Annotated in this window: 55 protein-coding genes and 2 tRNA genes (2 of these 57 only partly in view); 39 read left to right on the top strand and 18 right to left on the bottom strand. The window is 65.4% G+C overall.

Annotated elements, in window-relative coordinates:
- From H587_RS17890 to fliW, 6 genes are all read left to right on the top strand, one after another.
- Positions 1-105: the end of a rod-binding protein gene (locus H587_RS17890; protein WP_051202580.1), read on the top strand. Its footprint begins 897 nt before the window's first position; only the last 105 of its 1,002 coding nucleotides appear in the window; the start codon falls outside the window, past its left edge; it ends in the stop codon at positions 103-105.
- 89 nt (positions 106-194) lie between these two features.
- The gene (locus tag H587_RS0108590) at positions 195-671 is read left to right on the top strand and encodes a flagellar protein FlgN (protein ID WP_027175922.1); all 477 of its coding nucleotides are present in this window, start codon (positions 195-197) and stop codon (positions 669-671) included.
- Positions 672-2,819, top strand: a complete 2,148-nt coding sequence (gene flgK / locus H587_RS0108585) for a flagellar hook-associated protein FlgK (protein ID WP_027175921.1) — start codon at positions 672-674, stop codon at positions 2,817-2,819.
- 13 nt (positions 2,820-2,832) lie between these two features.
- Positions 2,833-4,527 (top strand): flagellar hook-associated protein FlgL, encoded by a 1,695-nt coding sequence (gene flgL, locus H587_RS0108580; RefSeq protein ID WP_027175920.1) that lies wholly within the window; start codon positions 2,833-2,835, stop codon positions 4,525-4,527.
- Positions 4,528-4,612: 85 nt separating this feature from the next.
- On the top strand, positions 4,613-4,843 hold the full coding sequence (gene csrA / locus H587_RS0108575; RefSeq protein ID WP_027175919.1) for a carbon storage regulator CsrA: 231 nt from the start codon (positions 4,613-4,615) through the stop codon (positions 4,841-4,843).
- A complete protein-coding gene (gene fliW, locus H587_RS17885) occupies positions 4,828-5,304 on the top strand; it encodes a flagellar assembly protein FliW (protein ID WP_051202578.1) in 477 nt (158 codons plus the stop codon). Before csrA ends, fliW begins: the two co-directional genes overlap by 16 nt.
- Here fliW and flgM read toward each other — a convergent pair.
- Both flgM and H587_RS0108560 read right to left on the bottom strand, forming a co-directional pair.
- On the bottom strand, positions 5,301-5,603 hold the full coding sequence (gene flgM, locus H587_RS0108565) for a flagellar biosynthesis anti-sigma factor FlgM (RefSeq protein ID WP_027175918.1): 303 nt from the start codon (positions 5,601-5,603) through the stop codon (positions 5,301-5,303). The two genes, fliW and flgM, sit on opposite strands and share 4 nt — an antisense overlap.
- A 25-nt stretch (positions 5,604-5,628) precedes the next feature.
- Positions 5,629-6,045: a DVU0524 family FlgM-associated protein gene (locus tag H587_RS0108560; protein WP_156904492.1), complete on the bottom strand. Its 417-nt coding sequence runs from the start codon at positions 6,043-6,045 to the stop codon at positions 5,629-5,631.
- A gap of 156 nt (positions 6,046-6,201) precedes the next feature.
- On the opposite strand from H587_RS0108560, the gene H587_RS0108555 reads away from it, so the two are divergent.
- From H587_RS0108555 to H587_RS0108525, 7 genes are all read left to right on the top strand, one after another.
- Positions 6,202-7,050 (top strand): NAD(+)/NADH kinase, encoded by an 849-nt coding sequence (locus H587_RS0108555; protein WP_245560849.1) that lies wholly within the window; start codon positions 6,202-6,204, stop codon positions 7,048-7,050.
- Positions 7,047-8,807 (top strand): ARMT1-like domain-containing protein, encoded by a 1,761-nt coding sequence (locus H587_RS0108550; RefSeq protein WP_027175915.1) that lies wholly within the window; start codon positions 7,047-7,049, stop codon positions 8,805-8,807. Before H587_RS0108555 ends, H587_RS0108550 begins: the two co-directional genes overlap by 4 nt.
- On the top strand, positions 8,792-10,057 hold the full coding sequence (locus H587_RS17880) for an MltA domain-containing protein (RefSeq protein ID WP_051202577.1): 1,266 nt from the start codon (positions 8,792-8,794) through the stop codon (positions 10,055-10,057). Before H587_RS0108550 ends, H587_RS17880 begins: the two co-directional genes overlap by 16 nt.
- 99 nt (positions 10,058-10,156) lie before the next feature.
- On the top strand, positions 10,157-11,590 hold the full coding sequence (gene gatB / locus H587_RS0108540) for an Asp-tRNA(Asn)/Glu-tRNA(Gln) amidotransferase subunit GatB (RefSeq protein WP_027175914.1): 1,434 nt from the start codon (positions 10,157-10,159) through the stop codon (positions 11,588-11,590).
- 9 nt (positions 11,591-11,599) lie between these two features.
- On the top strand, positions 11,600-12,640 hold the full coding sequence (mtnA, locus tag H587_RS0108535; protein WP_027175913.1) for an S-methyl-5-thioribose-1-phosphate isomerase: 1,041 nt from the start codon (positions 11,600-11,602) through the stop codon (positions 12,638-12,640).
- A 17-nt stretch (positions 12,641-12,657) separates the two neighbouring features.
- Positions 12,658-14,010 (top strand): ribosome biogenesis GTPase Der, encoded by a 1,353-nt coding sequence (gene der / locus H587_RS0108530; protein ID WP_027175912.1) that lies wholly within the window; start codon positions 12,658-12,660, stop codon positions 14,008-14,010.
- A gap of 57 nt (positions 14,011-14,067) precedes the next feature.
- Positions 14,068-14,162: transfer RNA gene (locus tag H587_RS0108525), tRNA-Ser, on the top strand.
- Positions 14,163-14,254: 92 nt separating this feature from the next.
- On the opposite strand, the gene H587_RS0108520 is transcribed toward H587_RS0108525, so the two are convergent.
- Together H587_RS0108520 and H587_RS0108515 are read right to left on the bottom strand one after the other, a co-directional pair.
- A complete protein-coding gene (locus H587_RS0108520; protein ID WP_169432763.1) occupies positions 14,255-16,075 on the bottom strand; it encodes an autotransporter outer membrane beta-barrel domain-containing protein in 1,821 nt (606 codons plus the stop codon).
- A gap of 107 nt (positions 16,076-16,182) precedes the next feature.
- Positions 16,183-16,698, bottom strand: a complete 516-nt coding sequence (locus tag H587_RS0108515) for a hypothetical protein (protein ID WP_245560848.1) — start codon at positions 16,696-16,698, stop codon at positions 16,183-16,185.
- Between the two features lie 166 nt (positions 16,699-16,864).
- On the opposite strand from H587_RS0108515, the gene H587_RS0108510 reads away from it, so the two are divergent.
- Positions 16,865-17,530, top strand: a complete 666-nt coding sequence (locus H587_RS0108510; protein ID WP_051202575.1) for a pyruvoyl-dependent arginine decarboxylase — start codon at positions 16,865-16,867, stop codon at positions 17,528-17,530.
- A 137-nt stretch (positions 17,531-17,667) separates the two neighbouring features.
- A complete protein-coding gene (locus H587_RS17875) occupies positions 17,668-18,867 on the top strand; it encodes an MFS transporter (protein ID WP_245560847.1) in 1,200 nt (399 codons plus the stop codon).
- On the opposite strand, the gene H587_RS0108500 is transcribed toward H587_RS17875, so the two are convergent.
- Positions 18,864-19,241: a hypothetical protein gene (locus H587_RS0108500; RefSeq protein WP_027175908.1), complete on the bottom strand. Its 378-nt coding sequence runs from the start codon at positions 19,239-19,241 to the stop codon at positions 18,864-18,866. The two genes, H587_RS17875 and H587_RS0108500, sit on opposite strands and share 4 nt — an antisense overlap.
- A 178-nt stretch (positions 19,242-19,419) precedes the next feature.
- Here H587_RS0108500 and H587_RS0108495 point away from each other — a divergent pair, with 178 nt between their 5' ends.
- The 3 genes from H587_RS0108495 to H587_RS0108485 all read left to right on the top strand — a co-directional run bounded on the left by H587_RS0108495 (position 19,420) and on the right by H587_RS0108485 (position 23,702).
- Entirely contained in the window at positions 19,420-21,387 is a 1,968-nt protein-coding gene (locus H587_RS0108495) for a sensor histidine kinase (RefSeq protein ID WP_027175907.1), read from the top strand.
- Between the two features lies 1 nt (position 21,388).
- Positions 21,389-23,104 carry a DUF3369 domain-containing protein gene (locus H587_RS19625; protein WP_051202570.1) on the top strand — a complete coding sequence of 572 codons (1,716 nt, stop codon included), beginning with the start codon at positions 21,389-21,391 and terminating at the stop codon, positions 23,102-23,104.
- 76 nt (positions 23,105-23,180) lie between these two features.
- Positions 23,181-23,702 (top strand): hypothetical protein, encoded by a 522-nt coding sequence (locus tag H587_RS0108485; protein ID WP_027175906.1) that lies wholly within the window; start codon positions 23,181-23,183, stop codon positions 23,700-23,702.
- Between the two features lie 10 nt (positions 23,703-23,712).
- Here H587_RS0108485 and H587_RS0108480 read toward each other — a convergent pair whose 3' ends face one another.
- The 6 genes from H587_RS0108480 to H587_RS0108460 form a co-directional block, all read right to left on the bottom strand.
- The gene (locus H587_RS0108480) at positions 23,713-24,177 is read right to left on the bottom strand and encodes an arsenate reductase ArsC (RefSeq protein ID WP_051202568.1); all 465 of its coding nucleotides are present in this window, start codon (positions 24,175-24,177) and stop codon (positions 23,713-23,715) included.
- Positions 24,155-25,249, bottom strand: coding sequence for an ACR3 family arsenite efflux transporter (gene arsB, locus H587_RS0108475; RefSeq protein ID WP_027175904.1), 1,095 nt, complete (start codon positions 25,247-25,249; stop codon positions 24,155-24,157). Before arsB ends, H587_RS0108480 begins: the two co-directional genes overlap by 23 nt.
- Before the next feature lie 7 nt (positions 25,250-25,256).
- Complete coding sequence (locus H587_RS20565; protein WP_156904491.1) at positions 25,257-25,433, bottom strand: class I SAM-dependent methyltransferase; 177 nt, start codon at positions 25,431-25,433, stop codon at positions 25,257-25,259.
- On the bottom strand, positions 25,434-26,018 hold the full coding sequence (locus tag H587_RS17865) for a methyltransferase domain-containing protein (protein WP_051202566.1): 585 nt from the start codon (positions 26,016-26,018) through the stop codon (positions 25,434-25,436).
- A 4-nt stretch (positions 26,019-26,022) separates the two neighbouring features.
- Positions 26,023-26,391, bottom strand: coding sequence for an ArsR/SmtB family transcription factor (locus tag H587_RS17860; RefSeq protein ID WP_051202564.1), 369 nt, complete (start codon positions 26,389-26,391; stop codon positions 26,023-26,025).
- 73 nt (positions 26,392-26,464) lie between these two features.
- The gene (locus H587_RS0108460) at positions 26,465-26,896 is read right to left on the bottom strand and encodes a Fur family transcriptional regulator (protein ID WP_027175903.1); all 432 of its coding nucleotides are present in this window, start codon (positions 26,894-26,896) and stop codon (positions 26,465-26,467) included.
- Positions 26,897-27,012: 116 nt separating this feature from the next.
- Here H587_RS0108460 and H587_RS0108455 point away from each other — a divergent pair.
- The 15 genes from H587_RS0108455 to H587_RS0108395 all read left to right on the top strand — a co-directional run bounded on the left by H587_RS0108455 (position 27,013) and on the right by H587_RS0108395 (position 41,229).
- Positions 27,013-27,102, top strand: a tRNA-Ser gene (locus H587_RS0108455).
- A 162-nt stretch (positions 27,103-27,264) separates the two neighbouring features.
- The gene (locus tag H587_RS0108450) at positions 27,265-28,488 is read left to right on the top strand and encodes a tyrosine-type recombinase/integrase (RefSeq protein ID WP_027175902.1); all 1,224 of its coding nucleotides are present in this window, start codon (positions 27,265-27,267) and stop codon (positions 28,486-28,488) included.
- 33 nt (positions 28,489-28,521) lie between these two features.
- On the top strand, positions 28,522-28,719 hold the full coding sequence (locus H587_RS0108445) for a type II toxin-antitoxin system HicA family toxin (RefSeq protein WP_027175901.1): 198 nt from the start codon (positions 28,522-28,524) through the stop codon (positions 28,717-28,719).
- A complete protein-coding gene (locus H587_RS17855; protein ID WP_051202561.1) occupies positions 28,720-29,202 on the top strand; it encodes a type II toxin-antitoxin system HicB family antitoxin in 483 nt (160 codons plus the stop codon).
- A gap of 61 nt (positions 29,203-29,263) precedes the next feature.
- Positions 29,264-29,527, top strand: coding sequence for a helix-turn-helix domain-containing protein (locus H587_RS17850; RefSeq protein WP_034608885.1), 264 nt, complete (start codon positions 29,264-29,266; stop codon positions 29,525-29,527).
- A 66-nt stretch (positions 29,528-29,593) separates the two neighbouring features.
- Positions 29,594-29,842: a hypothetical protein gene (locus H587_RS0108430; RefSeq protein ID WP_027175900.1), complete on the top strand. Its 249-nt coding sequence runs from the start codon at positions 29,594-29,596 to the stop codon at positions 29,840-29,842.
- Positions 29,843-29,949: 107 nt separating this feature from the next.
- The gene (locus tag H587_RS0108425) at positions 29,950-30,513 is read left to right on the top strand and encodes a hypothetical protein (protein ID WP_156904489.1); all 564 of its coding nucleotides are present in this window, start codon (positions 29,950-29,952) and stop codon (positions 30,511-30,513) included.
- Positions 30,514-30,615: 102 nt separating this feature from the next.
- Positions 30,616-30,831, top strand: coding sequence for a helix-turn-helix transcriptional regulator (locus tag H587_RS20220; RefSeq protein ID WP_084630545.1), 216 nt, complete (start codon positions 30,616-30,618; stop codon positions 30,829-30,831).
- Positions 30,831-32,516 (top strand): hypothetical protein, encoded by a 1,686-nt coding sequence (locus H587_RS0108420; protein ID WP_027175898.1) that lies wholly within the window; start codon positions 30,831-30,833, stop codon positions 32,514-32,516. Before H587_RS20220 ends, H587_RS0108420 begins: the two co-directional genes overlap by 1 nt.
- Before the next feature lie 148 nt (positions 32,517-32,664).
- Positions 32,665-33,135 carry a hypothetical protein gene (locus H587_RS20560; RefSeq protein WP_156904488.1) on the top strand — a complete coding sequence of 157 codons (471 nt, stop codon included), beginning with the start codon at positions 32,665-32,667 and terminating at the stop codon, positions 33,133-33,135.
- Positions 33,128-35,173, top strand: coding sequence for a phage NrS-1 polymerase family protein (locus tag H587_RS19620; protein ID WP_051202559.1), 2,046 nt, complete (start codon positions 33,128-33,130; stop codon positions 35,171-35,173). Before H587_RS20560 ends, H587_RS19620 begins: the two co-directional genes overlap by 8 nt.
- 1,144 nt (positions 35,174-36,317) lie before the next feature.
- Positions 36,318-39,467: an efflux RND transporter permease subunit gene (locus H587_RS17840; protein WP_034608882.1), complete on the top strand. Its 3,150-nt coding sequence runs from the start codon at positions 36,318-36,320 to the stop codon at positions 39,465-39,467.
- Positions 39,468-39,549: 82 nt separating this feature from the next.
- Complete coding sequence (locus tag H587_RS0108400; RefSeq protein WP_027175896.1) at positions 39,550-39,990, top strand: hypothetical protein; 441 nt, start codon at positions 39,550-39,552, stop codon at positions 39,988-39,990.
- A gap of 451 nt (positions 39,991-40,441) precedes the next feature.
- Entirely contained in the window at positions 40,442-40,612 is a 171-nt protein-coding gene (locus H587_RS20215; protein ID WP_084630551.1) for a rubredoxin, read from the top strand.
- A 122-nt stretch (positions 40,613-40,734) separates the two neighbouring features.
- On the top strand, positions 40,735-41,229 hold the full coding sequence (locus tag H587_RS0108395; protein WP_027175895.1) for a rubrerythrin family protein: 495 nt from the start codon (positions 40,735-40,737) through the stop codon (positions 41,227-41,229).
- A 346-nt stretch (positions 41,230-41,575) separates the two neighbouring features.
- On the opposite strand, the gene mazG is transcribed toward H587_RS0108395, so the two are convergent.
- Both mazG and H587_RS0108385 read right to left on the bottom strand, forming a co-directional pair.
- Complete coding sequence (gene mazG / locus H587_RS0108390) at positions 41,576-42,394, bottom strand: nucleoside triphosphate pyrophosphohydrolase (protein ID WP_156904487.1); 819 nt, start codon at positions 42,392-42,394, stop codon at positions 41,576-41,578.
- Positions 42,395-42,429: 35 nt separating this feature from the next.
- Positions 42,430-43,005 (bottom strand): CvpA family protein, encoded by a 576-nt coding sequence (locus H587_RS0108385; RefSeq protein ID WP_027175893.1) that lies wholly within the window; start codon positions 43,003-43,005, stop codon positions 42,430-42,432.
- 179 nt (positions 43,006-43,184) lie between these two features.
- On the opposite strand from H587_RS0108385, the gene rfbC reads away from it, so the two are divergent.
- From rfbC to qrcD, 6 genes are all read left to right on the top strand, one after another.
- The gene (rfbC, locus tag H587_RS0108380) at positions 43,185-43,745 is read left to right on the top strand and encodes a dTDP-4-dehydrorhamnose 3,5-epimerase (protein ID WP_027175892.1); all 561 of its coding nucleotides are present in this window, start codon (positions 43,185-43,187) and stop codon (positions 43,743-43,745) included.
- A 3-nt stretch (positions 43,746-43,748) separates the two neighbouring features.
- A complete protein-coding gene (locus tag H587_RS0108375; protein WP_051202557.1) occupies positions 43,749-45,206 on the top strand; it encodes a mannose-1-phosphate guanylyltransferase/mannose-6-phosphate isomerase in 1,458 nt (485 codons plus the stop codon).
- Positions 45,207-45,360: 154 nt separating this feature from the next.
- On the top strand, positions 45,361-45,912 hold the full coding sequence (gene qrcA / locus H587_RS0108370) for a menaquinone reductase multiheme cytochrome c subunit QrcA (protein ID WP_027175890.1): 552 nt from the start codon (positions 45,361-45,363) through the stop codon (positions 45,910-45,912).
- Between the two features lie 16 nt (positions 45,913-45,928).
- Positions 45,929-47,986 (top strand): menaquinone reductase molybdopterin-binding-like subunit QrcB, encoded by a 2,058-nt coding sequence (gene qrcB, locus H587_RS0108365; RefSeq protein WP_027175889.1) that lies wholly within the window; start codon positions 45,929-45,931, stop codon positions 47,984-47,986.
- Between the two features lie 11 nt (positions 47,987-47,997).
- Entirely contained in the window at positions 47,998-48,792 is a 795-nt protein-coding gene (gene qrcC, locus H587_RS0108360) for a menaquinone reductase iron-sulfur cluster-binding subunit QrcC (RefSeq protein WP_027175888.1), read from the top strand.
- Positions 48,793-48,801: 9 nt separating this feature from the next.
- Positions 48,802-50,034, top strand: a complete 1,233-nt coding sequence (qrcD, locus tag H587_RS0108355) for a menaquinone reductase integral membrane subunit QrcD (protein ID WP_027175887.1) — start codon at positions 48,802-48,804, stop codon at positions 50,032-50,034.
- A 363-nt stretch (positions 50,035-50,397) separates the two neighbouring features.
- Here qrcD and H587_RS0108350 read toward each other — a convergent pair whose 3' ends face one another.
- From H587_RS0108350 to H587_RS0108330, 5 genes are all read right to left on the bottom strand, one after another.
- A complete protein-coding gene (locus tag H587_RS0108350; RefSeq protein WP_027175886.1) occupies positions 50,398-51,063 on the bottom strand; it encodes a queuosine precursor transporter in 666 nt (221 codons plus the stop codon).
- Positions 51,060-51,707: a DedA family protein gene (locus H587_RS0108345; protein ID WP_027175885.1), complete on the bottom strand. Its 648-nt coding sequence runs from the start codon at positions 51,705-51,707 to the stop codon at positions 51,060-51,062. The genes H587_RS0108350 and H587_RS0108345 overlap by 4 nt, the downstream gene beginning before the upstream one ends.
- A gap of 113 nt (positions 51,708-51,820) precedes the next feature.
- Positions 51,821-54,874, bottom strand: a complete 3,054-nt coding sequence (locus H587_RS17835; protein ID WP_034608878.1) for an efflux RND transporter permease subunit — start codon at positions 54,872-54,874, stop codon at positions 51,821-51,823.
- On the bottom strand, positions 54,871-55,992 hold the full coding sequence (locus H587_RS17830; RefSeq protein ID WP_051202553.1) for an efflux RND transporter periplasmic adaptor subunit: 1,122 nt from the start codon (positions 55,990-55,992) through the stop codon (positions 54,871-54,873). The genes H587_RS17835 and H587_RS17830 overlap by 4 nt, the downstream gene beginning before the upstream one ends.
- 75 nt (positions 55,993-56,067) lie before the next feature.
- A protein-coding gene (locus tag H587_RS0108330; protein ID WP_027175884.1) for an L-serine ammonia-lyase crosses the window boundary here: on the bottom strand, positions 56,068-56,531 show its 3' end. Its footprint extends 901 nt past the window's final position; the window shows 464 of its 1,365 coding nt (coding positions 902-1,365); its start codon lies off the right edge, out of view; it ends in the stop codon at positions 56,068-56,070.

The raw sequence follows: 56,531 nt of genomic DNA, 5'->3' as shown, positions 1-56,531 counted from the left end.
CCGGCGCCGTCCGTTTCCGTTCCCCAGCCCGGCGGGGTGCGCGTTTACCAGGGACGGCAATCCGAAGCGCAACGCCCTGGCCGCAAACTTGCAAAGATCGGTTGACCCCGGCGGCCGGCTTCCATCCGAGACTGTCGGGAAGATGATGAAACATCATGAAAAACCGACAGCTTGTTTGTCAGATGGAGGGGCGGATGGAGAGCAGAATCCAGGAAAATTTGTCCAGGCAGCAGCGGGCTCTCGTCCTGCTGGCCGAACTTCTGGATGAAGAATTTTCCTACCTCAAGAGCGGCAAGCCCCAGGACGTTTCCCGCATCGAGATATCCATCCAGGAGTTGTTGCGCCAGCTGGCCATGGAACGGGTGAGCCTGCGCTCCCAGGTCCAGTCGATCGTCCCGGGGGCCAAGCGTGTGCGCGAGATTCTGGACTCCGTTCCGGTGGAGGAGGGCGACGCGTTGCGTGACCTGCTCCTCAAGCTTGACGGGCTGGAGCAGCTCTGCGCCCGGCAGGCGGCCAAGAACCAGAACCTGGTTCTGGCGCTCTTCGACCAAAGCCGCAAGCTTCTGAACTTCCTGCAGGAGAAGATCCAGCCCAAGGGCACGGCCTATTCGGCCAAGGGCCGCATGGCCCGGGCCTCCAACGCCCCCTCGCTGGTTTCAGGGAGGCTCTAGATGTTCGGCCCCAACTCCATCCTCGACATGGCCCGGAGCGCCCTTCAGGCGCATCAGGCCTGCATCCAGGTCACCGGCGAGAACCTCGCCAACGTCGATACTCCCGGCTACGCCCGCCGGGCCGTGACCCTGACCGAGGCCGGAGCCATCAACTACACCCCCGGGCAGGTGGGGCTCGGCGTCAGGGCCACGGAGGTCGTCCGCTATTTCGACGAGATGGTCGAGCGTCTGTATTACGATCAGGCAGCCCTGACCGCGCGTTGGGATACGACTTACGCCTCGCTGCAGAGCGTGGAGACGATGTTCAACGAGTCCGACGGCTACGGCATCAGCAACGCCATGTCCGCGTTCTTCAACGCCTGGACCAAGGTGAGTCAGAATCCCAAGGATTTCGGCACGCGCCAGGATTTGTTGAACGCCACCACGACCTTCTCCTCGCTCCTGCATCAGACGGATTCCGATCTGTCCAAGCTGCAGCAGCAGGCCGACCGGATGATAGCCCAGGATGTGGACTCGGCCAACCAGCTCATCAAGGACATCGCGGAGATCAACCGCCAGCTCAATCTCTACGATCAGCCCGGGTCCAACAACGCCAACAGCCTCTATGACCAGCGGACGCAGAAGCTGCGGGCCCTGGACCAGATCATGGGCATCAACGTCATCGACAACGGCAAGGGCAATCTCACCGTGACCACCAAGGGCGGCCAGCCTCTGGTGGACGGGGTGGAGCACTATTCCCTGGAGTTCTCCGCACCCAAGACCGGCCGTTCCCTGACCCCGACGTCCAACTTCGACGGCGAGGTCTGCTTTGAGGGCAACGACAGCTACGAGTACACCCTGGAATGCGTGGACGGCGGCATGGTGAGCAACGGCGCCGGAGCCGCCACCTTCCGGGTCTCGCTGGACGGGGGGCGGACCTGGCTCGAGGACGAGAACGGACAGGAGAAGCATTTCGCGGCCCGGCCCCAGGACGGGAAGATCGAGATCGGCGGTCTGACGGTGTGGTTCGGCACCGCCGACAACCCCAACACCGCGGCCAACGAGAGCGATCCCCTGACCCCGCCGACCCAGGCCATGGCCGAGGGCGACCGCTTCACCATCATCCCCAAGAAGAACGTCTACTGGGTGAAGAACACCTCCACCAAGGAGAACATCACCCCGTTGCAATACGGCAACGGCGCTGAGGACAACAGCCGCCTGAACAGCGGCACGCTGGCCGGTCTGTTCAACTTCCGCGACGACTACGTGGGTGGCTATCAGGACAAGCTGGACGCCTTGTCCAAGTCTCTGGTCTGGGAAGTGAATCGACTGCACAGCCAGGGCTGTGGTCTGGAGAAGTTCGGCAACCTCGAGGGCTCCTATTCCGTGGCCCACGACGACCGGCCCTTGGGCGAGGACTCCACCGGGCTGGTCTTCGGCGACAAGCTTCAGTCCGGCAGTTCCATGTTCTACGTCTACAACGCCGACACCGGACTTCTGGTCTCCGGCGCGGCCCTGGACTGGAGCGACGCGCCCGGGATTCAGAATTTCGATCCCAGCACGCACACCCTGGAGGATGCGGCCGCGGCCGTGAACCGGTCCTTCGGCGGCTACGTGACGGCCAACATCGTGAACCACCAGCTGCGCATCGTGGCCAAGGACGGCTACCAATTCGCCTTCGGCACGGACTCCTCTGGGCTGACGGCGGCCCTTGGCCTGAACGTCTATTTCCAGGGCTCCACGGCCCAGGATATCGCCGTCTCGGACAAGGTGGGCTCGAACCTGAACTACATGTGCGCCGGCCGGGTCAACGGCGCGGGCGAGGCCAACGAGGGCGACAACACCATCGCCTTGGCCCTCGGCAAGCTGGCGGAACAGGACGTGAGCTTCTCGACCTTGCGCAACGGCAGCACCTCGCAGACCTTTTCCGAGTACTACAACAGCCTGGTGGGCGAGGTGGGCGCCGACACGGCCGCCGCCAAGTACAACTATGATTTCAACAACGCCCTGGCCACGGACCTGGACCAGAGGCAGCAGCAGGCCATGGGCGTGAACATCGACGAGGAGATGACCAACCTCATCAAGTTCCAGCACGCCTACACGGCGGCGGCCAAGCTCGTGACCACGGCGGACGAGATGATGCAGACCCTGCTTTCTCTCAAGTCCTGACGGGAGGGATGACATGCGCGTCACCCAGAACATGCTTTTCAGCAACTACGTCTACAACATGAACTCGTCCTTGACGAAGCTCATGGAGCTGAACATCCAGTCCAGCAGCATGAAGCGAGTCAACAAGCCCTCGGACGATCCCTCGGGCATGGTGCGCATCCTCGACCACCGAACCACCCTGGCCTCGGTCAAGCAGTACCAATCCAACATCGACACGGCCAAGGGCTGGCTGAACGCCTCGGACGAAAATCTCATCCAGGTTTCGAACATCCTGTCCCAGGCCAAGGCCCTGGCCGAACAGGCCGCCACGGGCACCATCACCCAGGACAACCGGGAACAGATCAGCTACCAGGTGCGCAGCCTCTTCGAACAGCTCGTCGGCTTGGCCAACCTGCAGTATGACGGCAAGTCCGTGTACGCCGGCCAGAAGACCGACGCCCCCGCGTTCCGGGAAGTTCTCTGGCTGACGACCAACGACCGGCAGTTCTCGCAGGAGTGCGGTTTTTCCATTGACGGAGACTCCGACCGCACGATCCTCGTGCAGTTCTATGACAAGACCGGCGCCCAGGGCGCGGGAGAGGGCATGGCTCTTTCCGACGCCAACCTGGGAGTGCGTTACAGCATCGACGGCGGTCGGACCTTCCTCACCGACGGCTCGGTGACCATCGCCGGCGGCGAGGCCACGGTCCAGTTGCCGCGGAGCGGCGCGCGGCTGACGTTGACCAACCCCGCGGCCCGGGTGAAGGTCACCCCTCAGGGGCAGGAGGGCAACTCCGAGGGCACGTGGCTCTGGCTGCGTCCCACGGCCCAGTATATGGGCGACGACTCGCAGGACACCGGGCACGTGGACGTGAAGGCCATGGGCGCGGGAACGGAGGACCTCATCGCCTGGGCGGCGGGAGCCTTCGGCCCCAACGTGGCGGTGCGGGTGGACGGCTACCTCTCGAACGGCAGCCTGGTGCGTTCCCCGGCCGCCATGGGCAGCCAGACCGTGGTTTACTCCTACAGCACCGACGGCGGGGTGAACTGGGTCACGGGCAACGTCCAGCCGCCCAACGGCGTGGCCTCCAACGTGAGCCTGTCCATCGCCGGGGGCCTGCTGACCATCGCCTCCAATGGCGGCAACGTGCTTCAGCCCGGTGCGCAGTTCTTCGTGCATGCCCGTTCCTCGGCCATCGAGATCGACATCTCCAGCACCGAGAGGGTGCGCGTCAACGAAGTGGGCATGGAGATATTCGGCGGCATCTACCAGAACCCGGACCAGACGGCCGACTCCAACGGCAACCGCATCCACCTGAGCAGCAGCAACGCCTCGGCGGCCTTCTCCCTGGCGGGGGCCGGCTCCTTCGCGGTCATGGACAGCAACGCCTCGGCCACCAAGAACATGTTCGAGGCCATGGGCAACCTGATCGCCTTCCTTGAGACCAACAACCAGCAGGGCGTGCAGCAGGCGTTGGCCAGCCTCACGGAGTCCCAGAAGCACATCCTCAACGCGGCTGCCAGCGTCGGCGGCCGTGAAAACCGGCTGACCGTGGCCTCGACCATTCTGGATGGGCTGGAATTCAACGAGAACCAGCGCATCTCGAGCATCGAGGACGCGGACGTGAGCGAACTGCTCACCCAGCTGTCCCAGCAGGAGATCATCTACCAGGCCGTGCTCCGGTCCTCGAGCATGATCATGCAGAACAATCTCCTGAAGTACTTGTAGACAGTGGACTTCCCGGCTGGGCTGGGGTAAGCCCGGGATGGCGGCCGAACGGCCGCGCGATGAAACGGCGGCAGATCGAGGAACTATGCTCATCCTGACCCGGCGACCGGGCGAAAGTCTCTATCTGGGCGACAACATCAAGCTCAAGGTGTTGTCGGTCCAGGGCAAGCAGATCAAGCTCGGGCTGGATGTGCCCGAGGACATGCCCGTGTACCGTGAAGAGGTCTATCTGAAGATCAAGGAGCAGAACCGGCTGGCCTTGGAAACGAGCGAGCAGGATCTGCTGGCGGCGGCGAGCTTATGGCAAAAAAAATGACGCGAACCATCAAGACGCGCCTCGGCCCACGCGACATCGCCGAGGACAGCATCCTGTACTTCCCTCGCGGCCTCATCGGCATTGAGGACAAGCGGGAGTTCGTCCTGCTCCAGGTGGGCGAGAAGTCCCCGTTTCTCCTGCTGCAATGCCTGAGCGACCCGGAATTGGGGCTGCTTGTGGCCGATCCCTATCCGTTCCTCAGCGACTACAAGGTGAAGCTGGACAACGCGGAGAAGAGGTTGCTGCGGATCGAGAACATCCGTCAGATCGCGGTGATCGTGACCGTGACCATCCCGCAGGGAAGGCCCGCCGAGACGACGCTCAACCTGTCCGGGCCCATCATCATCAACACCGAGGCCCGGCTCGGGTTGCAGGTTCCGCAGGTCGATTCCAAATATCCCACGCACTTCAAGCCGGTGAATGGTCCCGGCGACCGGAACAATACCCCCGAAGGCGGCTAGAGAATCCGGCTCAGGTCGTCGCGGACGAGATTCCGAGCGGCCTTCTGAATATCCGGCTTGTAGGTGCCGTTCCGGACCTGCTCCTTGAGTGCGCGGACCTTCTCCGTGCGCACGTCCGGGGCTTCCCGGGCGGCGGACATCGCCGCGGAGAGAACCTTCGCGTCGCCGGAAAGGTTGACCACGTCGCCGCTCTTGGATTCGCCGGACGAGGAGCGCTGGGCGGCATCGCTCTTGGCCGTCTCCTGCACCTTCTGCTTGCCGTACGGGTTCAGTTCACCGATGAGCTTGTTGATTTCCATATGAACCTCCTGGGCGCCTCCAGGCTCATAACATGGTTTCGTCCACCTTCGCCAGGGTGATTTCCCACAGTCGCCGCATGAGCTGGGCGGCCTCTTCCGGGCCGAGAGACTCGGGCGCGTCCTCCGACCGGCGCAGAATGCGCAGGTCGCCGCCGTCCAACGGATATTCCAGAAGCACGGGCCAGCCCGTCTCGGCCTCCAGCCGGTCCAGGATGTCTTCCACCACCGGATTCTCCGCGCCGTTCACGATGAGATTCTCCATGATCTCCCTGGCGATGCGTTCCACCAGCTCCCGCCGTCTGGCCTGCCGGGAGATGTCCACCACGTCCTGGGCCTCGGACAGGCGCAGGGCGCGCCGGAACCGCGCCAGACGTTTGGCGTTCGATAGCTGCTTGCCGTAAGTCCGCAGCATAATTCGAACATCTGCTGTGTTGGCGAGCACCGGGCATGGACCTCCTCAAATATATATTTCGGCTTGAGCCCCGAAAAACTTTAGGGCCGCCGCCGGAAAAAGACAAAATAATACCGCCGGACGGCTCCGGCTCAATCGGTTGAATGTTCGGCGTCTTTTGTCTAGTCTGCGCCCATGTCGGAACCCGTGGACTCTTTTCTCATCGTGACCAAGGCCGGGGACGCGGCCGCGCGGGAACTCGGGCTGGAGATCGCCGTCTCCCTCCGGGAGCGGAACGCGCGCGTGGGCGTCAGCGAACACAGCCCGGACGCCCCGGTGCGCTCCGGCTTGGCCGAATTCGGGGACTACGGCCTGGTGCTCGTCCTGGGCGGCGACGGCACACTCATCAGCGTCGCCCGGCGCATGCACGGCCATCCGGCGCCCTTGCTGGCCCTCAACCTCGGCCGCGTGGGCTTCCTGGCCGAGACCTCGCGGGAGCGCTGGCCGGAAGTGCTCGGGCGGCTCCTGACCGGGGATTTCCTCGTGCGCCGTCGGCTCTGCCTGGAGTACGCCGTGCTGCGCGGCGGAGAGGGGGTGGAGCGGGGTCTGGCCGTGAATGACATCGTGGTCAGCCGCGGTGTGCTGGCCCGGCTCATCCGCCTGGGACTGGCCCACGACGGCGAGCATGTGGCCTCCCTGCGCGCCGACGGGTTGGTGGTTTCCACTCCTACCGGCTCCACGGCCTACGGGCTTTCTGCGGGCGGGCCGTTGGTTCACCCGGACCTGGACGTCCTGGCCGTGACCCCGGTATGCCCTTTCCTGAACAGCATCAAGCCCTTGATCCTGCCCGCCGACGGCGAACTGACGATTCTCGTGGAGGACGCCGGAGGCGACGTGAATCTGAGCGAGGACGGCCAGAAGGCCGTCCCCCTGGCCGCCGGTGACAGAGTGGTGGTGCGGCGTTCGCCCCACGACCTGATCCTCGCGGATCTGGGCCGGAGCAGTTATTTCCTGCGCTTGCGCAAAAAAGGGTTTCTCGCCGGAGGTGGCGCGTGAACAAGCTCTCCGACAGCGGCTCGGTCCTGGACATCAAGTACGGGCAGGACGCGGCCCTGGACGCGCTGCTTCTGCACTTCATGACCGAGAACAACCTCGAATACACCATTGATCCCCTGAAGAACGCCTCGCCGGAACAGATCCAGTTCATGGTCGCCCTGCGCGAGGGCACCTTCTACGCCCCCTGCTCGGATTGGATGTTCCGCAAGCTCCTGCGCGCGGAACTCTCGCCGCAGCTCCGCGACGAGTATCTCCTGCGCTGGCGGATGCTCATCGGCCTGCTGAACGAGTTCTGCCCCGACCCTTATCTCCGCCGCCGCATCCTGACCCTTTGCAAGCACAAGTTCCGCATGGTGCTCACCTCGCCGATCATCATCCCCTCGCGGCTGAACAAGCGGATGGTGACCATCTTCATGAGCCAGAGCGGCCTGGACGATCCTTACCGCGACCGTCGCAAGGCGCTCAACGCCAAGGCCGCCGAGGTGGCCGAGAGTCCGATCTTCGACCGCCTTTTGAATCTTTGCCCGGAGCGGGCCCTGGAGTGCCGCCGCATTTCCGACCTGCGCCGCGAGCTGGACTTCCTGGAGTTGCAGCGGCTGCTCGTCTTCGCCACATTGCGCCGGCCGTTCGAACCGGGGCCGGTGGCGGATCTCGAGGGCCGCATGGACGCCGAGATCGCCGCCTCCCAGGCGGAGTTCGAACCCTTGCGCCGGATGCTGGGCGAGGATCCAGAGCACAAGCTCAGGATCCTCTATCTGCCGGACCGCAGCGGCGGCCTGGTCTTCGACCTCCTGGTGATCAAGGCCCTCATCCGTCACGGACATCGGGTCATCCTGGCGCTCAAGGAAGGCTTCTACTTCGACACCCCGACCTTCTGGGACGTGGAGTCCGATCCGGTCCTGGCCCACCTGTTCAACGGCGCGCACTTCGTCTTCGAGGACCGCATGACCAAGAACGAACTGCTGCGCGTCATGCGCGAGAACCAGTTCGTGGTCATCTCCGACGGCTCCCGCGAGAGGTTCAACCCCTATCGCCTGAGCGTGACCTTCGCCCGGGCCTGGAAGGAGGTGGACCTCGTTCTGGCCAAGGGCGAGCGGCACTACCGCCGCCTCGTGCTGACGAGCCACGAGTTCACCCGCGACATCCTGAGCTTCTTCCGCGACGAGCAGGGGCATTTCCATCTGCACCACAAGACCCGGCCCTCCTGGGTTTCCAAGTTCGGCGAGGACTACATCACGGCCAAGGCCGAGACGATCATCTCGCGCATGCGCAACGCCAAAGCCGAAGGCAACGCGATCATGTTCTACTCCGGCATCGTGGGCAGCATCCCCGGACAGACCAAGACGGCCATCCAGGTGATGACCACCTTCGTGCGCTATCTGCGCGACCGCCTAGAGGGGGTGCACATCATCAACCCCGGGGAACATTTCGAAGAGGGCATGGACGCCGACGACCTCATGTTCATGTGGGAGAAGGTGCAGCGCAGCGGGCTCCTGACCGTCTGGCGCTTCCAGTCCACCCACGACATCGAGAAGAGCTTCGAACTCATGGGCCTGAAGGTGCCTCCGGTCTGGGCCGGGAAGGACGCCACCTATTCCACCGGCTGCACCAAGGAGATGCACATCGCCCTGGACGTGCAGCGCCAACACCCGGAACTTCAGATCATCGGCCCGGACCCCGAGAAGTTCTTCCGCCGCCGGGAATACGGGGTGGGCAAATTCTGCGACGTGGCCATCGACGAATGCGCGCGCGGCTGATCCGTCTTCTGCTGGCGGGGCTGGCCTGCGTGACCCTGGCCGCCTGCGCCGAACTCCAACTGGAGCCCGATCCTCCGGCCCCGGCGCCACAAGTCGCGATCCGGACCACGCCGCCTCCCGCGCCTCCGGTCTGTCCTGCTCCGGCCCCGGCCTCGCGCGAGGCCCGGGAGTCCGCCCTCAGCGCCTCGCGGGCCGCTTCCGTGTCCGGCTCCTGGTTCGACCTGCGCGCCCAGGGCCTGTCCTCCTGGAACGATCTGCGGACGCCCTTGCAGCGCAGCTTGGCCTTCCTGGAATCCCGCCCGGCCGGAACCGAGGCCGTGCGCCGGGGCTGCTTCCGCCCCACCTGGGGACAACTGGCCGAGAGCGCCCGGGAACTGCTGGAACTGCTGCCGCGGCTGGACGCCGAACCCCAGTTGCTGGCCGAGCGTTTCCTCTGGCTGGCCGTGCAGCCCGGGCCCGTGATGACCGCCTATTACACCCCGGAAATTCCGGCCAGCCTGACCCGGCGCAAAGGCTACGAGTATCCGCTCTACGGCCCGCCCCCGGAGCTGGCCCAGGCCGATGAGCTCGGGATGCTGCCCGCCTGGCCCGGCGCGGCTCCCGAAGGCCCGGCGCGCGGCGCCTCGGATTCCGCCACCGGAACGCTGGCGGGGCGAGGGCTGGAGATCGCCTGGGCTCGCGACCCCCTGGACGTGTTCTTCATGCAGGTGGAGGGCTCGGGCATTCTGCGTCTGCCCGACGGACGGCACAAGACCGCCCAATACGCGGCCAGCAACGGCAGGCGCTTCAGATCCCTGGGTGACATCCTGGCCGAGCGCGGCCTGCTGGCCCCGGAACAGCGAAGCCGCAAGGCGGTGCGCCGTTTCTTCCGCGACAATCCGCACATGGCCCGCGAACTCATGGCCGAGAACCGGCGCTTCGTCTTCTTCCGCCTGGACGACGGGCCGCCCGTGGGCGCGCTGGGAAAACCATTGACGCCGTTCGTCAGTGTGGCTACAGACCCGAATCTCCTGCCGCTCGGCTCGGTGCTCATTCTGGAGGCCGAGGCGCCTGATCCCTCGGGGCGTGGAACCCGCCGCATCCGGGGACCGGTCCTGCCCCAGGACGTGGGGTCGGCCATCAAGGGAGCCCGCCTGGACTTCTACATGGGCGAGGGCGGCGCGGTGGAGGAGGCCGCCGACCGGGTCAAGAACCGGGTCACGGCCTACATGCTCCTGAGCAAGAGCGCCCTGGTGCGGGGAAGCCGATGAGACGGCCCCCTTGGCGGAACGCCTCCCGGGCGCTATCACCAGTCGACGCCGCGCGGCGCGGAACCCTTCCAGTCGTCGGTCGGCCTTAAGGAGGACCACATGGCCCGGTACGAGACGGTCATCGGCCTGGAGGTCCACGCGCAACTGCGCACGGCCTCCAAGATATTCTGCTCCTGTTCCACGGCCTTCGGCGATGAGCCCAACGCCAACGTCTGCGAGGTCTGCTCCGGCATGCCCGGCGTGCTGCCCGTGCTCAACGCCAGGGTGGTGGAGTACGCGGCCAAGATGGGGTTGGCCGTGGATTGCCGCGTGAACCTGACCTCGGTGTTCGCGCGCAAGAACTATTTCTATCCCGACCTGCCCAAGGGCTACCAGATTTCGCAGTTCGAACAGCCCCTGTGCGAACACGGCCACGTGGACATCGAGGTGGACGGCCGGGTGAAGCGCGTGGGCATCACGCGCATCCATATGGAGGAGGACGCGGGCAAGAGCATCCACTCCTCGGCCGAGAACGCCAGCTTCGTGGACCTGAACCGCACCGGCGTGCCGCTCATCGAGATCGTCAGCGAGCCGGACATGCGCGGCCCCGAGGAGGCCGTGGCCTACCTCAAGTCCCTGCGCAACATCCTGGTCTACCTGGGCATCTGCGACGGGAACATGGAGGAGGGTTCCTTCCGCTGCGACGCCAACGTCTCGCTGCGGCCCTTCGGCCAGGAGGAGTATGGCATCCGGGCGGAGTTGAAGAACATGAACTCCTTCCGCCACGTGCAGAAGGCCATCGAGTACGAGGTGGCCCGCCAGACGGCCTTGCTGGAGGATGGCGAGTCGGTGATCCAGGAGACCCGGCTCTACGATGCCTCCAAGGGCACGACCCACTCCATGCGCGGCAAGGAGGAGGCCCACGACTACCGCTATTTTCCGGACCCGGACTTGGTGCCCGTGGTCATCGCGGCGGATCGGCTGGAGCAGTGGCGCTCCGAACTGCCCGAGCTGCCCAAGGCCAAGATGGCCCGCTTCATGGAGGGCTACGGCCTGGGCGAGGCCGACGCGGCCCGGCTCACGGCCGAGCGGCCCGTCGCCGACTACTTCGAGGCCGCCGTGGCGGCCTGGAACGAGCCCAAGAAGCTCTCCAACTGGATGATGGGCGAGTTCCTGCGCGAGATGAACCAGTCCGGCAAGGGCGCGACCGACTGCCGCATGGCTCCCGAATCCTTCGCCCGGCTCGTGCGCCTGGTCGAGGAGGGGACCATCAGCGCCAAGAACGGCAAGGATCTCTTCCAGGAGATGTTCCTGAACGGCGGCGATCCGGAGGAACTGGTCAAGGCCAAGGGCCTGACCCAGATTTCCGACACCACGGCCCTGGAGACCGTGGTGGACGGGGTGATCGCGGCCAACCCCAAGGAGGCCGAGGCCTACCGGGGCGGAAAGACCAAGCTCGTGGCCTTCTTCGTGGGCCAGGTCATGCGCCGGACCAAGGGCCAGGCCAACCCGGCCGTGGTCAACGAGCTGCTGGCCAAGAAACTCTCGTCCTGAGGAGCGGCGATGACCGATCACATTCAGTTTTCTCCGGAAAAGGACGCCCTGGTCCTGCTGGACCAGCGCCTGCTGCCCACCCGGGTGGAGTGGTTCGACTGCACGGGCACGGAAGACGTCTGCTTCGCGCTTAAGGTCATGGTCGTGCGCGGGGCCCCGGCCATCGGCGTGACGGCGGCTTACGGCTGCTATCTGGCCGCCCGCGAGACCGCCCGCGAGGGCGCGGCCGACTGGGCCAAGGCCCTGACCGCGCGCCTGGACCGGATCGAGAACGCCCGGCCCACGGCCGTGAACCTGGCCTGGGCCGTGCGCGAGATGCGCCGTGTCTGGGCCGAGCGCAAGACGTCCTCCCTGGACGAGCTGGCCGCCGTGTGGCTGGCCCGGGCCAAGGAAATTCACCTAGCCGACATCGAGATGTGCAAGGCCATGGGCCGCTTCGGCGCGGATCTCATCGACGAGGGCGACACGGTCATGACCCACTGCAATGCCGGAGCCCTGGCCACGGCGGGCTACGGCACGGCCCTAGGCGTGATCCGGGGCGCGGTGGACGCGGGCAAGAAGATCCAGGTCATCGCCAACGAAACCCGGCCGTTCCTCCAGGGCGCGCGACTCACGGCCTGGGAGCTGCACCGCGACGGCATCCCGGTGCGCGTGGCCTGCGACAACGCCTGCGCCTTGCTCATGAAGCGCGGGCTGGTGCAGAAGGTCGTGGTCGGCGCGGACCGCATCGCGGCCAACGGCGACGCGGTGAACAAGATCGGCACCTTCGGCGTGGCCCTGCTGGCCAGGAACTTCGGCATCCCGTTCTACGTGGCCGCGCCAGTCTATACCATCGACCCGGCCACGGCCACGGGCGACGACGTGCCCATCGAGGACCGCGACCCCCGCGAGGTGACCCACGTGGGCCAGACCCAGGTGGTGCCGGACGGGGTTTCCGTGTATAATCTCGCCTTCGACCCCACTCCGGCGGCGCTCATCGCGGGCATCGTCACGGAGCGGGGTGTGCTGCGCCCGCCCTACGGCGAGGCCATCCGCAAACTCTTCGCCTGAGCGCGAAAACGGAAACCATGCCTGCGACCATCGCACTCATCGGCCGGCCCAACGTCGGCAAGTCCACGCTCTTCAACCGGCTGCTGCGCAGCAACCGGTCCATCGTGCATGACCGCCCGGGCGTGACCCGCGATCGGGTCTACGGCGAGGTCCGCGAGGAGGACGTGCGTTACGCCCTCATCGATACCGGCGGCATGGTCCTGGAAGCCGAACCGGGCGGCGAGGGGTTCGAGCAGCCCATCTTCGAGCAGGCCCGCGAGGCCGTGACCGAGGCCCAGGCCATTCTTCTCGTGGTGGACGGCCGCGAGGGCCTGAGCCCCTTGGACCGGGACGCGGCGACCTTCGTGCGACAGAGCAACAAGCCCGCCCTGCTGGTGGTGAACAAGATCGACGGTGCGGAGCAGGAAGGCCTGCTCACGGCCGAGTTCCACGCCCTGGGCTTCGAGATCATGCCCGTGTCCGGGGCCCACGGCTTCGGCCTGGACTCCCTGCGCCGCCGCGTGGCCGAGATGGCCCGTGAACTGGAACCGGAGGAGCCGGGAGAGGACGATGCGGATCGGGGCCTGCGCCTGGCTTTGCTGGGTCGCCCCAACGCCGGGAAATCCTCGCTCATCAACGCCGTGATCCGCCAGAACCGGCTCATCGTCAGCGACGTCCCGGGCACCACCCGGGACGCGGTGGACGTCTCCTTCGAGGCCGGGGGCAGGCTTTATACCTTCGTGGACACGGCTGGCGTTCGTCGCAAGGCCAACATCGAGGACAGCCTGGAGCGGTTCACGGTCATGCGTTCGCTCAAGACGAGCAAGCGCGCCGACGTGACCATCCTGGTTCTGGACGGGGCCGAGCCGCTCTCGCGCCAGGACAAGCGGCTCATCGCCTTCCTGGACGCCGAGAAGACGCCCTTCTGCGTGGTGGTGAACAAGATCGACCTCATCGGCCGGGAGAACATGCCCGCGCTGCGCAAGCATTTCGAGGATGCCCTGCGCCAGGCCCCGCATGTGCCCGTGCTCTACGTCTCCACCGTGACCAGGGCGGGCCTGGGCGGTCTGCTGCCCCTGGTGGAGCGGATCAAGAAGGAGTGCGCCCTGCGCGTGGGCACGGGCCAGCTCAACCGGGCCGTTCGCGAGGCCATCGACCGGCACCAGCCGCCCATGGTCCATCGCCGCCGGGCCAAGTTCTATTACCTGACCCAGGCTGACGAGCCGGTGCCCACTTTCGTCTTCTTCGTCAACAATGCGGATCTCATCAAGCCCGCCTACACGCGCTACCTGGAGAACTCGCTGCGCAAGACCTTCGGCATCCGCATGGCCCCGCTGGAAGTGGTTTACCGCGCGAGCCACGAGAAGAAGGACGAGGACCGGAAAGGTTGACATCCCGGGTTGGGAGAGTGTACGGATTTCGACTCCGCCCGCACGGGCGGACGACCCGGAGAGGTGGCCGAGCATGGCTGAAGGCGCTCGCCTGCTAAGCGGGTATACTGGCAAAACCGGTATCGAGGGTTCAAATCCCTCCCTCTCCGCCAGACAACGATTCCCGGCTGTTTCGACGGCCGGGAATTTTGTTTTTCCAGCCCCGGAGGCGGGCGTCAGCGTCGATTTGGCGTTGCCGCGCCCCTCAGAATTCCCAGCGGCAGCCCGCCTCCAGACCGTGGGCCTGGAAATGGTCGGAGAGGGTTCCCGAGTACCGGAGGAAGCGCGTCAGCCCGGCGGCGTCGCGGTGGATGACTCCGGCGCGTAGGAGCAGTTCGTCGGCGGGCGAGTCGTCGCCGTAGGACGTGAATCCCTGGCTGTAGCCGCTGAACGAGGCTTGGATGCCCCGGTCGTCCAGCGGTGTGTCGCGCCGCCAGCCCAGGGCGGCCTCGGGCACAAGCGCGGCCCCGTTTCCCAGGTCCAGGTGGTTGGCCAGCGCCAAATCCGCCCCCGTGCGCACGGTCTGGGACGTGGCTGTCCGCACGTGGAGATCCAGATCCCCGGCTCCGTTCTCCGTGAAGGAGTTCTGCCGGTGCAGGCCGTACCCCAGTTCCACCGACGGGGTAAGGGTCCAGCCGTCCTCCCCTACAGGTACGCGTTTGCCCGCGCGAATGCGGACTCCGGCCCCTCCTCCAGTCTGGTCCGAGCGGGCCGTCCGATCCGCCACCGCAGACCGGATATGGCGTCTGGCGGAAGTGAAGGCCGCGTTCAGGCCGAGGTCGGCGTTGACGAACCACTGGGCCCGCCGCCAAAGGCCATAGAGCGTGAGGCTCACGGTGTCGGTGTCGCAGTCGCCGCCGTCCTGGTCCCAATCCAGCCGCGTGCGTGCATAGCCCACGCCGAATCCCAGCACGAATTCCCGTCCCAGGCGGCGGTCGGCTCCGGCGTGCAGCGCCGCCGTGACCGCCGAGTAGGGCGTGGCCTTCCGGGCATCGTCGCGCATGTATTCTCCCGTGCCCCGCAGCCAGAGTCCCCAATCGCCCGCGTCGGCGCGACGGCGACCCAGCCTCGGCAGTACGCCCGCCAGTTGTTCCAGGCCGCCCGCCGCCGCCAGCAGGACGGGGGCGCCCGCGTCGCCGTCCGCGAGCCCCTGGTCCAGTTCGTCGGCGCGCACGTCAATGGCGGCCTGCTGCAGGGAGATGGCCCGCTGGAAGATCCTGTTCAGGGCGTCGAAGCGGGCAGGTGAAAACTGGTCCATGGCCTGCGCCACGTCTGCCTGTCCTCCGGTGAACAGCATGGTGTCCAGGCTGTCGTAGATCCCCTCGAGATCGCTCCCCACGCGGGGGGCCAGGGAGTCCATGTACGCGCCCATGCCCGCCCCGCGCTCCCCGGAGGCGGCGAAGCCATAGGAGAGCACCGGTGTGGCGGCCAAAGGTTGGGCATTGACGTAGCTCGACGCCGGGAGCCAAGGATCGTTGGCGATGCCGGCGGGCGGCCTGTTGGCCATGGCCCGGTTCTGCAGGCCGCCGCCGTCGCCCCATCCAGCGATGGGGGCGGCTATACCCGTGTACAAGGCGTAGTTCGCGGGCACGATGACCTGGACGATGTTGGTGGGCATGGCGGGCAGGGCGAACTTGTCGCGGATCTGCGCGGAAGTGAGCCCACGCACTTCGCCGGCGCGCATCATCCACGACCCCACCGCCCCGGAAGGGTTCACGGGGTCCGTGGGATTGTAGAAACGAACGTACTGCTGCGTCCGGGTGAGACGGATGAGCGTCACGTCAGTGCCGGGGTCGAAGGGCGGTATGCCGCCCAGGATGGTGTTGATGGTTGCCGGAGCATAGACCCCATCCGGATTCGCGGCGTTGCCCACGAAGGCGCCCACGGGCTGGTCCAGAGTGCGCCAGTCCAGGGCCCTGGCCGGAAAAGGCGCCAGAAGAAGCGCCGCCAGAAGAGCGACCAGAAAAGGCGGGAGGCGGCGAGGAGGGAACGGCCCTGTCTTTTGGGTCACGGCACGGACGGTCATGACGTCATCCTTCATGGAACCGATTCCACACTTGGTATGGCATTCCGCAGAGATGGGCAAGGGGATGGAGCCGCCGAAACATCCGGCTCCGGAGCATGGTTTGGCGTCTACCCCTTCCCCGGCAGGAAGGTGGCCCGGAGGAAGGCCGGATCGAAGAAGCGCAGGGGATTGTCCACGCAGCGGTCCGGCAGGAGGTGGTACCAGCGGTAGCCGAGGTCGCGGAAGAGGGTGCGCGCCCTGGAGTGATGGCCGGTTTCGCGGGCCGCTGCCAGGGCCGCGTCGCGTTGGCAACGGGAGGCCGACACCGGGGCCAGCATCCGAGGATGGAAGCCCCAGCGATCGAGCATCCGTTTGATGCGCCGGTATTCCCGGTGGCGGCAGCAGGCGTCGGCCAAGCAGAGCAGGGCCAGACCGAGCCAGCCCGTGGCCGGAAGCGCCAGGCAGGCCCCGGCGATGACCGCGCCCTCGGCCAGGAATTCCAGGCTCAGGCCGCCGATGCCCGCGCCCACCAGGGTCGAAAGCGATCCCGTGGCGTAGGGCAGGGGCGCCACGCGGAAGAAGTGGAACAGAAAGGCCCGGGCGCGGGCGCGCAGGCGTGGAAGGGCGGGGGGACGGGCATTCACGAGAAAAAACTAGCCGAACATCCGACGCCGCGCAAGGCGGAGAGCTCCGCTCTGCCGGGGTGCATTCCCCGGGGGCGCGGAGCTTTACACGTTCACCTGTTGCGGACAATGATGGAATGGGGAAAAGGCCTCCGCCGCCCCATCAACCGTCACATAGGAGGGGAAGATGAAGAACAGCGTGAAAGTCCTTTGCTTCGTGCTGGCCTGGATGCTGCTTTCGCCGGTGTTTTCCGCCCGGGCCGAGGCCCGTTTCGGCCCCAGGATTCCCACGGCCTACTTCGTGACCAGCGGGGCGGGGCAATCCGACCAGGGCATCCCGCCGGACCCCTACGAGACCTTCTCCTACGATCTGGCCCTGCGCGAGGCGGGCATTGAGAACTTCAACGTGGTCTACTACACCTCGGTGCTGCCGCCGGAGTCCTATGAGGTGCCCCTGGCCGAGGCGCGGAAGTATTTTCGCCACGGCTCGGTGCTGGAGTCGATCATGGCCAAGGCCGGGGGCGAGAAGGGCGACACCGTGGCCGCCGGAGTCGGCCGGGTCTGGGCCCTGGACGGCGCGGGCAAGTCCATCGGCGGCTTCGCGGCGGAATACGAGCGGGTCTACGCGGGCCGGAAGGTCTCCAAGGAACAGGCCCTCGCGGACGCCAAGAAACAGCTCACGGCCTCGCTCCAGCACGAGTTGGACATCCGGGGACTGAAGCGGAAGGGCGAGCTGACCTTCGAGGTCGTCTCCCTGACCATTGAAAAGAACTACGGCATGGTCCTGGCGGCGCTCGGATTCGTGAACTTCATTTATCCCGATCCGTTTCCCTTGAAGGCCCCGGGCGAGTAGCGGCCCGGGACTGTCGGCGGGCGCCGCCGGAATCTTTACCGCGCGGCGCCCCGCAACGGTTTCCGCCCTTGCCAGACCCGGGAGACCGGGCGTAAGACGTCCTTCCGCCGCGATTCGCGGCGGACCGAGGACGCATCGTGACGCTCTCCACCTTTCAGCGCTTCGTGTCCGGTCAGACCGCGACGTATCTTTCCTACCATATGTTGAGCGTGGTCATCGGCTGGCAGGCCTACGACCTGACCGGGAGCCCGCTGGTTCTCGGTTTGGTGGGTCTCATGCAGTTCCTGCCCCAGTTTCTCCTGACCCTGGCGGCCGGACACGTGGCCGACAGCCATGACCGGCGGCGGATCACCGCCTCCTGCCAGATCATCGGGGCGCTGCTTTCCGCCTTGCTGAGCCTGGGCAGCCTCGCCGGGATCATGAACGAGCACGTCATTCTGGCTGCGGCCTGCCTGGTGGGCGCGGCCCGGGCCTTCGAGTATCCGACCATGCAGGCCCTGCTGCCGACCCTGGTGGAGGCCGGAGAACTGCCCAAGTGTCTGGCCGTGAGCGCCGGGATGCGCCAACTCGGCGTCATCCTGGGCCCGGCCCTGGGCGGCGTCCTGTACATCGCCGGGCCGGGAGCCGCCTATGCGGTCTGCGCCTGCTTCAGTCTGCTGGCCGCGACGGCCATGCTCTCCATTCGTTCCAAGCCCGCCGCTCCTCGTCGGGAGCCGGTCTCCTGGCGTTCGGTCCTCGAGGGCCTCACGTACATCCGGAGCAGGCCGGAGATCCTCGGGGCCATCTCCCTGGACCTCTTCTCCGTACTCCTTGGCGGGGCCACGGCCCTGCTGCCGGTCTTCGCCCGGGACATACTGGCCATCGGCCCCTGGGGACTCGGCCTGCTGCGCTCGGCCCCTGCGGCGGGCGCGGTGGCCATGTCGATCTTTCTGGCCCGCCATCCGCTCAAGCGGCGAGTGGGGCGGACCATGTTTCTGGCCGTGGCCACTTTCGGTCTGGCCACCGTCGTCTTCGGCCTTTCGCGTTCCTTCGCCCTGTCCCTGGCCGCCCTGATCGCGCTCGGCATGGCCGACATGGTCAGCGTGGTGGTCCGTTCCTCGCTGATCCAGTTGGAGACCCCGAACGACAAGCGGGGCCGGGTGAGCGCGGTGAACGCCGTGTTCATCGGCACCTCCAACCAGTTGGGCGAATTCGAGTCCGGGCTCACGGCGGCCTGGTTCGGCGTGGTCCCGGCCGTGGTGCTCGGCGGGGTCGGTACGCTGCTGGTGGTGGTCCTTTGGATGCGCCTGTTCCCGGCGCTGCTGCGCCGCGAGACCCTGGCCGCTCGCCGGTCCTAGCGCCGGTCCGGGCGGGGATAGAGTTTGGCTTCGGTGCGCTCCGGGTGCTTGGAGAGGTGCTTGAGGCGATTCACGGCCAAGGCGGCCTGACGCCGCAGGATGGCCCCCAGGTCCGAGCCCTCCCAGAGCCACGAGAAATCCGGATTTTCCATGATCCCCGGGCCGAGTTCGAAACCGTCGGGCGTTTCGGGCGCGAGACGCACGTCGCCCTCCTCCAGCCCAACCTCCGTTTCGAGGATTCCTCCCAGAAGATCGCGCAGCAGCCAGGCGAAGGCCTTGCGCACGTCCTCCGTCGACTCGGCCGTGTTCACCCGCTGCCGGTAGTCCTGGGCCAGCCTGTTTTCGATCTTGGTGTAGGACAGCATTCGCGACATTGGCATCCTCCCTGTTGTCGGTGACGGAAGGTTCCGGTTCCGCCATGATACCCGTTCCAGCGGGGAAGTGAAGGGGCGTCCCGCCTGATTCGTTGACAGGCCGTGAGCCCGTCGGTAGGGTCGTAAAAGATCGGACCCTTGGAGCATGGGCGGCCGCCCGGGCGGCCGGAGGAGCGGGATGAAACCCCTGCGCGCACGGTCCATTCGCACCCGGCTGCTGTTCCTGGTTCTGGCGGCGATCCTGCCCGCCATGGCCATCGTCTCGTATTCCGGCTTCGAACTGCGCGACAACGTGGTCCGCGAAGCCGAGCAGTACGCCCTGCGTCAGGTCCAGGCCATGGCCGCGCACCATGAGCGTGTGGTGGACAACGCCCGGCTGCTTCTGCTGACCCTGGCCCGGGCCTCGGAAATTCGGAGCATGGACGGCGCGGCCTGCCAGGTTCTGCTGGCCGACGTGCTCAAGCGCAACCCCACCTACCAGTCCCTGCAACTGGCCGCCGCCGACGGAAGGGTCGTGGCCGCAGCCCCCCTGTCCGGCCCGGCGGAGACCGACCAGCTTTCCTTCCAGGACGCCCTGCGCAGCGGAGCGTTCGCCACAGGCAAGTACACTCTCGATCCGGGTACGCGGCACGTGGTCATCCGCTTCGCTCAGCCCGTGGCCGACACCCTCGGCAGATCCGTGGCCGTGCTCACGGCCTCCTTCGACCTGAACGTCTTCGGGCGGCTCTTCCGCGACCTGCATCTGCCCGACGGCTGCATCTTCACTCTTACCAGCGCCGACGGAGTACGTCTGACCCGCTTTCCCGAAACCGAGAAATACACCTGGGTGCCGGACCTGAAGCGGATGGTCGAGCGCATGAGCGGTCCCCGGCAGGAAGGCACCTTCCTGGAGACCGGCGTTGATGGAGTCAGTCGTCTGTATGCCTTCAAGCGCCTGCATTTCCAGGGAGCGCCCTTCCCGCATCTGATGATCCGGCTCGGCATTCCCGTGGAGGAGGCCCTGGCCGGGGCGCGTTTCGTCATGGCCCGCAACCTGGGCCTGCTGGTCCTCACGGCGGTCCTGGCCATGTTCCTGGCCTGGCTTCTGAGCGAGTGGACCATCATGCGCAGCCTGCGCCGCCTGGTGGCCGCCGCCGACCGGCTGGGCGGAGGCGACCTGAAGACCCGCAGCGGCCTGTCCCACGACGAGGCCGAATTGGGCCTTTTGGCCAAGGCCTTCGACCAGATGGCCGAGGGGCTGGAGCAACGCGAGGAGCAGCGCCGCACGGCCGAGGAGGAGGTTCTGCGGCTGAACCGCGACCTGGAGGAGCGGGTGGAGCAGCGTACCCGGGAGCTGGCCGAGGCCAACCTGGATCTGCGGGAGGCCATGGACGGCCTGCGCCGGACCCAGAACCAGCTGGTGCAGTCCGAGAAGATGGCCGCCCTGGGCGGGCTGGTTGCCGGGGTGGCGCATGAGATCAACACCCCCGTGGGCATCGGCGTGACGGCCGTGTCCCATCTCGGGCAGAAGACCCGGGAGATCCGGGCGCTCTATGACAAGGACGAGGTGCGCCGCTCCGATCTGGAGGACTATCTGGCCGTGGCTCAGGAGACGGCGGACATGACTCTGGGCAACCTGGAGCGCGCCTCGGAACTCATCCGCAGCTTCAAGAAGGTCGCCGTGGACCAGACCACGGAGGAGCGCAGGCCGTTCAAGGTCCGGGAGTACATTGACGCGATTCTCCTGAGCCTGCGGCCCCGGCTGAAGAAGACCCGGCATCGCGTGGAAGTGCGTTGTGATCCGGACCTCATGGTGGAGAGCTATCCCGGTGCCTTCTCTCAGATCCTCTCCAATTTCGTGCTCAACTCCCTGACCCACGCCTTCGACGAGGGCCAGGAGGGACACATGGTCGTCGAGGCCGCGGTGTCCGACGGCCTGCTGACCCTGACGTATTCCGACGACGGCAGGGGCATGGAGCCGGAGGTGCTCCGGCGGGTCTTCGAGCCCTTCTTCACCACGGCCAGAAGCAAGGGCGGCTCGGGCCTGGGGCTGTCCATCGTCTACAACCTGGTGACCCAGACCCTGGGCGGGGTCATTTCCTGCGAGAGCGCCCCCGGCCGGGGCGCCACCTTCACCGTGACCGTGCCCTTGGGCCGGGAGGCCTGAGATGAGCCGCGCGGACGAATTCCTCTTCAAGGGCGAGGGCCGAGCCGCGTCCGAAGCGCCGCATCTTCAGCGCAAGGAGCCCTGGAAGCTTCTCGTGGTGGACGACGAGGAGGAGGTCCACAAGGTCACCCGCCTCGTGCTCACCGGTTTTTCCTACGACGACCGGAGCCTGGAGTTCCTGCACGCCTATTCCGGGGAAGAGGCCCGCCGGATGATCGCGGAGCACCCGGACACGGCCGTGATCCTCCTGGATGTGGTCATGGAGGATTACGACAGCGGGCTCAAGCTGGTGCGCCACATCCGCGAGGAGTTGAAGAACAAGTTCGTGCGCATCATCCTGCGCACCGGCCAGCCCGGGCACGCGCCCGAGAGCCGGGTGATCGTCGAGTACGACATCAACGACTACAAGGAGAAGACCGAGATCACGGCCCAGAAGCTGGTCACCACCATGGTCGCGGCTCTGCGGACCTACCGCGACATGCTGACCATCGAGGCCAGCCGCCGGGGTCTGGAGCGGATTCTCGCGGCCGCCTCGGACATCTTCCGCCTCGGCTCCCTGGAGACGTTCGTGGGTGGCGTCCTGACCCAGCTCACCTCGCTTCTGAACATTGAGGGCGACGCCTTCTACGGCCAGTTGCCGTTCTTCGCGGCCACCACCGACGACAGCGGGCTGCTCATCCGGGCCGCCAGCGGGAAGTTCGAGCGGTACGTGCGCCGACACGTCCGCGACCTCCCCGAGGAGGACATCCGCCGCTCCGTGGAGGAGGCCCTGGCCCATCGCGACGGCTCCTGCCGGGACGGCGGGCATGTGGAGTATTTCGAGAGCAAGACCGGCAGCCGGAGCGTCATCTACTTCGAGGAGTGCCGGGAACTGACCGAACTGGACCGCAAGCTGGTGGAGATATTCTTCGCCAACGTCTCCATCGGCTTCGACAACATCGCCCTGAACCAGGCCGCCGAGGAAAAGGCCCGCATCGCGGAGGAGGCCCTGCTGCAAGCCGAAAAGGCCAACCGCGAGGCGGTCGTGCAGATGGCCCGTCGGGCCGAGAGTCTGCAGAAGATTTCCCGGGCCGTGGCCCATCAGTTGCGCAATCCCATGACCGTCATCGCCGGATTCGCCAACATCCTGCGCGGCAAACCGGAGCTTGGTCCGCAATGCGGCGAGTATCTGGACGGCATCGTGGCCGCCGCCGGACGCATCGAGAAGATCGCCACGGCCGTGCAGGAGTACAACGCCATCCATTTGGGAGAGCGGCGGACGACGGAGGTCTCCGGCGTCCTGGCCGAGGCCCGGGCCCGCGCCGAACAGGCCGTGGCCGGACTCGTCCGACCCGTGACCTGGGAGGTCTCGGCCGGGGAGTCCTTGCGGGCCGTCCTGGACTCCGATCTCCTGGCTCAGGCCGTGGCCGAACTGCTGGTCAACGCCGTGGAGGCCCTGCCCGACGCGGGCGGGCGGGTCGGCCTCCGGGCCTGGGAGAGCGAGGGATTCCTGCGGATCGAGGTGAGCGACGACGGCCGGGGCATCCCCGAGAGCGAACAGGCCTACGTCCTGGACCCGTTCTACACGACCAAGCCGGTGGGCATCGGCATGGGGCTGACCCGGGCCGCCCGGATCGTCCAGGAACACGGCGGGACGCTTGCCCTGAGCAGTATGCCGGGGCACGGAGCCCGGGTGGAGATGATCCTGCCGTTGAATCCGGACGGCCTTCCCCTTTGACCAGCGCGGTCTTCCTGGGCTAGTGTGCCCGACCACGGAAACCATCCACGCCGACTCTCGGGAAGGAGAATCGCACATGAAACGCCTCGTCTTGCCGGTTTTGGTCCTGCTGCTCTTCTGCGTCCCGGCCCTGGCCCAGACTCTGACGCCTTTCAGCCAGTCCGAACTGGACAAGTACCTGATCGACTACCCGGCCGTGGTCAAGTTTCTGGACGAGCAGGGCGGGGGCATGGAGGCGCAGCAGCACGACATGCTGGCCGACATCCGCATGACCAAGGAATTCGAGGGGTTCTTGGGCTCCAAGGGCTGGAACACCCAGCGCTTTTTGTATGTGACCCGGCAGTTGGCCTCGGGCATCGTGGCCTTGCAGATGGCCGACCAGGGCCCGAGGATCCAGAGCGAGTTCGAGCAGACCAAGGCCGAGATCATGAAGAGCCCGGACCTCACGCCCGAGCAAAAGAAGCAGTTCCTGGCCCAGATGGAGCAGAGCATGGCCCAGACCAAGGCCATGGGCGACGCCTCCAAGCTGGCCCCCGGCGAGCTGGCCCTGATCAAGACGAACAAGGGCAAGATATTCAAGGCGTTCGAGATCGAATAGATTCGGCCATTCAGCCCGTCGTGAGGCTCCCGGGCAGGCCCTCCACAAAGGCCCGGATTTCATCCCGCACGCGGCGGTAGGGCGCCAGGGCCTCCTCCTGGGTGGCCGTCCCGGCCGCCAGGGTCGGAGGATCGTCGAAGCCCTTGTGCAGGCGTCGAACCGGGCCCGGGAAGAACGGGCAGTTCTCGTTCGCGTGCCCGCAGAGCGTCACCACCCAGTCGAATTCCAGCGTCGGCAGTTCCTCCACGAGCTTGGAGGACTGGCCGGAAATGTCCACCCCGGCTTCGGCCATGACCCGCACGGCCAGGGGGTTGAGGCCGTGGCGCTCCACCCCGGCGGACCAGGCCTCGACCTCGGCGGACTTGAGCGCCCGGGCGAAACCCTCGGCCATCTGGCTGCGGCAGGAGTTGCCCGTGCAGAGAAAGAGGATGCGCGTCTTGTCCGCGCGGTCTTCACTTCGGCAGACAGGCGACATGACACACTCCGGCGGGCGTGGCGACAGCATGGGGGAAGTATCTGCGCTTGATCCACAGGGCCACGTTGACCAGGCCGATGAGTACGGGCACCTCCACCAGCGGCCCGATGACCGCCGCGAAGGCCTGCCCCGAATCCAGCCCGAAAACCGCGATGCAGACCGCGATGGCCAACTCGAAGTTGTTGGAGGCGGCGGTGAAGCTCAGCGTGGCCGCCTGCTCATAGGTGGCCTTGGCCTTGAGCGAGAGCCAGAAGGAGGCCAGGAACATGACCAGGAAGTAGATGCACAGGGGCAGGGCCACGCGCAGCACGTCCAGGGGGAGGGCCACGATGTATTCGCCCTTGAGCGAGAACATGACCAGGATGGTGAAGAGCAGGGAGAACAGGGTCACGGGCCCGATGCGCGGGGTGAAGACCTGTTCGTACCACTCCCGTCCCTTGATCCGCAGCCCCAGGAAGCGCGAGAGCATTCCCGCCAGGAAGGGGATGCCCAGATAGATGAAGACGCTCTCGGCGATCTGCCGCATGGAGACGTCCACCACGGCCCCGGAGAGGCCGAACCAGCCCGGCAGCACGGTGACGAAGATCCAGGCGTAGAGTGGGAAGAACAGCACCTGGAAGATGGAGTTGAAGGCCACCAGCCCGGCACAGTATTCCCGGTCGGCTCCGGCGAGGTCGTTCCAGACGATGACCATGGCGATGCAGCGGGCCAGACCGATGACGATGAGCCCGACCATGTAGTCGTGTCTTCCGGAGAGGAAGGCCGCGGCCAGGAGAAACATGAGCGCGGGGCCGATGAGCCAGTTCTGGACCAGAGACAGCGCCAGAACCCGGCCGTTTCTGAAGACGCGGCCCAGTTCCTCGTAGCGCACCTTGGCCAGGGGCGGGTACATCATCAGGATGAGGCCGACGGCGATGGGGATGTTCGTGGTTCCGACCTGAAAGGCGCCGATCGCGCCCTTCACTCCCGGGAAGAGAGAACCGGCTCCCACCCCCGCGAACATGGCCAGAAAGATCCAGAGCGTCAGCCAGCGGTCCAGGAACGACAGGCGTTTGGTCACGGATCCGTTCATGCGTGCCTCAACTCGTCGGTTTGCGGGCCAGCACATAGGCCGAGGCCACGTAGTCCTCGGCCCCGGGGACGCCGAATCCCGCGATGATTTCCCGGCTTCTCGCCTTGCGCTCGATGTAGATGTTTACGAATCCCAGCTCGTTGAGAATATCCTCCACCCCGCCCGGGGTGGCCGCGCCGGACACTCAGGCGCACCAAGCCCGCGAGTCCCGGGCCATTTCCTCCGGCAGAGGGCGTTCCTGGAGCACGTCCGCGATGCAGACCCGGCCCCCGGGTTTGAGCACACGGAAGATTTCGGCATAGACCGCGCGTTTGTCCGGGCAGAGGTTCACCACGCAGTTGGAGATGACCGCGTCGGCCCAGGCGTCCGGGAGCGGCAGGCGTTCGAGTTCCCCCAGCAGGAAGCGGACGTTGGCCGCCTTGGCCTCGGTCGCGTTGGCCCGGGCGCGTATGATCATCTCCGGAGTCATGTCCACGCCGACGACCTGGCCGTCGGGGCCCACCTCGCGGGCGGCCAGCAGGGCGTCCATGCCCGGCCCGGACCCGAGGTCCAGCACCGTCTCGCCCGGGCGGAGCCCGGCGCGGTCCAGCGGGAAGCCGCAACCCAGGCCGAGGTCCGCGTGGGCCGGAACGACGAGCTGGCTCTCGTCGTCATACCCGGCTCGGCGGCTGGCCGCGGCCTGTTGCAGGGAACCGGGAGAACAGCACGATCCTCCCTCGCGGGCGATGTGGGCGTAGTTCTCCCGGACAATGTCCTTGAGATCCTTCATGGCCTCAATCCTCCTCCGGCCGGGGGCAGGAGCCGCCCTCGGGATGTGTTTCGTAGGTCCGCGCCAGCAGCTCCAAGGCGTGGAGCACATCGGCGTCCTCGTTGAGCCACTGCCGTAATTGGGCCAGGACGTTTCCGACCATGGCCGGGCGCGGTTCGTCCGCCAGACGGTAGTAGACCCAAGGGCCCTTCTTGCGACTTTGGGCCAACCCGGCCTCCGTCAGGCGGCGCAGGTGCCGGGACACCGTGGGTTGGGCCAGACCGAGTGCCTCCTGGATGCGGCAGACGCACAGTTCGCCGCCTTCCAGCATCTTGAGGGCCTTGACCCGTCCAGGGTCCGACAACGCCTTCATGATCTTCAGAAAGGTCCGCATGAAATCCTCATATTTGCATATTGCTATATTATGCCCGGGGCCAGCTCGTCAAGGGAGCTTCGGAGCATCCCGTTTATTTCTTGCGACAGTCCGGGCAGAGCCCGTAGAGGGTCATCTTGTGGTGGGAGAGGGTGAATCCGTAGCGCTTGGCGAGTTCTTCCTGTCGGCGCTCAATGGTCGGGTCCATGATCTCGATGGTCTTGCGGCAGGACTCACAGATGAGGTGGTCGTGGTGTTCCTGGCCCCAGAGGGGCTCGTAGCGGGTTACCCCGTCCCCGAAGTCATGGGCCCGGGCCAGCCCGGAATCGGCCAACAGCTTGAGGGTGCGGTAGACCGTGGCCTGGCCGATGCTCTCGTCCGAGCGTTTGACCGAGGCGTAGAGTTCTTCAGAGGAGATGTGGCCGGGGGCGTTCAGGAACGCGTCGAGGATGGTCCGCCGCTGCGGGGTCATCTTCAGGCCGTTTTCGGCCAGATAGCGGGTGAAGGCTTCTTCCGCCGACTTCATGTTCCTTTTTTCCCTAACGGAATCCACGGGTGATGGCAAGACGTCGGAAAAAAGCGTCGGGTCGTGCCGCAGCTTGACAGGACGCGTGTTCTGGGCAAAGTCAGGACACCCGAAGCGGAGGGGTGGCCGAGCGGTTGAAGGCGGTGGTCTTGAAAACCACTGGCGGGGCGACCTGTCCGGGGGTTCGAATCCCTCCCCCTCCGCCAAAAGACAATCCGCCACAGTCCAAGTAAGATTAAAAATCCAATAAATTCAAAGTAAAATGCCGGAAAGATAGTCCGGGTGGGTCTATTCACGTCCATTGACATCCGGGGGCATTTGGGGGCATTTCTGGGGGCACGAGCCGCGATCAAGAGGAGGATGCCCCCATGATCGGAAAGCTGACCGACACCGCTATCCGCAACGCCAAGCCCGGCCCCAAGCCGAAGCGTCTCTTCGACGGCGGGGGGCTTTACCTGGAGGTTTCCCCGGCCGGGGCCAAGCTCTGGCGGCTCAAGTACCGCTTTGGGGGCAAGGAAAAGCGTCTCGCCCTGGGGGCATACCCCGCCGTGTCTCTGGCCGCGGCCCGCGAACGACGCGACGAAGCCCGCAAGGTCCTGGCCCAGGGTGTGGACCCGGCCGCGGCCCGCAAGGCGGAGCAGGCCGAAGCCCGGGCCCAGGAAGAAACCTTCGGAGACATCGCCCGGGAGTGGTTCGACAAGTTCAAGCACACCTGGACCCCGGATGGAGCCGAGGACATCTGGCAGCGCCTCGAAAAGAACGTGCTTCCGTTTCTCAGAGAGCGTCCTATCCGCGAGATCACCCCTCCCGAGCTGCTGGCCGTGATCCGACGCATGGAGTCGCGGGGAGTCCTGGAGACGGCCCGCCGCCAGTTGCAGAAGTGCGGCCAGGTCTTCCGCTACGCCGTCGCCACGGGCCGGGCCGAGCGCGACCCTTCCCTGGACCTCCGCGGCGCACTGCCCCCGACCGTTCAGAAGCACCACGCCAGCGTCACCGATCCCCAGGCTGTGGCCGCGCTCTTGCGGGCTGTGGAAGGCTACCAGGGGACCCTCGTGACCCAGTGTGCCCTCAAGCTGGCCCCGCTGGTTTTCGTGCGTCCCGGCGAATTGCGACGGGCCGAGTGGTCCGAAATCGATCTGGCGGCCGGGGAATGGCGCATCCCGGCGGCCAAGATGAAGATGAAGGAGCAGCACATCGTGCCGCTGTCCCGGCAGGCCGTAACAATCCTGCGGGAACTCCATCCCCTGACAGGCGCGGGCCTTTATGTCTTCCCCTCGGAACGCAGCCGGTCCCGCCCCATGAGCGAGAACACGGTCAACGCGGCCCTGCGCCGCCTGGGCTACAGCAAGGATGAAATGACCGGCCACGGCTTCCGGAGCATGGCTTCCACGCTCCTGCACGAGCAGGGCTGGAACCGGGACGCCATCGAGCGCCAGCTCGCCCACGCCGAGCGGAACAAGGTGCGGGCGGCTTACAACTACGCCGAGTTTCTGCCCGAACGCCGCAAGATGATGCAGGCCTGGGCGGACTTCCTGGACGGGCTCCGCCAAGGCGGGAAGGTCATCCCCCTTCGCCACCAGGACGCATCTTGACATAGGGCAGAAGTGCCCTATAAGGAAGGAAGCATGAAGGGCAAGGAACTGTTGCGGCGGCTGGCCGCCCTGGGCGCGGAGATCGAGAAGGCCCGGGGGAAAGGCGGGCACCAGTTGGTCCGCTACCAGGGCCGCAAGGCCCCGGTTTCGACCCACGGCAACGTCGATCTAGGCCCGGAGTACATCAAGATGCTGTGCAAGCAGCTCGGGATCGACCCGAAGGAGCTTTAGATGCTGCGCTATCCCTACACCATCACCCCCGAGGAGAACGGCACCTTTCTCGTGGTTGTCGAGGGCATCCCCGGGGCCTTCACCGCCTGCCGGAGCGAGTCCGAGGCGCGGGACATGGCCCTGGACGTGGCCCTGACCATGCTGTCCGCCATGATGGACGACGGGGAGGACATCCCCCTTGCTCCCACGCCGAAAAAGACCAAGCCGGGCGGCTTCGTGGACATTCCGGCCATGGCCGAGGTCAAGCTCACGATCTACCAGGCCATGCGCCGCCAGGGTGTGAGCCAAGTCCGGCTTGCGCGGCTCCTGGAAACCGACCCGAAGTCGGTACGCCGCCTGCTGGACCTCTTCCACGTCTCGCGCTGGGATCACCTGGAAATGGGCCTGGCGGCCCTGGGCTACCGGGCCAGGGTCACGGTGGAGCCTGTCCCCCCGGCGTCATCCCGCGTGGCCTGCGGCAACCGGGGGGAGGCCAGGCCGTGAGACAGCAAGGTGCCGAAGCCGTCGCCCGCTGTGCGATGCGCTGATCGAAAGGGGTGACGCCATGCGCTACTTGAGACTACCCAAGGCCGCCCAGCGCCTGGACGTGAGCGTGGGCACCATCCGCCGCTACCTGCGCGACGGCCGGCTCCGGGGCCGTCAGCTCCCGTCCGGCCACTGGCGGGTCGAGGAGGCGAGCCTGGACGAACTCACGTCCCCGGACGCCGAAGAACGCCGCCTCACCGAACAGGTCTTCCGGCTCAAAGGCTTGCCTTCTCCGTACAGCAGCACAGGGGACCGCACCGGCCCGCTGTGGGCTCGTAAATAAATCGGCTCCGGCGGGGTGTCGCATACCCCGCCGGAGCCTAACCCGACAACCTGTAGGGAGGTCGTCATGGCTGAAGAGATAGTATCCGACTTCGGAAGGAACGGGCAAGAGCGATTACTGGGCGCGGAAGACATTGCGGTCCGGTGCCTTGCCGGCTTGTCTTCCTTGGCAGAAATTTTGATCGAATGCCCCCATGTGGCGGACCTCAGCGGAGGCACCTGCGTGGCGGACCTTTTGAACGTCCTTGTTAAAGACGCGCATGAGTGCTTGATCCGGGATATCGACAACGCCTTGGCGGCAGAGCCGCAGGCATAGGGCGCATTCCCAGGGCCTAGGCTCCGGCTGATCCCCGGCGTCGAAAAGCTGCTCCCCTGGCGGCCTGGCCCTGACTCTTCATGGGGGCGAGTATAGGGGGGCTTGCCGTGAGCCAGGACGCGATCACAGCGCAACACGCGATGCGGATTCTTGGCGTCGATAAGCAGGGGCTGTACGAGCTTTGCACCGGCGGGTACTTGACGCCGCTCCACTTTCCAGGTGGCGACCTTCGCGCCTACTGGGCACTGCCGACTCTTCCCGGTGGATATTCCTGGCAAGACCTCATGTTTTCCTTGTCGGCGGTGAACTCTTTGGCGGAATTCCGGAAAAGGGAAGCGGAAGAGCTGGAGGCCCGTGCAACGGCGCTGCTTCAGGAGGCCGAGAACAGCACTACGGCGGGGCCGCCCACAGTCGATGGTGATGGAACGCCGCAGGAGGCCGAGCCGCGCATGACATGCAAGCCGTCATTGGCGGAGTTGACTCGTTTTGTTAATCAATTGAGAAGCGAAGGTATTACTGAAAATAGTCAATTGGCTACGCGGGTGGATCAGCAATTCCAGCAAGTAGGCCACCGCGTTTTGGGTGCTGCGCTGGCGAACGAGCCATGGAACAAGGATCGCGCACACGCGCATAGAAGTCGGGGCCTGCGAGCAAGAGGGAAGAAAAAGTAACTCGCGTTTTGCCTAAAGCGCCTACCCTTTTGCCTAAAGCGCCTACCCTAGCGCCACGGGGGGTAGCCGGATTTAATCCACGATGAACCTAGGAGGTTTATTGTGGATACGCAACTCGTCTCAATCCCCTCGTCTGGATTTCTCCGGCTCCCTCAAATCCTCAAAATTATTCCGGTGAGCAAATCTGCCTGGTGGCAGGGCTGCAAGACCGGCCGTTTCCCTCGCCCTGTGAAGCTCGGGCCGCGAACCACGGCGTGGCGCGTCTCGGACATTCACACCCTCATCGAACGCGCCGGTTCGGAAGGAGGGCCCTACTGATGCCCGTCATCCCGCAGTACCAGCAGCAATTCGACCGTCAGTCGGTGGACCTGAACGCCACGAAACAGGCGCTCAATACCCCGCTTGCCGCTTTTGGCTCGGACGGTAAGGAACTCCAGAGCGGTGGCCAGGGCCTGACGAACATGGGCACTGCTCTGGGCGCGGTGGCCTACCGGATGCGCGTGGAGGAAGACGAGAACAAGGCCTACGGCGCGTACATCCAGCTCCATGACGCGATGAATCCGTTCCTGAACGGAGAAGGCGGGGTTTACAGCCAGAGCGGCGAAAACGCCCTGGGTGCCGTCAAGCGGACCCAGGAGGCCTTCCAGAAGGTCCAGGATGAAATCGCGGGATCGCTGGACAACGACAACCAGCGCACCGCGTTTTTGAAAAAGGCGCAAGCGTTCCGGGTAGAGAGCGAAACGAGTGTCGCCCGCCATGAAGCGCAACAGCGCAAGGAGTGGCAGGCCGGAACGCAACTCGCCCTGGCTGAGAGTGAAGGCAGTTACGCCGTGACCAACTACACCAGTTCCAGCCTGTTCGAGGCGGGCATGGCCCGGGGCGCGGAGGCGGTCCGCGGCGCGGCCAAGCTGAAGGGCCTGTCTCCGGAAGCCACGGACCGCATGGTGGCTGAGTACCAAAGCAAGATCATCCTCCAGGCGGCCGAGCGCGGCGCGGATGCCGGGGCCCTCGGGTTCGCCCAGGGACTGGGCAAGGACGCCCGCCTGCTGGGCGAGGATGCCATGAAGCTGGAAAGCAAACTCAAGCCCCTGACCGAACTGGCCCAGGCTCAAAGCGTCGTCGAGAAAACCCGGGCCCTGGGGATCGATGCCCAGCTTGCGGCCATTGAAAAGAGCGGATTGAACCCTTTGGCGAAAGAGCGGGCCAAGGACATGGCGAAGTCTGATTACAGCTTCGCCCAGGTCCGCCGGAATGAGGCCGAGCGGGTCCAGGCTCAGCAGTGGGAAGACGGTCTAACCAAAGCCTTGAAGGCGGGCGATACGAGCCTGGTCAATAAATACGTGGCTGAAGCCCCGAGAGGGATGCAGCGAGAGGCCCAGGCCTATGTCACGACGATGAGCAAGGGCGCGGGTGTTGTCAGTGATCCGGCGGTGGACTGGTATTTCACCAATCTGGCAGCCACGGACCCGGAAAAGTTTAAAGCCGAATGGAAGTCCATCGATCATCTGACCGACTTATCGCCCGAGGATCGCCACAAGTTCGACGGTATTTATCTGGGGATCGGCAAGGCGGACGGGAAGGTTGTGTGGGATGAGGTGCGGAGTGACGCGGACCGGATCAAGGAGGCTGCGGCTTCGGTTCTGGGGATGCGCGTGGCCGATCTTCACAAGGTCGAGCCCGACAGCGCACAGGGCCAGCTCGTCGCCCGCCTGAACCGGCGCTACGCCGAAGAGGTCAGCAAGGCGATCCGGGCCAACGGCGGCAAGGCCATCGACCCCGTGATCAAGGACCAGCTTATGGACCGGCTGATCCTGAAAGGCAAGGTCAAGGGCACCGGCTGGAACGACTGGTTTCAGGACACGGCCTACCAGTTCGAGCAGCGGCCCGGCACCGTGCTGGAGGAGCCGACCCGGCCGAACGGGATGCCCGCGGAAGCGGTCTGGGACAGCGATGCTGTGGGTTGGCGCGTCGGGAACAAGCTGTTCCGCTACCAGGGGCACTAGGGTCGAGAGCGGAGCGTTCCACGGAGGCCAGCCCGGAAGCGGCTGGCATAGTCCGGGCAATCTCCACCCTCGACACAGGAAGCCTAAACGATGTCCTGAAAAAAATGAAGGCCGGGGCGCGGACACGCCCCGGCCAACGGAGGAAAATATGCTTACTGCTACTTGTGAAGATTGCATCTTCTATAGTCGTGCTGCTGAAAAAGGTCAACTCGGTGAATGCCGCCGGCGCGAACCGGGGCCCAACGGTTGGCCGAAAGTCTCAATTGGCGCTTGGTGCGGCGAAGGCCGCGACCTCGACGGTCCGCTTATCACGGACTTGAACCACAACCAGTGGAAATCGCGCTGCGGGAATTGCCTCCACTTCACGCGGGTCCTGGGCTGGGCAGAGGACCGCGGATTCTGCGCCTGCAACCCGCCGGAACCGGGCCGGGGCCTTCCTGTCACGCCCGCCACGGGACGTTGCAGCCGGTTCGCGGGCCATCTCTTCCTGCGTGAGTATGACGAGTTGGAGAAGTCTGCTGACGGCAAAATCCTGCCAACGCCTGACGCGCCCTACGTGATGCGTTTCTTCAATCCCGAAGAGGCGGCGCTTGTCGCCGGGGAGGCCGCGCATGAATAGCGCCTCGGCCTTGACCCCCGACCATATCCCCGAAGAGCTGAAGGCCCTGGACCGCTGGGTCTGCCATCGCGCCAAACAGCCCGCGGACCCCAAGACCGGCTATCCCGCAGCGGTGAACCAGCCCGCCACCTGGGCGCCCTATGCCCAGGCCCTGGCCGCCTACCAGCGCGGCGGCTTCGACGGCCTGGGCTTCGTGTTCAATGGGGACGGCATCGTGGGCGTGGACCTCGACAAGTGCCGTGACCCCCAGGGCGAGATCGAACCCTGGGCTGCGGAGATCGTACGCATCCTGAACGGCTACGCCGAAGTCTCGCCCAGCGGCACCGGGCTCCACGTGCTTGTGCGCGGCGAGCTGCCTCCCGGCCGGTGCCGCAAAGGCCGGGTCGAGGCCTACGCCACGGGGCGCTACTTCACGGTCACGGGCCGGGCCCTGGGCGACCGGAGGGACGTGCCGGAGCGCCAGGCCGAGCTGGAGGCCTTTCACGCCGAGCACCTGGCCGACCCGGAGCCTGTGGCCGCGGTCACGCTGGAGGTCGGCACCTCGATCCTCACGGACGAGGAGGTCCTGGAGAAGGCCCACGCAGCGAGTAACGGAGGCAAGTTCTCCGCGCTGTTCGACGCGGGCGACCTGTCCGCCTACAAGGACGACCAATCGGCCGCCGATCTGGCGCTGCTCTCGATGCTGGCCTTCTGGTGCCGCCGGGACGCCGAGCAGATGGAACGCCTGTTCAGCGAGAGCGCCCTGGGCCAGCGTGAGAAGTGGCAGGGCCGGGAGGACTACCGGGCGCGCACCATCGAGCGCGCCATTGCCGGTTGCCGGGAGGTCTATGGCCCGGCCGATCCAGGCGACGTGTTCAACCCGATCCAGGCCGCGCCTGCCGCGGCCCCCGCCGTGGTGGTGCGCAATCCCTTCGCGGTGGCGAACATCGAAGACCTGTCCTTTGAGCGCCTGGGCCGGACGCCGCCCAAGCCCGCCCGTTGGTTCATGGGCGGGGTGAACGACGGCGGCCTGCCCAAAGGGAAAATCGCGCTCATCGCCGGGCACGGGGGCAGCGGCAAGTCCACCCTGGCTTTGCAGATAGCCGCTTCCGTGGCCTCGGGCAGGGACTTCACCGGCGGGGTGTTCAAGTTCCACACCACGGGTCCGGCGCTGTTCCTGACCGCCGAGGACGAGACGGAAGACCTGGACGAGCGCGCCTACCACCTGCGGCGCATGGTCGAAGGCGAGGTGAATCTGTCCCGGCTCTACGTGGTGCGCGGGGCCGGGGACTACCGCTTCATGGAGCGGGACCGCTGTGGAAACCTCCAGCCCAGCGCCCGCTACCGCGAGGCCCTGGCCCTGGCCCGGCGCATCCGGCCCCGGGTTCTCGTGCTGGACCCGGTGGCCCAGTTCATGGGCGCGGCCTCGGAGCTGGATAACAATGAGATGGAAATCCTGGCGGCCCATCTCCGCGTCCTTCTGGCCGAGTCCGGGGCCGAAGTCATGTTCTCCATCGCGCACGTGAACAAGGCCAGTGGAAAGGATTTGGACTCAACGAAGAAACTGGAAACGGCCCTCGCGCCGGGCGCGGTGCGCGGGGCCACAGCCCTGGTCAACGCGCACCGCTGGCTTCTGACCACAGTCTCGGTCCCGCCCACCCTGGCGGCCACGCTGGGCGCTGCGAGCGACACCCTGCTCCAGGGCTGGCGTGTCGCCAAAAGCAACTACTCGAAGACCACGGGCATGAACTACTTCCGCCGCGGTGACGGCGGGTTGCTCGTGCCCTACAAGGGGGACTTCATGATGGACGACCTGAACCGTGTTGAGCAGGCCATCGCCGAGAGTGAAACGCCGCTGACCGCCAGGTCCGCCCTGGACGTGTTGCCCGTGGCCCTGGGCATGAGCAAGGCCACGGTAAAGAAGCTCATCGCCCAGGGCCTGGAGCTTGGCCGCCTGGTGGAAGAGGAACGCGAGAACAGCCGGGGCAAGTCCACACGCTACGTCATGGCCTGGTGGGGCGCGGACGTTGACGAGGAAATGCGTCGGCTCCTGGCGTAGGCGTCTAGTGGATTAGATCGATGGGGCCGGGGCAACCCGGCCTCTGCTTTTGGGGCCCCGTTATCCCGTCCATACCGTCCAGAATACCGTCCAGGCCCATACCGGCCATACCGTCCAGGGCATACCGTCCAGAGTACAAATGCAGTAATTACTGCATGTTGCATACCGCCCAACAGGCATACCGTCCAACCGTTTTGGACGGTATGCAACATATTGAAATAGTTGAACGTCGCATACCGTCCATACCGGCAATAAGAAAGGAGGACCTTCCTCCCCTTTCGGGGCGGTCCCCCTTTACCGGTTCCTCCGTTAATAACGGCGGCGGAGCCGAGGGCGCTCCGGCCGCCCAGGCCGGAACGAGCCCCCTGTGTCCAAGAACAAGATTTTAGCGCGGCGGGCGCGCAGCCGGTGCAGCTAGTCTTAAAACAGCGGGAGATCGCTGCACAGGATATGGATTAACGGGGTTGCAATGGGGCCGCTACTGGTAGCGGGGGGTCTGATGGAACAACGCCGGTTTCATGGGCCTTGCCCTGCGCCCGTGGAATCGCTTACACTTGCTTCGCCAAGGGCGGAGATTGCCCGGATGACCTCCTGGGAGACACCTCCGTAGGACACTGCGGAACGCTCCTCCTTGGCAACCGGGATTGGGCGTATGTTCGCCCCAGGCAATTGGTGCCCGGAAGTGCGCGCCCAACCCCGGCTTTTTATTTGGTGCCTGTGCGGGAGAGCCGCTTCCCACTCTCCCGTGGACCTGGGGCAGCATCCTATGCCTGGGGGCATGTATGGGGGCATAGGCGAAAAGCTGAATCGCAGTAGTTATTTTATTTCAAATGGTTATTTGAGACTTTCGGTTGACTCCCCCTCCGCCAGTTTTACATCAAGCGTCCGCTGGATTCTCTCCTCCATTCCTGCCTTTTGTCTCCGCAGCCCTTGTTCAAGGCGGGGTGGGGCCAGCATGTGCGCCCGGGCGGGCGGCTGAGCCGTCTTGACGGCCGAACGCCGGGAATGTACCGGTGTACGCGGTGGCAAGGCGATCTGTGTGGTCTGCGCGTCGAAGAGCCGAGAGCGATTGCTCCGTGCGCCCTGACGAGTTCCGAGGCCAACATGACGGCCGGCCTCATATCTGTAGTGAGGGACGCAGCGCATGCTCTCCAAATTCTTCCTGAACAGACCCGTTTTCGCCTGGGTGATCGCCATCATCCTCATGACGCTGGGCCTCTTGTCTCTGTACAAGATGCCCATCGCCCAGTATCCGCCCATCGCGCCGCCCTCCATCGCCATCGACGCCTACTACGCGGGCGCTTCCGCCGAGACGGTGGAGAACACCGTGACCCAGATCATCGAGCAGAAGATGACGGGGCTGGACGGCCTGCTCTACCTGAGCGGCACGAGTTCCTCGTCCGGCGCGGCGCGCATCGAGATGACCTTCGCGGCGGGCACCGACCCGGACGTGGCCTGGTCCAAGGTGCAGAACAAGCTCCAACTCGCCATGGCCAGCCTGCCGGATTCGGTGCAGCGGTCCGGCGTCAAGGTCAGCAAGTCCACGCGGAACTATCTGATCGTCGTCGGCCTGATTTCCGAGGACGGCAGCATGAACGGCGACGACCTGCGCGATTACGCGCAGTCCAAGCTGGAGAAGGTGCTGTCGCGCGTACCCGGCGTGGGCGAGGTGGAGAACTTCGGCAGTCAGTACGCCATGCGCGTCTGGGTGAATCCGAACCAGCTGACCAACTTCAACCTGACCATGGAGGACGTGGTCCTCGCCCTGCGGGCCTACAACGTCGAGGTCTCCGCCGGACAGCTGGGCGGCGCGCCCGCCCTGCCCGGCCAGCGGCTGAACGCCTCCATCATCGTCCAGCACCTGCTGCAGACGCCGGAGGAGTTCGCCAACATCCCCATCCGCTCCAATGCCGACGGCTCGGTGGTGCGCATCAGGGACATCGGCCGCACGGAGCTGGGCACCGAGCGTTACGACGTCGTGGCCAACTACAACGGCAAGCCCTCGGCCGCGATGGCCATCCGCCAGGCGGCCGGAGCCAACGCCTTGGACACCGCCAACGCCGTCAAGAAGAAGATGGAGGAGATGCGCCGCTACTTCCCGCCGGGGATGAAGGTCATCTACCCCTACGACACCACGCCGTTCACCAAGGTGGCCATCGAGGAGGTGGTCAAGACTCTGTTCGAGGCGGTGCTGCTCGTCTTTCTCATCATGTACTTGTTCATGGGCAACATCCGGGCCACGATCATCCCGACGATCGCGGTGCCGGTGGTCCTGCTCGGCACCTTCGCGGTGCTCGACGCCGCGGGCTTCTCCATCAACATGCTGACCATGTTCGCCATGGTGCTCGCCATAGGCCTGCTGGTGGACGACGCCATCGTCGTGGTGGAGAACGTGGAGCGCATCATGGCCGAGGAGGGGCTCCCGCCCCGGGAGGCCACGGCCAAGTCCATGGAGGAGATCACCAGCGCGCTCATCGGCATCGGCCTGGTGCTCTCGGCGGTCTTCGGGCCCATGGCCTTTTTCGAGGGCTCCACCGGCGTACTCTATCGTCAGTTCTCCATCACCGTCATCGCCTCCATGCTCCTCTCCGTGCTCGTGGCCCTGATCCTGACCCCGGTCCTCTGCGCCACGTTCCTCAAGCCGGTGCCCAAGGGGCACGAGCCCTCGGACAGCGCGATCTTCTTCCTGCGGCCCTTCTTCCGCTGGTTCGACAAGGTGTTCTTCAAGGTCCGCTCCATGTATGTGGGGCTCGTCGGCTATTCGCTCGACAGGAAGAGGCGCTTCCTGCTGCTCTATGTCCTGCTCGTCGCGGCCGTCGCCTTCTCCTTCAGCCGTATGGCCACCTCCTACATCCCGGACGAGGACCAGGGGATTCTCATGGTCCAGGCAATGCTGCCCGCGGGCTCCACCCTGGAGCAGTCCCAGGCGGTCATGGACAGGGTGCAGACGCATTTCATGGAAAACGAGAAGTCGACCGTGGCGAGCTTCCTGAGCGTCGTCGGCACGAGCTTCGGCGGGCAGGGTCAGAACATGGCCCTGGCCTTCGTCAAGCTCAAGGACTGGCACCTGCGCGGCCGGGACGACCAGAAGGTCAAGGCTATCGCGGGACGGGCCATGCGGGCCTTTTCGCAGATCAAGGACGGCATGGTCTTCGCCTTTCCGCCGCCGCCGGTGATCGAACTCGGCATGGCCTCGGGCTTCGACTTCCAGTTGCAGGACGTGGGCGGCCTCGGGCACGAGAAGCTTATGGCGGCGCGCAACCAGCTTCTCGGCATGGCCATGAAGGATCCGCGCCTGACGCGGGTGCGGCCCAACGGCGTGGACGACGTGCCCCAGTATTACATCGACGTGGACTGGGACCGCGCCGGGGCCATGGGGCTGCCCGTGGCCTCCATCCACGAGACCCTGTCCGCGGCCTTCGGCGGGTATTACGTGAACAACTTCGTCCAGGGCGGCCGGGTGAAGCAGGTCTACGTCCAGGCCGACGCGCCGTTCCGCATGCTGCCGGAGGATCTGGAACGCCTTTACGTGCGCAATACTTCCGGCAAGATGGCGCCGTTTTCCTCCTTCGCCTCAAGCCGCTGGTCGCTCGGTTCTCCCAAACTGGAGCGCTTCAACGCCTTCCCGTCCATCAACATCTGGGGCGAACCCTCGCCGGGCCACAGCACCGGCGAGGCCATGATCGTGATGGAGGAGCTTGCGGCCAAGCTGCCGCAGGGCATCGGCTTCGACTGGAACGGCCTTTCCTACCAGGAACGCATGGCCACGGCCCAGGGCCCGGTCCTCTACGCCTTCTCCATCTTCGTGATCTTCCTCTGCGTGGCCGCGCTGTATGAGAGCTGGACCATACCCTTCGTGAACCTGCTCATGCTGCCGCTGGGCGTGTTCGGCGCCATCCTGGCCACGTCGCTCAGGGGCATGCCCAACGACGTGTATTTCCAGATCGGCTTCCTCACCACCCTCGGCCTTTCGACAAAGAACGCCATCCTGATCATCCAGTTCATCAAGGAGCGCATGTCCCACGGGGACAGCCTCATCGACGCCACGCTCGGCGCGGTGAAGACCCGGTTCCGGCCGGTCATGATGACCTCCCTGGCCTTCTTCTTCGGTGTGCTGCCGCTGGCCGTGGCGAGCGGCGCCGGCGCGGGCGCCATGAACGCCATCGGCACCGCCGTGTGCGGCGGCATGATCTCCGCCACCTTCATCGACCTGGTCTTCATTCCGTTGTTTTTCGTGGCGGTCGCCCGCCTGTTCCGAATGAAGACGAAGCTGCGAAAGGATCGGGTCGCCTGAATGGGCTGGGCGGCATGGACGTCGCCCGTTCTTTCCAGCGGACCGGTTGCTCGGATGAGCTGGACCTGTCTCCGGAGGTGACATGAAACGCGTTCTTTTGCGGCGGCGTCCGCGCCTGATGTTGGGCCTCGCCCTGGCCGCAGTGCTGATCCTGAATGCGGAAGCGGCGCGAGCCTTCGACGATGAGGCCGTCCGCGCCAAGTTGGCCGACGAGCACGCCATGTGTGCGGCCTATCAGTATATCGTGCTGGAGTGCATAGGCGACAAGCGCGCGTCGCTCGGAGCGGATGCGAGGGTCAAGGAGCTGTATCGGTCGTCCGCGGACTACAACCTCGCCCTGGCGAGTTTCTTTTCCGATGTGCGCTTGGCCGCGCTGAAGCTGAACGACCACAAGTCAGAGATGACGGTGAAAATGAGTTCCTGCGCCGACGTGTCCCTCCTGGTGGGCGAATATGAGGCCTTCTGTCGGGACATGACCAAGGATCCGAAGAAGAGCTGGGCATACTGGAAGGACAGAAAATAGGTCGGCCGCTTTCCGGTCGCCCACGCGGTCGCGTTCCCCGTTGTCCCCGTTTTTATAAAAAAACGGTTCTTGCTGTCTCCCCTGCGGGGCGGTGCTAGACTCCGCTCATGGAACCGGTCGCACCCATCTTCGCCGGTCCCAGGGGAACTGATGGAACCGTGCGAATTCGCTGAAACCTGTCCCTTTTTCCGGACGCATCGCTATGATCCCCCGACGGTACGGCGAAAGATTCTGGATCTGTATTGCCTGGGCGAGTTGCGGGAATCGTGCATGTGCAGGACGTATCGGCTCGAACGGGGAGAGATGCCTCCCGCGGACATGCTGCCCACCGATGCTCCCGCGCGCTGAAGCGCCGGCCGCCACGTTGCGCTCCCTGCCTGGCGGAGCTAGGATATTCTTTGCGGGAGACGCGTTTTCCGCGAAGAGTCGTCCACAGGAGGTTGAGTGGGCCATGGACCGATATGTTTGCCTCATGTGTGGCTTCATCTACGATCCGAAGAAAGGCGATCTGGCGGGGGGGCTTGCGCCTGGAACCGATTTTTCACAGGCCGGAGTGGACTGGAGATGTCCTCGCTGCGGTGCGCCTGAGCGCAACTTCGCCCGCAAGGAAGAGGATGATTGAGCTTCCTGTCTCTTCAGTGAGTTCTTGGTTTGGTCCGGTCGTCTCGCGCGGTCGGACTTTTTTCTTGACGAAAGCTTAGAATAGTAATAGGATTCATTACTAATAAAATCAAGGAGGATCTCATGTCGAAAACCGATTCCAACCTGAAGCAGGCTTTCGCCGGCGAATCCCAGGCCAACCGCAAATACCTCGCCTTCGCGCAACAGGCTGACAAGGAAGGGTACTCCCAGGTCGCTAAGCTTTTTCGGGCCGCAGCCGAGGCCGAGACCGTGCATGCCCATTCCCATCTTCGCGCCCTGGGGGCCGTCGGAAGCACGGTGGATAACCTGAAGGAGGCCGTGGGCGGTGAAACCTACGAGTTCGAAACCATGTATCCGCCCATGATCGAGGCCGCCGTCGCAGAAGGCAACAAGGCCGCAGAACGGAGCTTCCGCTATGCCCTGGACGCGGAACAGGTGCATGCCGAACTGTACGCCAAGGCGTTGAAGAACCTGGAAGCCAAGGAAGAGATGAGCTATCTGATCTGTACCGTCTGCGGCTACATCGCGGAGAATGAGGCGCCGGCCAAGTGTCCGATCTGCGGGGCCGCGGCCAAGGCCTTCCGTTCGGTGAACTGAATCCGGCCTCCGCGCCGTCGCTCGGGCTGCCGCCTGGGCGGCGGCGCGGGAGCCTCAGATTTGAACGTCCAGACGGAGTCCCTTGCCTTCCGCCTGGTTGCGGGGTGTGGTGCCCTCGTCGGGGGAGGAGTCCCGTTTCGACGGTTGTGCCCCGGGGTGGGACATGGCCTCCACGGGCCGGGTGTCAGGGCGCTCCACCGCCGAGGGCGCGGCAGGCGTCAGGGGAACGGGCTGGAAAACAAGAGACGCCGTATTGTCCATAAAGACTCCGATGGGGTTGTTCAAATACCCCGTAAACGTCTTATCGGCGTTTTCAGGCCGGAGCTTTAGGTCGGCGGAATTTTTTTCAGGAAGAGGCGTCTCCTGAGGGCTCGTCTCCGGCTTTGGCCCGCGCCCAGAGTTCATTCATGGCCGCGAGGTCCAGAGCGGGCAGTTCCCGGTCCGAGCCGGCGGCCAAGTCCTCCATGCGTTCGAAGCGGGCCAGGAATTTGCGGTTGGCGGCGTCCAAAGCCGCGTTGGCCTTGATGCCCTTGCGCCGACCGTATTCCACCAGGGCGAAGAGATAGTCGCCGAACTCCTCTTCCATCCCCGCCTTGTCCCCCCGGTCCAGGGCTTCCTGCAATTCCTTCCATTCCGAACGCAACTGCTCTTCCATCCGCGCATCTGTCTCCCAGGTGAAACCGAGCCGGGCGGCCTTGGCCTGGATGCGATAGGCGCGCAGAAGCGGCGGCAGGCCCTTGGGCAGGGAAGCGAATATTCGCGCCGGGCCGCCTCCGTGGCCGTCGCCGTTCTTCTCCTCGCGCTTGATGCGCTCCCAGTTCTTGAGCAGTTCCTTCTGGTTCTCGAACGAGGCGTCGCCGAACACGTGGGGATGGCGGCGGACCATTTTGGCCGTGTTGTTCTCGATGGCTTCCGACAGATCGAAGGCTCCGCGCCGTTCAAAGAGCACGGCGATGAAGGCCAGGAGGAAGAGCACGTCGCCCAGTTCCTCGCGCGCTTCGTCAGGTTGTCCGGACCGGATGGCCTCGATCAGTTCGTAGGACTCCTCGACCACATAGTCGCACAGGCTTTCCGGGGTTTGTTCCCGGTCCCAGGGGCAGCCGTCGGGCCCGAGAAGTCGATCGATGACGCCCAGCAGGCGAGCCAGGGACTGTTCCGCGCTCACGAATCTCTCCTTGATGAGGTGTGGCGAAAACGGGATCAGGGGGCGGTGTCCGCGCCTTGCACGGGCATGCCGTTCTTTTCCAGAATTTCCCGCAGGGACGGCGGTTGCTTGGGGAGGGTGATGCCGCGTTCCTCCAGCGTCTTGCGCCAGTTGCTTGGAGCCATGTCCGCCAGCGCGCGCAACGCCGGGTCGGCGCGCGGGGCCAGCAGGGAATGCCGCACGGTCTCCATGCCGGGCAGGAACGTGTTCAGCAGCAGGAGCATCACCAGGCTGACGAGGCAGCCCTCGGCGAATCCCAGGACCGCGCCGGCGGTATGATCCAGCCATCCGAGCAGGGTGACCTTGAGCAGGTTGCGGAGGAACAGGGCGGCCAGCCAGCAGCCCACGAGCGTGGCCAGGAAGGTCAGGAGATAGCTGGTGGCCGCGATGGTGGCCCCGTTTTTCATGTACACGGCCAGATGCGGGGCCAGGACGCCGTGATAGCGGGACGCCGTGAGCGTGGCGATCCCCAGGGAGCCCAGGGACACGGCCTCGCGCACGAAGCCCTTGGCCAGTCCTCGGATGACCGCCAGGATCAGGATGGCGACGATGGTCACGTCCAGAAAGTTCATGGCTGTTCCTTGGCCGGGGTTTCGGCCCGCCAATCGACTACCAGAGGGGGCCGGAAAAGGGAAGAGTGCTGGAACGCGCCGAAAAGAAGGCGCGGGAGGGGCGTTCGGGGTTGTCTCCAGCGGTGTTCTCGGCTATCTGAACCGGAGCGCCTTCCGGCGCGTTCCCCAAGGAGGAGAGAGTGCGGGTCGTTCCCACCGAGTTTCCCGGGCTATTGGTCGTCGAGCCCCGCGTCTTTCGCGACGACCGGGGATTCTTTCTCGAAACCTGGAGCCGCGAGGCGTTCCGCGGCGCCGGTCTGGACGTGGATTTCGTTCAGGATAACCACGGCCATTCCCGAACCTCCGGAGTGTTGCGAGGATTTCATCTCCAGAGGCCGCCCATGGCCCAGGCCAAGCTCGTCTGGGTTCCGCGCGGCGCGGTCCTCGATTTGGCCCTGGATCTGCGGCGCGGTTCGCCCACCTATGGCCAAGTTTTCCGCCAGGAGCTCAACGCGCAGAACCAGCTGCGCCTGTTTCTGCCCCGGGGATTCGCCCACGCCTATCTGACACTCGAGCCGGACACCGACTTCTGTTACAAGGTGGACGCGCCCTATGCCCCGGAGCTGGAGGAGGGCATCCGCTGGGACGACCCGGACCTGGACTGCCGTTGGCCCGTGGCCGAACCCGTGCTCTCCGAGAAGGATCGGCAGCACGGATTGCTGCGTGATTTCGAGACGCCCTTCGTTTTTGGGCAGGAGTGAGGGATGACCGAGCCAGGAGCGTCCTCGCGGATCGATCCCGCCGCCGCGTTCGCCGAAAGCCATGCCGTGATCCTGGCGGGAGGCTCGGGTTCCCGGCTCTGGCCCCTGTCCCGCAGTCTTTTCCCCAAGCAGCTGATCGCCCTGGACGGCCGTCGGACCCTTTTGCAGCAGACCGTGGAGCGGGTGTTGCGGCTCTTCGCTCCGGAGCGGATTTGGGTGGTCACCAACGAGGAACACGTCTTCGAGGTGCGCAGCCAGGTCCGGGAGCTGGATCCGCGCCTGGAACCCCAGGTTCTGGCCGAGCCTCTGGCGCGCAACACCCTTCCGGCCATCCTGCTGGCCCTGGACCGGGTGGCGGCCGAAACCGACCGCGTGACCGTGGCCGTCTTTCCCTCCGACAACGTGGTGCGCGGGCATGACGCCTGGGTGAAGGCCTTGGCCCGGGCCCAGGAGCTGGCCCGCGAGGGCCGGTTCGTCACCTTTGGCATCAAGCCGGTCAAGGCCGAAACTGGTTACGGCTACATCGCCCGCGGGCAATCCCTGGAACGGGACGCCTTCCTGGTCCGTGAGTTTGTGGAGAAGCCGCCCTTGCACTTGGCCGAGGTTTTCCTGCGAGACGGCGAGCATTACTGGAACAGCGGCATGTTCTTTTTTCGCGTCAAGGATTTTCTCAAGGCCGTCGCCCAGTTCCAGCCCGATCTGTGGGCCTGGTGGTTGGGCCGGGCCGAGACGCCTCTGACCTCGGGCTACCGGAATCTCCCGAGCCTGTCCGTGGACTACGGCGTGGTCGAGGGCATCAAGAACATCGTCGTGGTCGAGGCCGGGTTCCAGTGGGATGATCTGGGCAGTTGGGAGGCGATCTACCGGCTGGGCGACAAGGATGCCTCGGGCAACGTGCTGCAGGGCGACGTGCTCCAGATGGACTGCCGCGGGTGCCTGCTGGTGAGCACGGGCGGCAAGCTTGCGGCGGTGGGGCTCACCGACACCATGATCGTGCAGACCCGCGACGCCACGCTGGCCATGCCCTTCCGCGAGGCGCAGCGGGTCAAGGAAGTTGTCGGTCGGCTCAAGGAGGAGGGCAGCACACTGGTGGAGAGCCACCCCACCGTGCGCCGTCCCTGGGGCAGCTACTGCGTGCTGGAGGAGGGGCCGCGTTTCAAGATCAAGCGCATCGAGGTGTTGCCGGGGGCCCGGCTTTCCCTTCAGATGCACCACCATCGCAGTGAGCATTGGGTCATTGTCGAGGGTACGGCCGTGGTGGAGGTGGGCGGCAAGGAAACGCTTCTGGTGGAAAATCAGTCCATCGACATTCCCAAGACCACCTCACATAGGTTGAGCAACCCAGGCAAAGTTCCTCTTGAAATCATTGAGATTCAGAGCGGCCCCTACCTGGGCGAGGACGACATCGTACGTTTTCAGGACGAGTATGGACGGGACGCCTCTTTGGAGGCTGATAGCTAATGTGTTGAAATAAATAGGCATCAATGTCCATCCTGAGCGCCGAGGACTCGTGAATTTTTTCCTATTCGCTTGACACGGAAAGAAGCTTCAAATTAAAGAACGGCATTCATTCTGGAGAACGTGTCTTTAACTCAAGGAGTGATGGGGCGAGGTTATGGAGGAGAAAAAAACTACCAAATGTGGCGGAGGATTCCTGGCGTTTGTCCTGGGATTCCTTCTCTCCGTGGTCGCCGGCTGGGTCGTGTTCCCGGGCCTGCTCTACAGCGAGCTCGATCAACCGATCCAGTTCAGCCACAAGGTCCACACCGAGGACCAGGGCCTCACCTGTGACAGCTGTCACTTCTTCCGGGAAGACGGCTCCTATCAGGGTATGCCCACCAACGAGCAGTGCACCGGCTGCCACTCGGATGTGATCGGCCAGACTCCAGCCGAGGCCAAGTACGTGCAGGAGTACGTACAGAAGAACAAGGAAGTGCCCTGGCGGAACTATCAGTACCAGCCGGACAACGTCCTGTTCTCGCACAAGGCCCATGAGCCTTTCGAGTGCACGGAATGCCACCTCGACGTGGCCAAGGCCGACAAGGCCCCGAAGTACTACGAGAACAAGCTCAGCGGCTACAGCAAGCAGACCATGAAGATGTGGCAGTGCGAGCGCTGCCACGCCGAAAACGGCGTGAGCAACGCCTGTCACGTTTGCCACAAGTAACGAGAGGGGTGCTGACATGGGTTTGGATCGTAGAGCATTCATAAAATTCGTCGTGGGCGGCGCGGCGGGCACCTTGTTCACGCCGATCCCGTGGAAACTGGCCGACGACGCCTCCATCTGGAGTCAGAACTGGTCCTGGATTCCTCGGCTGAAATACGGCGCGCTCACCGCCGACGCCACGTACAGCAAGCTGTGCCCCGCCGGTTGCGCCGTGAAGGTCAAGAAGGTGGCGGGCATCGCCTACGGCGTGGAGGGCAACTCCGCCAACGAGTTGAGCAAGGGCGGCGTCTGCCCCCTGTGCGCCACCGGTTCCCAGATGCTGCGCAGCCCCTCGCGGGTGGCCGGCCCCATGAAGAAGGACGGCGACAAGTTCAAGCCGATCTCCTGGGACGAGGCCGAGGCCCTGCTGGCCGACAAGCTGAAAGGGCTCAAAGGCCAGGACGGCAAGGTCGCGGCCATCAGCGGTGATCTCTCCGGCACGGCCAACGAGGTCCTCTCGGGCTTCCTGGCGGGTCTGGGCTCCAAGTCCTATTACTACATGCCCGCCGACCAGACTGCCATGGCCAAGGCCTGGAACGGCGTCATGGGCGGCTCGGGCCAGATCGGCTACGATCTGGAAGAGGCCGACCTGATCCTCTGCATCGGCGCGGACATCATGGACGCCTTCGGCCCCGTGGTGCGCAACCAGAAGGCCTTCGCCGCCAAGCGCCCCATGGAGGGCGACAAGACCCTGACCCTGGTCTACGCCGGTCCGGTGCGCAACCGCACCGCCGCCGTGGCCGACAAGTGGGTCGCCGTGCGCCCCGACGGCGCGGCAGCCTTCGCCATGGGTCTGGTCAACCTCCTGGTCAAGTCCGGCAAGTCCGCCTCCCTGGGCGGCTTCTCCGACTTCGCCGATCTGGCCGCCAAGTTCGGCCCCGAGGCCGTCGCAAAGCTGGCCGGAGTGAATCCCGAGGCGCTCAAGGACGTGGCCAAGGCCCTGCTTGTGGCCAAGAATCCCGTGATCGTGGTCGGCTCCGAGTCCGGCCAGGGCGCGGGGGTGGCCCTGAACGCGGCGGGCGTGGCCCTGAACGCCATGCTGGGCTCTCTGAATGTTCTCCCCGAGTTCCCCAAGGCCGTGGCCTCGGCCCCGGATCGCGCGGGCCTGCTGGCCAAGGATCTGGTCGGCTGGCTGGCCGCCGTGGACGCCGGCAAGGCTCCGGCTCCCGAGGTGCTCTTCGTCTACGAAGCCAACCCCGCCTACTCGCTGCCCCAGGCCGGGAACATGGCCAAGACCCTGCGCAAGGCCGGGATGCTGGTCTCCTTCAGCACCTTCATGGACGAGACCGCGGTCATGGCCGACCTCGTCCTGCCCGCCCCGCACCCCTTCGAGCGTCTCGACGACGCCCAGAGCCCCTACGGACTGGGCAAGGCCACCTACGCGTTGGCCACCGCCGTGGTCGCTCCCGAGAAGGACTGCAAGGGCACTCCCGACTTCATCCTGGGCCTGTCCGGCAAGCTCGGCGTGGACCTGGGCTTCGGCGCGTTCGAGGACGTGCTCAAGGCCAAGGTCGAGGCCATCGGGGCCGACTGGGACGCTTTGGCTGGCGGAGCCGTCCACGTCTCCGACAAGAAGGGCTCGGCCCAGGCCTCCCTGGACGCCGGAGCGATGTCCAAGGCCCTGGCCGGGATCAAAGGCGAGGGGCTGGTGCTCATCGCCCAGGCCCACCTGAACATCGGCACGGGCAAGCTGGCCACGCCGCCCCTCAATCTGCCCACCATTCGTGAGACCGAACTCTACGGCAAGGACGTCTTCGTGCAGATGTGCGCGGCCACGGCCAAGTCGCTGGGGCTCTCCGAAGGCGCCAAGGTGAAGCTCGCCGCGGGCGGCGCCGACATCTCGGCACGTGTGAACCTGAGCGAGGGTGTCATGCCCGGTGTGGTGGCCGCCCCCCTGGGCCTGGGCCGCACGGCCTGGGATCCCTACACCAAGGGCAAGGGCGATAACGTTTGCAAAATCCTCGCCGTGAGCGCTGAACCGGGCACGGGTCTTTCCGTGTGGGCCGGCTCCGCCGTGAGCGTCGCCAAAATGTAGGGGGACCCCAGATGCAAGCGAAAGAATTCAAAATCAGATGGGGCATGGTCATCGATGTGGACAAATGCACCGGCTGCGGTGCCTGCATGGTGGCCTGCCAGGTTGAGAACAACATCGCTCCGGCCACGCCGGAGATGGACGCCTGGGCCGGTGTGACGCACGACGCCTCCAACAAGCTGCGTACGCTGACCTGGATGCTCGTATACGAGATCAACAACAAGAAGGCCTTCCCGGAGTACGAGGCGGCCTACATGCCCCGACCCTGCATGCAGTGCTCCAGCCCCGCCTGTGTGCCGGTCTGCCCGGTCGTGGCCACGGACAAGAACGAGGAAGGCGGCATCGTGAGCCAGGTGTACCCGCGCTGCATCGGTTGCCGGTACTGCATGGCCGCCTGCCCCTACCATGCCCGCTACTTCAACTGGTTCGACCCGACTTGGCCCACCGGCATGGACAAGGGGCTCTCGCCCAGCACGTCCGTGCGGCCGCGCGGCGTGGTTGAGAAGTGCAACTTCTGCCACACCCGCTTCCAGCAGGCCAAGGACAAGGCGCGCCAGAACGGCGGCGATCCGAACAATCTGCCCGACGGCGCCTACGTCACGGCCTGCGCCGAGGTCTGCCCCACCGGGGCCATCGTCTTCGGGGATCTGAACAACCCCGAGCACAAGGTGCATGAGCTGGCGCACAGCAAGCACGCCTTCCGTCTGCTGGAGAAGCTGGGCCTGGGACCCCAGGTCTACTACTACAGCAAGCGCGAGTGGGTGCATCGCCTGGGCGACAACTACCTGCCCAACGAAAAGAAAGCATAGGGGGCGCAAATGGACAGCAAACTCTTCCCCGAGGGCCTCGAGCGCTGCTCGCTCGGCAAGTTCCTGGGCTGGCTGGCCTTCATCGGCCTTGGCCTGGCCTGGGGCGCCTACGCGGCCGGAATCATCTTCTGGAAGGGCATCGGCGTCACCGGCCTGGACAACTACTTCGGGTTCGGCCTGTGGATCACCTTCGACTTGGCGGTCATCGCCCTGGGCGCGGGCGCGTTCTTCACCGGCTTCCTGAAGTACATCCTGAAGATCGACCAGTTGAAGAACATCATCAACCTGACGGTCATCGTCGGCTTCATCTGCTACTCGGGCGCCATGCTCGTCCTGACGCTCGACATCGGGCAGCCGATCCGGGCCTGGTTCGGCTACTGGCACCCGAACGTCCACTCCATGCTCACGGAAGTGATCTTCTGCATCACCTGCTACTGCATGGTGCTCGTCATCGAGTACCTGCCGCTCATCCTGGAACAGAAGCAGTTGAACAAGATCCCCTTCCTGCACCATCTGGCCCACCAGATGCACGTGCATATGGCCCTGTTCGCGGGCATCGGCACCTTCCTGTCCACGTTCCACCAGGGCTCCCTGGGCGGCATGTACGGCGTGCTCTTTGGCCGTCCGTACGCCTTCCGCGAAGGCTTCTTCATCTGGCCCTGGACCTTCTTCCTGTTCGTGCTCTCGGCCGTCGGCTCCGGCCCGGTGTTCACCGTGCTGGTCTGCACGTTCATGGAGAAGCTCACCGGCCGCAAGCTGGTGGACTTCAAGGTCAAGGCGCTCATGGGCAAGATCGCGGGCACCATGCTCACGGTGTACATGTTCTTCAAGCTCCTGGACACCTGGGCCTGGGCCACGGACGTCCTGCCCCGCATGGGCCTGACCTTCGACCAGATGTTCTGGGGAACCGTGTACGGCAAGTGGATGCTCTGGACCGAGCTGTTCCTCTGCGGCGTGATCCCGGCGATCATGCTCATCACCCCGGCCATCCGGAACCGCCCGGCGCTCCTGTACCTCGCGGCCATCCTGGATTGCCTCGGCATCGTCATCAACCGTTACGTCTTCACCGTGCAGACCATCGCCTTGCCGGTGATGCCCTTCGACAAGTGGTACGTGTACGTGCCGAACTGGGCGGAATGGGCTCCCAGCGTCATGATCATCGCCTACGGCTTCCTGGTCATGAGCCTGTCCTACCGCTACCTGCCGGTCTTCCCGCAGGAGAAGGCGCTCAACAGCAAGTAGCTGTGACGTTCAACGCCCCTGATATGAAAAAAGCCCGGCTTCGGCCGGGCTTTTTTCATCGCTTGTGGTCGGGCTGAGACCGTGCTCGTGCATGGGGTCCGTAGCCAGGGCGGAAGAGAAGACTGGGCAGCGCAAGGCGTTCGCGCCGGTGGACGGTCGCGCGGGATTGCTCGGGGGCATGCGGGATGCGTCGAAGGCCTTCCGCTGGACTTCAGGCAGAGGCCCGGTTCGAGTCCGGCCCGATGGCGGCGCCGCAGGGCCATGGGGAGGGAGAAACGGCGGGCGTCCGCACGGCGTGGAGGGATGCGCGTGGCGTGCGTGGCGCGGTTTCGGCATCCGCCGTTCCGTCGGGATGCGGCGGGATCAGTCCGCTTGGGGGTCGCCGTTGCGGCGTTCCCGCACGAAGTAGATGAAGGGCAGGCTTACCAGGGTCACGCCGTATTTGACCACCAGGTTGAAGAGGAAGATTTCGCCCACCACGGTCCAGGGCAGGGTGAAGCCGAAGGCTCCCACGGCGAAGATCACGTTGTCCACCGGGATGCTCACGGAGTTGCTCAGGAGCACGCGCAGCCAGTGGAAGCGCCGGGTCACGCGGCGGACGAACCAGTGGTAGACCTCGGTGTCGGTCAGTTCGCTGACCACCTGGGCCAGGATGGAGGCCGCCACCAGCCGCCAGACCGGGGTGAGCACGGCGCTGAACTGCTCGTCGAGGCCCCATTGCGGGTCGCCGGGCACGCCGGTGATCCACATGAGATAGAGGGCCATGAACAGGTTCAGGGCTCCGGCGGCCAGGATCACGGCCCGGGCGCCGGAACGCCCCAGAACCTTATGCACCAGATCGCGCAGGGTGAAGGTGATGGGATAGAGGAAAGTGCCCATGTCCACGGCGAATCCGGCCACTAGGCCGATCTTCAGGCTGGCCACGTTGGAGATGAGTTGAGCCCCGGCGTAGGCCGAAATCACCCAGACCGCCACCGTGCCGAAGGTCGAGGACTGGCGGGAGGTGGAAGAGTCGGTCGCGTCGCTCATGCCTTCCCCTGACGCCTGCGGGCCCGGAGGATTTCGATCACGGCGGGCATGACCGAGATGATGATGATGGCGATGACCGCCAGACCGAAGTTCTCGCGAACCACGGGGAGGTTGCCGAAGAAGACCCCGAGCGCGATGAACGAGCCGGTCCAGAGTATGCCGCCGCCCAGACTGTAGGCCAGGAAACGGCGGTAGTTCATGCGTCCGATCCCGGCCACGAAGGGCGCGAAGGTGCGCACGATGGGCACGAAGCGGGCGATGATGATGGTCTTGCCGCCGTGGTGCTCGTAAAACGCCTGGGCGTGGAAGAGGTGTTTCTTGTTCAACAGCCGCGAGGTCTCGCGTACGAAGACCGCCGGGCCGACCTTGCGTCCCAGCCAGTAGTTCACGTTGTCGCCGCAGATGGCCGCCGCCATGAGCAGAAAAAAGGCCAGCCAGGGATCGATGAGTCCGGCCCCGGCCAGGGCGCCCACGGCGAAGAGCAGGGAGTCGCCGGGGAGGAACGGCGTGACCACGAGCCCCGTCTCGCAGAAGACGATACCCGCGAGGATGAAATAGATCCAGGTTCCGTAGTGCTCGAACAGTCCGCCGAGGTGACGGTCCACGTGCAGGATGAAATCCATGTATTGGAGCAGGATGTCCACGATGCGTCGCTTCCTTGTCGGGAGTGGTTGCGGGCGCGGCCGCGTATGGCCGGGCCCCCGCGTCCCGCGCCGCCCCTATGCCACGGATCGGCCGGAGGTTCAAGGCCGGGCGGTCAGGCTCCGGGGGTGGTCTCCAGTCGATGTTTGCCGCGCTGGAGCCGGTCCATGTAGGTGTAGACCACCGGGGTCAGGTACAGGGTGACCACCTGGGAGAGAATCAGTCCGCCCACCACCACGAGGCCCATGGGGCGCCGGGCCTCCGCACCCGCGCCGAAGCCCAGGGCGATGGGCATCGCGCCCATGATGGCCGCGATGGTGGTCATCATGATCGGCCGGAAGCGCACCAGGGAGCCTTCGAAGGCCGCTTCCTCCGGGCTCTTGCCGGTTTTCTCGGCCTGGATGGCGAAGTCCACGACCATGATGGAGTTCTTCTTCACGATGCCGATGAGCATGATGATGCCCACGTAGCCGTAGAGGTCCAGTTCCTGGCCGAAGAGGAGCAGGGTGAGCAGGCCGCCCATGGCCGCCGAGGGCAAGCCCGAGAGAATCGTCAGGGGGTGGGCGTAGCTTTCGTAGAGACACCCCAGGAGCACGTAGATGAGGAACACGGTGATGCCCAGGAGCAGGGTCATGCCCCCCAGGGACTCCTTGAAGGCGCTGGCCGTGCCCTCCATGAACCGGCTCACCTCGGCGGGCAGGTTGGCGTCGGCCAGGCGTTCCACGGTCTCGTTCACCTGTCCCAGGGACACTCCGGGCGCGGCGCTGAAGGAATATGTCACCGAGGTGAGCTGCCCGGTGTGGTTCACCGTGGCCGGGCCCAGCTCGGGCCGGAGTTCGGCCAGGGCGTCCAGGCGCACGAGGTCTCCGGCGGCGGAGCGCAGGTAGAGCATGGTCAGGGCCTTTTCATTGCGCTGAAACTCGGGCTTGAGCTCCATGACCACCTTGTACACGTCCTGGGAACCGTAGATGTTGGAGATGCCGCGCTCGGCATAGGAGGAGTACAGGGCGTCCTCGATGGAGCGCACCGGGATGCCCAGGCGCGCGGCCTTTTCCCGGTCGATGTCCAGGTGCATCTGTGGATCGGCCAGGAGCAGGTCCGAGTTCACGCCCGTGAGCGAGGGCTCGGCCATGAGCACTTTCTCCAGCTTCTGGGCCGACTCGTAGAGCAGGGCCGTGTCCGGACACTGGAGGGTGAGCATATAGTCGCCGCGCGCGGACTTGCCGCCGATGGGGATGAGCGGCGGGTTCACCAGATAGCTCACCAGGCCGGGTTCGGAGTTGAGCTTGGGGCGCAGCCTGGCCAGAACCTCGTCGGCGGTGGCCTTGCGCTCGGTTTGGGGCTTGAGGATGATGACCGTGAGGCCCTGATTCTCCAGGGGATAGCTGATGATCTGGCTCTCGCTCTCCACGTCCGGGTCCGCGGCCAGCCGGGGGGAGAGGCTGCGCTGGAGCTGAGCCATGGCCGTGTAGGAGATGCCTTGGCGGGCCTGGGTGTAGCCCATGAGCAGGTCCACGTCGTTGGGCGGCAGGAAGCCCTTGGGCACCCAGGCGAACAACAGGCCCGTGGCCGCGAGCATGAGCGCGGCCAGGATGAGGGTTTTGCCCCGATGGTCCAGGGCCAGGCGCAGGCTCTTGCTGTAGCCCGCGAGGATCCAGGAGAAGAAGCGGCCGCTTTCGGCGATCTTGGTGTCCTTGCGCAGGATCTTGGAGCAGAGCATGGGCGAGAGGGTCACGGCCACCACGCCGGAGATGAGGATGGCCACGGTGATGGTCACGGCGAACTCGCGCAGGATGCGGCCCAGGATGCCGGGCATGAACAGGATGGGCACGAAGACAACGGCCAGGGACAAGGTCATGGAGAGGATGGTGAAGCCGATTTCGGCCGCCCCGTCAAAGGCCGCCCGCAATGGGGATTTGCCCTGCTCCACGTGTCGGAAGACGTTTTCCAGCATGACGATGGCGTCGTCCACCACGAAGCCCACCGAGAGCGTCAGGGCCATGAGCGAGAGGTTGTCCAGGGTGAAGCCCAGGAGATACATGGCCGAGAAGGTGGCGATGATGGAGAAGGGGATGGCCACCCCGGCGATGAAGGTTCCGGCGAAGCTGCGCAGGAAGGCGAAAACCACCAGGATGACCAGGCCGATGGCCAGGGCCAGGGTGAATTTCACGTCGGCCACCGAGTCCCGGATGAACTCGCTGCGGTCGTACATTACGTCCACGGTCAGGGAGGCCGGGAGTTGCTTCTGGATGCCGGGCAGCTTGGCCCGGATGGCGTCCACCACGGCGATGGTGTTGGACCCGGGCTGGCGCTTCACCGCCAGGAGGATGTCCGGCCTGTCGTTGTGGAAGGCGCCGAAATACTCGTGCTCCACACCGTCGTCCACCTCGGCCAGATCGCCCAGATACACGGGCTGGCCGTCGCGGTAGTCCACCACCACTTTGCGGTACTCCTCGGCGTTCAGGAGCTGGCCCTTGGCCATGAGGGTCACCGTGCGGGTGGGGCTCTGCAGGCTGCCCAGGGGCAGGTTCACGTTCTGGTCGTTCACGGCCTGGCGCACCTCGTCCAGGCTGATCCCGCGCGAGGCCAGGGCCATGGGGTCCAGGCGGATGCGTGGGGCGTACTTCTTTTCGCCGTAGATGAGCACCTGGGCCACGCCCGGGATCATGGAGATGGTTTCGGCCAGGTAGGTCTTGGCGTAGTCGTTGATGGTCCAGATGGGCAGCGTGGGCGAACTCAGCGCGATGTAGAGGATGGGCGCGTCCGCCGGGTTCACCTTCTGGAAGGTGGGCGGGTCGGTGAGGTCGTCGGGCAGGTTGGTGTTGGCCCGGGTGATGGCCGCCTGCACGTCCATGGCCGCGCCGTCGATGTTGCGGTCCAGGTCGAACTGGAGGGTGATGGTGCTGGAGCCCAGGCTGTTGGACGAACTCATGGAGGAGAGCCCGGCGATGCTGGCGAACTCCCGTTCCAGGGGAGCTGCCACGCTGGAGGCCATGGTTTCGGGCGAGGCCCCTGAATAGCTGGCCGAGACCTGGATGGTCGGGAAATCCACGGCGGGCAGGTCGCTGGTGGGCAGGACGAAATACGCGCCCAGGCCGAAGAAGAGCAGGGCGGCCATGACCAGGGAGGTCATGACCGGACGCTCGATGAACGGGCTGGAGAGGCTCACGAGGACGTCCCCGAGGGCTTGCCGGGCGTCTGCGGGGCCACGGGTGCGCCGGGGTAGAGCCGGATCTGGCCTTCCACCACCACCTCGTCACCGACCTTGAGTCCCGAGTCCAGGACCACGTAGTCATCCACCGGGATGCCCACCTTGACCAGAACCGGTTCGGCCTTGCCCCCGCTCACGCGGTAAACGAAGTCGCCGTCGGATCCTCGCTGCACGGCCTGGGCCGGCACGAGCACCGCGCCCTTGATGGTGGAGAGGATCACGCCGGCGCTGACGAACTGGCCGGGCCAGAGGATTTCGTCGGTGTTTTCGAAACGGGCCCTCATGTTGAACATGCCCGTGGCCGGATTGATGCTGTTGTCGATCGCCCGCAGCGAGCCCTTGACCTGGAGGGACTTGGCTCCGCGGGTGGCGGCGACGACCTGCACCGGGCCGGAGCGGAAGGCCAGGCGCACGTCCTCCAGGTAGCGTTCGGGCAGGGAGAAATCCAGGTCGATGGGTGTGATGGTGTTGATCACGGCCAGCACGTCCTGGTTGGCCAGGGCCAGGTTGCCCTCGTCCAGCTTGGCGATGCCGATGCGGCCGTCGATGGGGGAGCGGATGGCGGTGTACCCAAGAGTCTGGGCCGAGATGCCCACGGCGGCCTGGGAGGAGCGGACCTGGGCCAGGGCCGTTTCGGCGGCGGTGCGGCGCTGGTCGAATTCGTCCTTGCTCACCGCGCCCTGGGCGTAGAGCGTCTTGTAGCGGGCCAGCTCCTTCACGGCCATTTCGGCGGAGGCCCTGTCGCCGGACAGCCCTGCCTGGGCCTGGGCCTGGGCCAGGGCCTGCGAGACCGGGTCGATGGTGAAGAGCAGATCCCCGGAGTGGACCTCGTCGCCGTCCAGGAAGTGGATCTTGATGATCCGGCCGTCCTGGCGGGACTTGACGGCCACCGAGTTGGAGCCGCGCACCGTGCCCACGGACCAGAGAACCATGGGGGTGTCGCGGGGTTCGGCCATGACCGTGCGCACGGGCGCGGTGGGGGGCGGCGCGGCGTGCTCGCTCCGGCAGGCCAGGAGCGCGAACGCGGTGAGGACTATGGCAAGGATCGCGAGGCGGGGCAGGGTGGCGCGCGTCATGTCCGCTCCCGGGCTGAGGACAGATTTCATGGGCCTCCATTCCGTATCAGAACACAACCCCGTTCGCCAAGGGATTCAGCAGGCCGGACAGGATAAGGCCAGGCCGCCGGTAGCGGTCTCCTTGTACTTGGCGCTCATGTCCCTGCCGGTTTCCAGCATGGCCCGGATGACCCCGTCCAGCCCCATGAGGTTCAGCCCCTGATCCTCCACGCTGGCGATGAGGAAGGCGTTGTAGGCCTTGACCGCGCCCATTGCGTTGCGTTCGATGCAGGGGATCTGGACGAAGCCGCCCACCGGGTCGCAGGTCAGGCCCAGATGGTGCTCCAAGGCGATCTCGGCGGCCGTCTCCACGGCCCAGATCGGCAGGCCCGAGGCGTAGGCCAGAAGCGCGGCGGCCATGCAGGAGGCCGCGCCGATCTCGCCCTGGCAGCCGACCTCGGCCCCGGCGATGCTCGCGTTGTGGCGCACGAGCAGTCCGATGGTTCCGGCGGCGATGAGACCTTGGCGCAGGGCGTCGCGGTCGCGGTGCTGGTGTCGCC

Source organism: Desulfovibrio aminophilus DSM 12254 (genome assembly GCF_000422565.1).
GTDB lineage: Bacteria > Desulfobacterota > Desulfovibrionia > Desulfovibrionales > Desulfovibrionaceae > Aminidesulfovibrio > Aminidesulfovibrio aminophilus.
The sequence above is the reverse complement of the archived record's forward strand: the minus strand, read 5'-3'. Positions and strand labels throughout refer to the sequence as shown.

Excerpts from the sequence above, each read along its gene's own strand:
- H587_RS0108590 (WP_027175922.1), top strand. The coding sequence starts at position 195 with ATGGAGAGCAGAATCCAGGAAAATTTGTCCAGGCAGCAGCGGGCTCTC.
- flgK (WP_027175921.1), top strand. The coding sequence starts at position 672 with ATGTTCGGCCCCAACTCCATCCTCGACATGGCCCGGAGCGCCCTTCAG.
- flgL (WP_027175920.1), top strand. The coding sequence starts at position 2,833 with ATGCGCGTCACCCAGAACATGCTTTTCAGCAACTACGTCTACAACATG.
- csrA (WP_027175919.1), top strand. The coding sequence starts at position 4,613 with ATGCTCATCCTGACCCGGCGACCGGGCGAAAGTCTCTATCTGGGCGAC.
- fliW (WP_051202578.1), top strand. The coding sequence starts at position 4,828 with ATGGCAAAAAAAATGACGCGAACCATCAAGACGCGCCTCGGCCCACGC.
- flgM (WP_027175918.1), bottom strand. The coding sequence starts at position 5,603 with ATGGAAATCAACAAGCTCATCGGTGAACTGAACCCGTACGGCAAGCAG.
- H587_RS17880 (WP_051202577.1), top strand. The coding sequence starts at position 8,792 with ATGCGCGCGCGGCTGATCCGTCTTCTGCTGGCGGGGCTGGCCTGCGTG.
- gatB (WP_027175914.1), top strand. The coding sequence starts at position 10,157 with ATGGCCCGGTACGAGACGGTCATCGGCCTGGAGGTCCACGCGCAACTG.
- mtnA (WP_027175913.1), top strand. The coding sequence starts at position 11,600 with ATGACCGATCACATTCAGTTTTCTCCGGAAAAGGACGCCCTGGTCCTG.
- der (WP_027175912.1), top strand. The coding sequence starts at position 12,658 with ATGCCTGCGACCATCGCACTCATCGGCCGGCCCAACGTCGGCAAGTCC.
- H587_RS0108520 (WP_169432763.1), bottom strand. The coding sequence starts at position 16,075 with ATGACCGTCCGTGCCGTGACCCAAAAGACAGGGCCGTTCCCTCCTCGC.
- H587_RS0108510 (WP_051202575.1), top strand. The coding sequence starts at position 16,865 with ATGAAGAACAGCGTGAAAGTCCTTTGCTTCGTGCTGGCCTGGATGCTG.
- H587_RS0108500 (WP_027175908.1), bottom strand. The coding sequence starts at position 19,241 with ATGTCGCGAATGCTGTCCTACACCAAGATCGAAAACAGGCTGGCCCAG.
- H587_RS0108495 (WP_027175907.1), top strand. The coding sequence starts at position 19,420 with ATGAAACCCCTGCGCGCACGGTCCATTCGCACCCGGCTGCTGTTCCTG.
- H587_RS19625 (WP_051202570.1), top strand. The coding sequence starts at position 21,389 with ATGAGCCGCGCGGACGAATTCCTCTTCAAGGGCGAGGGCCGAGCCGCG.
- H587_RS0108485 (WP_027175906.1), top strand. The coding sequence starts at position 23,181 with ATGAAACGCCTCGTCTTGCCGGTTTTGGTCCTGCTGCTCTTCTGCGTC.
- H587_RS0108480 (WP_051202568.1), bottom strand. The coding sequence starts at position 24,177 with ATGTCGCCTGTCTGCCGAAGTGAAGACCGCGCGGACAAGACGCGCATC.
- arsB (WP_027175904.1), bottom strand. The coding sequence starts at position 25,249 with ATGAACGGATCCGTGACCAAACGCCTGTCGTTCCTGGACCGCTGGCTG.
- H587_RS17865 (WP_051202566.1), bottom strand. The coding sequence starts at position 26,018 with ATGAAGGATCTCAAGGACATTGTCCGGGAGAACTACGCCCACATCGCC.
- H587_RS17860 (WP_051202564.1), bottom strand. The coding sequence starts at position 26,391 with ATGCGGACCTTTCTGAAGATCATGAAGGCGTTGTCGGACCCTGGACGG.
- H587_RS0108460 (WP_027175903.1), bottom strand. The coding sequence starts at position 26,896 with ATGAAGTCGGCGGAAGAAGCCTTCACCCGCTATCTGGCCGAAAACGGC.
- H587_RS0108450 (WP_027175902.1), top strand. The coding sequence starts at position 27,265 with ATGATCGGAAAGCTGACCGACACCGCTATCCGCAACGCCAAGCCCGGC.
- H587_RS0108445 (WP_027175901.1), top strand. The coding sequence starts at position 28,522 with ATGAAGGGCAAGGAACTGTTGCGGCGGCTGGCCGCCCTGGGCGCGGAG.
- H587_RS17855 (WP_051202561.1), top strand. The coding sequence starts at position 28,720 with ATGCTGCGCTATCCCTACACCATCACCCCCGAGGAGAACGGCACCTTT.
- H587_RS17850 (WP_034608885.1), top strand. The coding sequence starts at position 29,264 with ATGCGCTACTTGAGACTACCCAAGGCCGCCCAGCGCCTGGACGTGAGC.
- H587_RS0108430 (WP_027175900.1), top strand. The coding sequence starts at position 29,594 with ATGGCTGAAGAGATAGTATCCGACTTCGGAAGGAACGGGCAAGAGCGA.
- H587_RS0108420 (WP_027175898.1), top strand. The coding sequence starts at position 30,831 with ATGCCCGTCATCCCGCAGTACCAGCAGCAATTCGACCGTCAGTCGGTG.
- H587_RS20560 (WP_156904488.1), top strand. The coding sequence starts at position 32,665 with ATGCTTACTGCTACTTGTGAAGATTGCATCTTCTATAGTCGTGCTGCT.
- H587_RS19620 (WP_051202559.1), top strand. The coding sequence starts at position 33,128 with ATGAATAGCGCCTCGGCCTTGACCCCCGACCATATCCCCGAAGAGCTG.
- H587_RS17840 (WP_034608882.1), top strand. The coding sequence starts at position 36,318 with ATGCTCTCCAAATTCTTCCTGAACAGACCCGTTTTCGCCTGGGTGATC.
- H587_RS0108400 (WP_027175896.1), top strand. The coding sequence starts at position 39,550 with ATGAAACGCGTTCTTTTGCGGCGGCGTCCGCGCCTGATGTTGGGCCTC.
- H587_RS20215 (WP_084630551.1), top strand. The coding sequence starts at position 40,442 with ATGGACCGATATGTTTGCCTCATGTGTGGCTTCATCTACGATCCGAAG.
- H587_RS0108395 (WP_027175895.1), top strand. The coding sequence starts at position 40,735 with ATGTCGAAAACCGATTCCAACCTGAAGCAGGCTTTCGCCGGCGAATCC.
- H587_RS0108385 (WP_027175893.1), bottom strand. The coding sequence starts at position 43,005 with ATGAACTTTCTGGACGTGACCATCGTCGCCATCCTGATCCTGGCGGTC.
- H587_RS0108375 (WP_051202557.1), top strand. The coding sequence starts at position 43,749 with ATGACCGAGCCAGGAGCGTCCTCGCGGATCGATCCCGCCGCCGCGTTC.
- qrcA (WP_027175890.1), top strand. The coding sequence starts at position 45,361 with ATGGAGGAGAAAAAAACTACCAAATGTGGCGGAGGATTCCTGGCGTTT.
- qrcB (WP_027175889.1), top strand. The coding sequence starts at position 45,929 with ATGGGTTTGGATCGTAGAGCATTCATAAAATTCGTCGTGGGCGGCGCG.
- qrcC (WP_027175888.1), top strand. The coding sequence starts at position 47,998 with ATGCAAGCGAAAGAATTCAAAATCAGATGGGGCATGGTCATCGATGTG.
- qrcD (WP_027175887.1), top strand. The coding sequence starts at position 48,802 with ATGGACAGCAAACTCTTCCCCGAGGGCCTCGAGCGCTGCTCGCTCGGC.
- H587_RS0108350 (WP_027175886.1), bottom strand. The coding sequence starts at position 51,063 with ATGAGCGACGCGACCGACTCTTCCACCTCCCGCCAGTCCTCGACCTTC.
- H587_RS17830 (WP_051202553.1), bottom strand. The coding sequence starts at position 55,992 with ATGACGCGCGCCACCCTGCCCCGCCTCGCGATCCTTGCCATAGTCCTC.